The organism is Martinezella sp. CNPSo 3732 (assembly GCF_057784515.1).
Genome location: NZ_JBXSOO010000001.1, coordinates 856990 through 914660 on the forward strand (window position 1 = coordinate 856990; position 57671 = coordinate 914660).

51 protein-coding genes (2 of these 51 only partly in view) are annotated in these 57671 nt (G+C 60.9%); 26 read left to right on the plus strand and 25 right to left on the minus strand.

The genetic code is table 11. The annotated features are described in order from the left end of the window. The 4 genes from AC13RM_RS03885 to AC13RM_RS03900 form a co-directional block, all read right to left on the minus strand. Window positions 1-221: the beginning of an ABC transporter permease gene (locus AC13RM_RS03885; protein WP_488554588.1), read on the minus strand. The gene continues 499 nt to the left of window position 1, outside the view; the window shows 221 of its 720 coding nt (coding positions 1-221); the start codon lies at window positions 219-221; its stop codon lies beyond the left edge, outside the window. An 81-nt stretch (window positions 222-302) separates the two neighbouring features. Next, window positions 303-1157, minus strand: a complete 855-nt coding sequence (locus AC13RM_RS03890; protein WP_488554589.1) for a transporter substrate-binding domain-containing protein — start codon at window positions 1155-1157, stop codon at window positions 303-305. Between the two features lie 58 nt (window positions 1158-1215). Further along, window positions 1216-2892, minus strand: a complete 1677-nt coding sequence (locus AC13RM_RS03895) for a M28 family peptidase (protein WP_488554590.1) — start codon at window positions 2890-2892, stop codon at window positions 1216-1218. Next, a complete protein-coding gene (locus AC13RM_RS03900) occupies window positions 2885-4309 on the minus strand; it encodes a M20 family metallopeptidase (RefSeq protein WP_113232462.1) in 1425 nt (474 codons plus the stop codon). Before AC13RM_RS03900 ends, AC13RM_RS03895 begins: the two co-directional genes overlap by 8 nt. Before the next feature lie 178 nt (window positions 4310-4487). Between AC13RM_RS03900 and AC13RM_RS03905 the strand changes: the two genes are divergently transcribed. Next, complete coding sequence (locus AC13RM_RS03905) at window positions 4488-5126, plus strand: GntR family transcriptional regulator (RefSeq protein ID WP_113232463.1); 639 nt, start codon at window positions 4488-4490, stop codon at window positions 5124-5126. A 77-nt stretch (window positions 5127-5203) separates the two neighbouring features. Here the strand turns inward: AC13RM_RS03905 and AC13RM_RS03910 are convergent, their stop codons facing one another. Beyond that, complete coding sequence (locus AC13RM_RS03910) at window positions 5204-6379, minus strand: MFS transporter (RefSeq protein ID WP_113232464.1); 1176 nt, start codon at window positions 6377-6379, stop codon at window positions 5204-5206. 106 nt (window positions 6380-6485) lie between these two features. Then, window positions 6486-7502 carry a zinc-dependent alcohol dehydrogenase family protein gene (locus AC13RM_RS03915; RefSeq protein WP_113232465.1) on the minus strand — a complete coding sequence of 339 codons (1017 nt, stop codon included), beginning with the start codon at window positions 7500-7502 and terminating at the stop codon, window positions 6486-6488. Between the two features lie 156 nt (window positions 7503-7658). On the opposite strand from AC13RM_RS03915, the gene AC13RM_RS03920 reads away from it, so the two are divergent. Next, window positions 7659-8552, plus strand: coding sequence for a LysR family transcriptional regulator (locus AC13RM_RS03920; RefSeq protein ID WP_488554591.1), 894 nt, complete (start codon window positions 7659-7661; stop codon window positions 8550-8552). A 42-nt stretch (window positions 8553-8594) separates the two neighbouring features. Here AC13RM_RS03920 and AC13RM_RS03925 read toward each other — a convergent pair whose 3' ends face one another. From AC13RM_RS03925 to AC13RM_RS03935, 3 genes are all read right to left on the minus strand, one after another. After that, window positions 8595-9344, minus strand: a complete 750-nt coding sequence (locus AC13RM_RS03925; RefSeq protein ID WP_440477666.1) for a response regulator — start codon at window positions 9342-9344, stop codon at window positions 8595-8597. Between the two features lie 113 nt (window positions 9345-9457). Beyond that, window positions 9458-12607 (minus strand): efflux RND transporter permease subunit, encoded by a 3150-nt coding sequence (locus AC13RM_RS03930; RefSeq protein ID WP_440477665.1) that lies wholly within the window; start codon window positions 12605-12607, stop codon window positions 9458-9460. Beyond that, entirely contained in the window at window positions 12607-13713 is a 1107-nt protein-coding gene (locus AC13RM_RS03935) for an efflux RND transporter periplasmic adaptor subunit (RefSeq protein WP_374821246.1), read from the minus strand. The genes AC13RM_RS03930 and AC13RM_RS03935 overlap by 1 nt, the downstream gene beginning before the upstream one ends. A 166-nt stretch (window positions 13714-13879) precedes the next feature. On the opposite strand from AC13RM_RS03935, the gene AC13RM_RS03940 reads away from it, so the two are divergent. Together AC13RM_RS03940 and AC13RM_RS03945 are read left to right on the plus strand one after the other, a co-directional pair. Next, a complete protein-coding gene (locus AC13RM_RS03940; protein WP_374821013.1) occupies window positions 13880-14563 on the plus strand; it encodes a response regulator in 684 nt (227 codons plus the stop codon). 2 nt (window positions 14564-14565) lie between these two features. After that, window positions 14566-15894 carry a HAMP domain-containing sensor histidine kinase gene (locus tag AC13RM_RS03945; RefSeq protein ID WP_285170952.1) on the plus strand — a complete coding sequence of 443 codons (1329 nt, stop codon included), beginning with the start codon at window positions 14566-14568 and terminating at the stop codon, window positions 15892-15894. 118 nt (window positions 15895-16012) lie between these two features. Here AC13RM_RS03945 and AC13RM_RS03950 read toward each other — a convergent pair whose 3' ends face one another. The 3 genes from AC13RM_RS03950 to madL all read right to left on the minus strand — a co-directional run bounded on the left by AC13RM_RS03950 (window position 16013) and on the right by madL (window position 18135). Continuing rightward, entirely contained in the window at window positions 16013-16681 is a 669-nt protein-coding gene (locus tag AC13RM_RS03950; RefSeq protein WP_069614115.1) for a GntR family transcriptional regulator, read from the minus strand. Window positions 16682-16934: 253 nt separating this feature from the next. Next, complete coding sequence (madM, locus tag AC13RM_RS03955; RefSeq protein WP_113232473.1) at window positions 16935-17699, minus strand: malonate transporter subunit MadM; 765 nt, start codon at window positions 17697-17699, stop codon at window positions 16935-16937. A 13-nt stretch (window positions 17700-17712) separates the two neighbouring features. Continuing rightward, window positions 17713-18135 (minus strand): malonate transporter subunit MadL, encoded by a 423-nt coding sequence (gene madL / locus AC13RM_RS03960; protein ID WP_095439008.1) that lies wholly within the window; start codon window positions 18133-18135, stop codon window positions 17713-17715. Window positions 18136-18309: 174 nt separating this feature from the next. Between madL and mdcA the strand changes: the two genes are divergently transcribed. From mdcA to AC13RM_RS03995, 7 genes are read left to right on the plus strand one after another with little or no spacing between them, the layout of a single operon-like run. Next, window positions 18310-19959 carry a malonate decarboxylase subunit alpha gene (gene mdcA / locus AC13RM_RS03965; protein ID WP_285170942.1) on the plus strand — a complete coding sequence of 550 codons (1650 nt, stop codon included), beginning with the start codon at window positions 18310-18312 and terminating at the stop codon, window positions 19957-19959. A 9-nt stretch (window positions 19960-19968) separates the two neighbouring features. Further along, entirely contained in the window at window positions 19969-20280 is a 312-nt protein-coding gene (gene mdcC, locus AC13RM_RS03970) for a malonate decarboxylase acyl carrier protein (RefSeq protein ID WP_285170941.1), read from the plus strand. After that, window positions 20277-21188 (plus strand): biotin-independent malonate decarboxylase subunit beta, encoded by a 912-nt coding sequence (locus AC13RM_RS03975; protein WP_285170939.1) that lies wholly within the window; start codon window positions 20277-20279, stop codon window positions 21186-21188. The genes mdcC and AC13RM_RS03975 overlap by 4 nt, the downstream gene beginning before the upstream one ends. Then, window positions 21175-21897 (plus strand): biotin-independent malonate decarboxylase subunit gamma, encoded by a 723-nt coding sequence (locus AC13RM_RS03980; protein ID WP_285170937.1) that lies wholly within the window; start codon window positions 21175-21177, stop codon window positions 21895-21897. Before AC13RM_RS03975 ends, AC13RM_RS03980 begins: the two co-directional genes overlap by 14 nt. Beyond that, a complete protein-coding gene (gene mdcG / locus AC13RM_RS03985) occupies window positions 21890-22531 on the plus strand; it encodes a malonate decarboxylase holo-[acyl-carrier-protein] synthase (RefSeq protein ID WP_285170935.1) in 642 nt (213 codons plus the stop codon). The genes AC13RM_RS03980 and mdcG overlap by 8 nt, the downstream gene beginning before the upstream one ends. Next, window positions 22528-23382 carry a triphosphoribosyl-dephospho-CoA synthase MdcB gene (gene mdcB / locus AC13RM_RS03990; protein WP_285170932.1) on the plus strand — a complete coding sequence of 285 codons (855 nt, stop codon included), beginning with the start codon at window positions 22528-22530 and terminating at the stop codon, window positions 23380-23382. Before mdcG ends, mdcB begins: the two co-directional genes overlap by 4 nt. Next, on the plus strand, window positions 23379-24299 hold the full coding sequence (locus AC13RM_RS03995) for an ACP S-malonyltransferase (RefSeq protein ID WP_285170931.1): 921 nt from the start codon (window positions 23379-23381) through the stop codon (window positions 24297-24299). The genes mdcB and AC13RM_RS03995 overlap by 4 nt, the downstream gene beginning before the upstream one ends. Window positions 24300-24400: 101 nt before the next feature. Here AC13RM_RS03995 and AC13RM_RS04000 read toward each other — a convergent pair whose 3' ends face one another. The 9 genes from AC13RM_RS04000 to melA all read right to left on the minus strand — a co-directional run bounded on the left by AC13RM_RS04000 (window position 24401) and on the right by melA (window position 34123). Then, on the minus strand, window positions 24401-25465 hold the full coding sequence (locus AC13RM_RS04000; RefSeq protein WP_285170929.1) for an ABC transporter ATP-binding protein: 1065 nt from the start codon (window positions 25463-25465) through the stop codon (window positions 24401-24403). Between the two features lie 82 nt (window positions 25466-25547). After that, complete coding sequence (locus AC13RM_RS04005) at window positions 25548-26846, minus strand: D-tagatose-bisphosphate aldolase, class II, non-catalytic subunit (RefSeq protein WP_488554592.1); 1299 nt, start codon at window positions 26844-26846, stop codon at window positions 25548-25550. Further along, a complete protein-coding gene (locus AC13RM_RS04010; RefSeq protein WP_488554593.1) occupies window positions 26843-27796 on the minus strand; it encodes an SIS domain-containing protein in 954 nt (317 codons plus the stop codon). Before AC13RM_RS04010 ends, AC13RM_RS04005 begins: the two co-directional genes overlap by 4 nt. A gap of 12 nt (window positions 27797-27808) precedes the next feature. Then, window positions 27809-28666: a carbohydrate ABC transporter permease gene (locus AC13RM_RS04015; protein ID WP_095438757.1), complete on the minus strand. Its 858-nt coding sequence runs from the start codon at window positions 28664-28666 to the stop codon at window positions 27809-27811. Beyond that, window positions 28666-29583 (minus strand): carbohydrate ABC transporter permease, encoded by a 918-nt coding sequence (locus AC13RM_RS04020; protein ID WP_488554594.1) that lies wholly within the window; start codon window positions 29581-29583, stop codon window positions 28666-28668. The genes AC13RM_RS04015 and AC13RM_RS04020 overlap by 1 nt, the downstream gene beginning before the upstream one ends. After that, complete coding sequence (locus AC13RM_RS04025) at window positions 29580-30836, minus strand: ABC transporter substrate-binding protein (protein WP_488554595.1); 1257 nt, start codon at window positions 30834-30836, stop codon at window positions 29580-29582. The genes AC13RM_RS04020 and AC13RM_RS04025 overlap by 4 nt, the downstream gene beginning before the upstream one ends. Then, entirely contained in the window at window positions 30829-31827 is a 999-nt protein-coding gene (locus tag AC13RM_RS04030; protein WP_488554596.1) for an N-acetylglucosamine kinase, read from the minus strand. The genes AC13RM_RS04025 and AC13RM_RS04030 overlap by 8 nt, the downstream gene beginning before the upstream one ends. Then, the gene (locus AC13RM_RS04035; protein ID WP_488554597.1) at window positions 31824-32618 is read right to left on the minus strand and encodes a DeoR/GlpR family DNA-binding transcription regulator; all 795 of its coding nucleotides are present in this window, start codon (window positions 32616-32618) and stop codon (window positions 31824-31826) included. The genes AC13RM_RS04030 and AC13RM_RS04035 overlap by 4 nt, the downstream gene beginning before the upstream one ends. 188 nt (window positions 32619-32806) lie before the next feature. Continuing rightward, window positions 32807-34123, minus strand: coding sequence for an alpha-galactosidase (melA, locus tag AC13RM_RS04040; protein WP_488554598.1), 1317 nt, complete (start codon window positions 34121-34123; stop codon window positions 32807-32809). Window positions 34124-34232: 109 nt separating this feature from the next. Here melA and AC13RM_RS04045 point away from each other — a divergent pair, with 109 nt between their 5' ends. Next, window positions 34233-35132 carry a helix-turn-helix domain-containing protein gene (locus AC13RM_RS04045; RefSeq protein WP_488554599.1) on the plus strand — a complete coding sequence of 300 codons (900 nt, stop codon included), beginning with the start codon at window positions 34233-34235 and terminating at the stop codon, window positions 35130-35132. Here the strand turns inward: AC13RM_RS04045 and AC13RM_RS04050 are convergent. Then, window positions 35121-36197, minus strand: a complete 1077-nt coding sequence (locus tag AC13RM_RS04050; RefSeq protein WP_488554600.1) for a LacI family DNA-binding transcriptional regulator — start codon at window positions 36195-36197, stop codon at window positions 35121-35123. The genes AC13RM_RS04045 and AC13RM_RS04050 overlap by 12 nt on opposite strands. Window positions 36198-36418: 221 nt before the next feature. Here AC13RM_RS04050 and AC13RM_RS04055 point away from each other — a divergent pair, with 221 nt between their 5' ends. The 7 genes from AC13RM_RS04055 (at window position 36419) to AC13RM_RS04085 (ending at window position 45010) form a co-directional block, all read left to right on the plus strand. Continuing rightward, entirely contained in the window at window positions 36419-37372 is a 954-nt protein-coding gene (locus AC13RM_RS04055) for a sugar phosphate isomerase/epimerase family protein (RefSeq protein WP_488554601.1), read from the plus strand. A gap of 59 nt (window positions 37373-37431) precedes the next feature. Next, window positions 37432-38664 (plus strand): ABC transporter substrate-binding protein, encoded by a 1233-nt coding sequence (locus AC13RM_RS04060; protein ID WP_440479253.1) that lies wholly within the window; start codon window positions 37432-37434, stop codon window positions 38662-38664. A 66-nt stretch (window positions 38665-38730) separates the two neighbouring features. Next, window positions 38731-39618, plus strand: a complete 888-nt coding sequence (locus AC13RM_RS04065) for a carbohydrate ABC transporter permease (protein ID WP_440479252.1) — start codon at window positions 38731-38733, stop codon at window positions 39616-39618. Next, window positions 39618-40502, plus strand: coding sequence for a carbohydrate ABC transporter permease (locus tag AC13RM_RS04070; RefSeq protein ID WP_440479251.1), 885 nt, complete (start codon window positions 39618-39620; stop codon window positions 40500-40502). Before AC13RM_RS04065 ends, AC13RM_RS04070 begins: the two co-directional genes overlap by 1 nt. 4 nt (window positions 40503-40506) lie before the next feature. Next, window positions 40507-41589 carry an ABC transporter ATP-binding protein gene (locus AC13RM_RS04075; RefSeq protein ID WP_440479250.1) on the plus strand — a complete coding sequence of 361 codons (1083 nt, stop codon included), beginning with the start codon at window positions 40507-40509 and terminating at the stop codon, window positions 41587-41589. Between the two features lie 29 nt (window positions 41590-41618). Continuing rightward, complete coding sequence (locus AC13RM_RS04080; protein WP_440479249.1) at window positions 41619-43271, plus strand: GMC oxidoreductase; 1653 nt, start codon at window positions 41619-41621, stop codon at window positions 43269-43271. 446 nt (window positions 43272-43717) lie between these two features. After that, complete coding sequence (locus AC13RM_RS04085; RefSeq protein WP_440479248.1) at window positions 43718-45010, plus strand: NCS2 family permease; 1293 nt, start codon at window positions 43718-43720, stop codon at window positions 45008-45010. 150 nt (window positions 45011-45160) lie between these two features. On the opposite strand, the gene AC13RM_RS04090 is transcribed toward AC13RM_RS04085, so the two are convergent. Next, complete coding sequence (locus tag AC13RM_RS04090; protein WP_488554602.1) at window positions 45161-45646, minus strand: ureidoglycolate lyase; 486 nt, start codon at window positions 45644-45646, stop codon at window positions 45161-45163. Window positions 45647-46226: 580 nt separating this feature from the next. Here AC13RM_RS04090 and uraH point away from each other — a divergent pair. From uraH to xdhC, 4 genes are read left to right on the plus strand one after another with little or no spacing between them, the layout of a single operon-like run. After that, a complete protein-coding gene (uraH, locus tag AC13RM_RS04095) occupies window positions 46227-46592 on the plus strand; it encodes a hydroxyisourate hydrolase (RefSeq protein ID WP_488554603.1) in 366 nt (121 codons plus the stop codon). Window positions 46593-46595: 3 nt separating this feature from the next. Then, the gene (gene xdhA / locus AC13RM_RS04100; RefSeq protein ID WP_488554604.1) at window positions 46596-48080 is read left to right on the plus strand and encodes a xanthine dehydrogenase small subunit; all 1485 of its coding nucleotides are present in this window, start codon (window positions 46596-46598) and stop codon (window positions 48078-48080) included. 4 nt (window positions 48081-48084) lie between these two features. Beyond that, complete coding sequence (gene xdhB, locus AC13RM_RS04105) at window positions 48085-50439, plus strand: xanthine dehydrogenase molybdopterin binding subunit (RefSeq protein WP_374821089.1); 2355 nt, start codon at window positions 48085-48087, stop codon at window positions 50437-50439. Between the two features lie 5 nt (window positions 50440-50444). Next, entirely contained in the window at window positions 50445-51293 is an 849-nt protein-coding gene (gene xdhC / locus AC13RM_RS04110) for a xanthine dehydrogenase accessory protein XdhC (protein ID WP_488554605.1), read from the plus strand. Here xdhC and AC13RM_RS04115 read toward each other — a convergent pair. Continuing rightward, window positions 51280-52224: a LysR family transcriptional regulator gene (locus tag AC13RM_RS04115; protein WP_374821095.1), complete on the minus strand. Its 945-nt coding sequence runs from the start codon at window positions 52222-52224 to the stop codon at window positions 51280-51282. The genes xdhC and AC13RM_RS04115 overlap by 14 nt on opposite strands. Window positions 52225-52364: 140 nt before the next feature. On the opposite strand from AC13RM_RS04115, the gene AC13RM_RS04120 reads away from it, so the two are divergent. Next, a complete protein-coding gene (locus tag AC13RM_RS04120; RefSeq protein WP_488554606.1) occupies window positions 52365-53603 on the plus strand; it encodes a urate hydroxylase PuuD in 1239 nt (412 codons plus the stop codon). After that, window positions 53600-54943, plus strand: coding sequence for a guanine deaminase (guaD, locus tag AC13RM_RS04125; RefSeq protein WP_488554607.1), 1344 nt, complete (start codon window positions 53600-53602; stop codon window positions 54941-54943). Before AC13RM_RS04120 ends, guaD begins: the two co-directional genes overlap by 4 nt. Before the next feature lie 62 nt (window positions 54944-55005). Here guaD and bhcR read toward each other — a convergent pair whose 3' ends face one another. Then, window positions 55006-55833 (minus strand): HTH-type transcriptional regulator BhcR, encoded by an 828-nt coding sequence (gene bhcR / locus AC13RM_RS04130; RefSeq protein ID WP_488554608.1) that lies wholly within the window; start codon window positions 55831-55833, stop codon window positions 55006-55008. Between the two features lie 194 nt (window positions 55834-56027). Between bhcR and gcl the strand changes: the two genes are divergently transcribed. Continuing rightward, window positions 56028-57671, plus strand: the 5' portion of a protein-coding gene (gene gcl, locus AC13RM_RS04135; protein ID WP_488554609.1) for a glyoxylate carboligase. It continues 141 nt past the right edge of the window; only the first 1644 of its 1785 coding nucleotides appear in the window; it begins with the start codon at window positions 56028-56030; its stop codon lies beyond the right edge, outside the window.

Here is a 57671-nt window from a genome sequence, read left to right on the forward strand (position 1 = left end):
AGATCGGGAATGCCGCGAAGAACCGTCGTATAGGCGTCCGCCGTGGCGCGGGCAAACCGATTGCCGGCGATCTTGCCCCATGCGCCGAGCGTTCCGATGCAGGCGCCGACCGCATAGCCGGCGATCGCGACAAGAATGGTCATCCAGGCGCCGGCGAGCAGAGCATGACCCCAGCCATCCGGACCGAAACCGGCAAGCTCGAATAGGGTTGGCTGGTTCATGCGCTTGACCTGAAAGAATGGATGCAGGCAACGGAAGTCATGGTCTTAGCCTCGGCCAGGAACGATGGATGCGGAATGCGCTCAATTGGCCTCGAAGGTCGGCGTCAGGTCGATCTTGCTCCATTTTTCCGAGAGCTGCTTGATCGTACCATCCTTGGCCGCCTGCTTGATGGCATCGTCGAACTTCGCCTTCAGATCGGTTTCGCCCTTGCGCATGCCAAGAGCGACCTCCGTTGCCAGCATCGCCCCCTTCACCAGGGGACCGGACATCATCAGATCGTCGTTGCCGGGTTTGGCGAGCACGGAGGTTTCATAGACGCCGCTGTCGAAGCCGACATCGATGCGGCCTGCCTTCAGATCAAGATCGCGCTCTCCGGAGCTCTTATAGGCACGCACCGTCACATCGGATCCGAAATAGGAATTGATCAGCTGCTCCTGGCTGGTCGACTGGACGACACCGACCGTCTTGCCTTTCAAAGCCTTGCCGATCTCCGCCATCACCGGATCCGCCTTCGCCTTATCGTTGAGATTGAGCCGCTCACCCGTCATCGGCAAGGGCGAAACCGATCCATCTTTCACGAGCAGGAAGCTCGCGACACCGCTCGCATAGGGCACGGTAAAATCGACCACCTGTTTGCGCTTCTCGTTGATGCCGAGCGTCATCACAAGATCAAATTTGCCGGCGTTGAGGCTCGGGATCATCGCGTTCCATTCGCCGGCTATCAGCTCGCAATCGACCTTGGCGCGCTTGCAGAGATCGTTGATGAGATCGACGTCGAAGCCGGCAAGCTTGCCGCTCGAATCCATCAGGTTCCACGGCGGGAACGCGCCTTCGATGCCGACCTTCACATGGGTCCAGTCTTTGGCGCCGGCAGTCAGCGGCGCAAGGAAGGCAATAGCGCCGAATACGGCGGCAAGCATTGTTCTGTTTTTCATGTTCGTTCCCCTTTTCGGCCGCTTAAGCGGCCTTTTCTCAGATCCGGTATTCTCGGCGTCAGTTTTCCAGGGCCGTTCGCAGGGCGGCATTGGCTTCCCGCAGCGCGTGAGCGACGCGATTTCTCGTCTGACGCGCGTGAACGACGTAAAAAGCGGTATCTGGCGCACCCTCATCCAGTCTCGCCAGCGCGCGCAGCCCTTCCAGAGATGGCCAGGCGACGTGCGGGAGCGCGGAATCGGGATGAAAACGCTCGCCGCTCGTATAGTTCAGCGGCACCAGATGCCGCCCTGCGCGCATCAGCGAGGCATCGATCCGCGCCGCTTTTTCCGGCGTGGGATCCCTCACCTGCAGAAGCGAATTTGCGTTGACGCGCAAGTCTTCGACAGCCTGGGCTAGGCCGGAGATATCGAGACGGCCGGCAAGCGCTGCCTGCAATTGCCCGACCTGTTCGTCGAGGGAGGCGGCATATTGAGTGTAATCCAGCGGCAGGATGGGCAAAGTCAGCAGCCGCCAGAGAACCTCGAGAACAATCGCCGTATCCCGGCAAAGATTGTCCGGATCGATATGTTCGGCGGTGTCGTGCGGCGTATGCCACCACCATCCGAGCGCCGTCAGCATCTTGACAGGCCCCGGCGGCTGATGGCTGAGGCTGCCGAACATCGAGGGAATGCCGACGCCCCAGAAGGACTGGTCCGCAGCCCGGCCATGACGCCTGCCGGCGTGTTTCTGTCCGGTCACACGCTCGATCACATCCGCAGCCAAAGGCCTGAGCTCATCGATGACGCCGGAATTGGTGAGGACTGTTGCGCCCTCGCCGCCGGTGGAATCGACATTGACATGGACGGCGCAGCGGCGATCGAGTTCGTCGAAATACTCGTCCGCGTACCAGGCAGAGCCGGAATAGCGGCCATGGGAATGACCGGACCAGAAGCATATCCGCAAGCCCCGGCGCCATTCGGAGGCACGAAGCGCGAGCAGGCGCGCCGCCTCGAGCATCGTCGCGTTGGCGCCGCCATTGTCCATGACCCCGAAATGCCAGGTATCGTGATGGCCGGAAAACAGGACAAAAGGCGCATCGTCGCCTTTCGGTTGAAGCTCGGCAACAAGCAGCGGCGTCTTGCGCCAACCCGTATCGACGTCCGCGCATAGCGTTGCAGTCACCGCCTCTCCGCGCGCAAGCCTGTCGCGCAGGCGGTCGCCATCACCCCTCGCGATCGAGCAGATGACCGTCGTCGGCAGCCTATCGCGCGTGTGTTGCGATGGGCTGCCCCAGACCGGCGAGACGCACATCTCGTAGAGATGTTCGTTCGGGCTGATGTGAAGTTCGCCGAGCGCCCCGAAAGCACTCGCAAGAGCGGCCACTTCTTCGGTGGCGATACCATCGACCAGAACGATCTTGCCCGCAACATCCTTGCCCGCGAAATCGGCTTCGGTTCCCTCGCCGACATGGATGAGATTGCCGGTTACCCCCGCAGCTGAAGTCGAGACCGACATGGAATGCGTGATGCAACGAAGGCTACCGCCATCGATCCCAACCGTGGCGGCGCCTGGCAGACTGATGAAGGCATCATGCGTCAGAAGCTGCGTGCGATAGCCAAAGCCGTCCATCTCAGCCTGGAGATAGCGGAAGCTTTCCAGCTCTTCGGCCGTGCCCGACAGCTTTACCCGGCGCGCAAATTCGCCGATATGCGCCATCAAGCGCGCTCGATCGGGCTTCAGACCGGCCTCAGCCATTGGCCTTCTCCGGCAGCGGCGGCTCGACATCGTCCGGGATCGGATTGACGAAGGGCGTGCCTTCGAGTCGTGTCTTGTGATCTTCCTTGGCGGCCGCGATGAGCGCGGGATTGCGGATGAGTTCGGCGGCCGTGCTCGCCATCACCTTGGCGGCATGTTCGGTACCCTTATGAGCGGCAGGCAGCTTGCCCTGCGCGACGAGCTGCCAGGAGTGGCCGGGCGTGCCGATCGCATAGGTGGCGCCGCGCATCTGCACGGTCGGGACGACCCAGCTGACCGTTCCGACGTCGGTCGAACCGACCAGAGTGCCATCGCCGGCGTTCAACGGAAAGATTTCCTCGCAGAGCGCCTGGCCCTTCTTCGGCTTCAGCGCAAACCGGCCGTAGGAAGCGGCAATATCCTCTGCGCTGAAGGTCTGCTGAAATTTCAGCGCGGTCTCGCGATCCGCGTCGTCAAACACGGGCGGCCCGAGCCGATCCAGCTGCGCGAACATGCATTCCTCGAGCGGTGTATTGCCGACGAGATTGGCGTCGCCGCTGATGATCTCGCTGCGAACCGTCGTCTCCGTCATCAAGGCGGCACCCTCGGCAACCTTCTTGACGCGGGCGACCAGCGAAAGGAGTTCCGGCAGGGTCCGTGCCCGCACGAGATAACGCACGGTGGCGCGCGCCTGCACCACATTGGGGGCTGCACCGCCGGTATCGGTGACGGCATAGTGGATGCGGGCCGTCGACGGCATGTGCTCGCGCATGTAATTGACGCCGACATTCATCAGCTCGACCGCATCAAGCGCGCTGCGGCCAAGATGAGGCGTTGCCGACGCGTGCGAGGCGCGGCCGAAAAAGTGGAAATTGATCTCGTTGCAGGCAAGCGAAATGGGATTGTTGACGCCGGCAAAGGCCGCTGGATGCCAGGAGATCGCGATATCGACATCATCGAAAACGCCGGCGCGAACCATGAAGCCCTTGGAGGAGCCACCCTCCTCGGCCGGGCAGCCGTAATAGCGCACCCTGCCCTTCAGGCCGTTTTCCGCGAGGAAATCCTTGACTGCGGCTGCGGCAAGCATCGAGCCGGCGCCCAGCATGTTATGGCCGCAGCCATGGCCATTGCCGCCGTCGATCAGCGGCCGCTCTTCCGCGACACCGGCTTCCTGGCTCAATCCGGGCAGTGCATCGAACTCGCCGAGGATCGCGATGACAGGGCCATCGTCGCCCGCCTCGCCCATGACGGCCGTCGGCAGGCCGGCGATGCCGCGCTCGACGCGAAACCCCTGACGCTCAAGCATCTCGGCATGTTCTTCGGCGGATCGGTATTCCAGGTAATTCGTTTCCGGAGTGTCCCAGATCCGATCGCTGAGCGCGAAGAATTCGGCGCTTTTCTTTTCGACGATGTCCCAGACCGCATCGGAATTTTGCATGGACTTGCTATCCGCCTCACATAATGGATACTAAATTGGTACCAATTTATGTGCCAATAAGAACGGATGCGCAAGAGATGAGCATGAATATTTTTTCAGCTACGCCGACGAGTGTCGTTGTTGAAAAATGCGGAGCTATGATAGTCATCGCCAACTTGGGAAGGTCTGGGAGAGCTGCATGAACTCGCTGGAAGCTGAAGCGGCAGCGCCGTCGCACGAAGATATGCCCGATGTGACCGAGCTCATTATCCAGGACATCCTCGCCGGCAGGCTCCCACCGGGAACATGGCTGAAGCAGATCGATCTGGAGCGTCGGTACAACTGCACGCGGCCGCAGGTGCGGCGCGCGCTCGACCGCCTCGTGCAAAAGCGGCTTGTCGAGCACATTCCCAATCGCGGCTATCACGTGCACGAGCAGGACGGTCGCCGCGCCCAGGAAGTAAGCGATATCCGCGTGATCCTCGAAGTGGCGATCAGCGATCGGATCGTCGCTAATGCCGGCGATGCGGATATTGCCAATTTGCGCGCGCTGGCTTCGCGCTTCGACGATCTGGTGCTCAATGGCACCATGCTCGAACTTTACGAAGCCAACCTCGCTTTTCACCGATACCTGCTGGTACTTGCGGGAAATCAGGAGCTTGTCGAGCTCATCACCGAAATCCGGCAACGCACCTCGTCGGCACCGGTGTCACAATGGCGAACCCGAGCTCGTATCGAGCAGTCCGGCCGCGAGCACCAGCAGATGATCGACGCAATAGAGAGGCGCGACGTCGATATGCTCAAGGAGCTGACCCGCAAGCATATTTTGCAGTCATAGCTGATATCGACCACAGCCTGAATAAAGGCGCATGTTGCACGTCGCGGGCTGATCCCGGCCTGGACATCTGTCCCAGGTCACTCGGTCCGTCTTGCGGTGAACGGAATGATGGCGGCCGCCAGAAACAGAACGCCGCTGTAGGCGAATGGGCTCCACCAGCCGACACCGTCGAACAGGAGCCCGCCTGTGAAGGCACCGGCGGTGATTGCCGCCTGGATCAGCGCCACCAGCAGCCCGCCGCCGGCCTCGAGTTTGTCCGGGATGGCGCGGGTCATCCATGTGTTCCAGGCAACCGGAATGGGCGTGGCAAAGAACCCGAACAGGCAGAGGAGTGCGGCAATCGCAATACCCGAAGGTGCAAACGGGATCAGCAGCAGAGCGATCGCAGTGAGCGCCGCCGGGAATCCGGCGAGGACGGCATCCAGATGCGCTCGCAGCAGGAAGCCGATCAAGGACGTGCCTAGCAGGCCGAACAGGCCGATGCCGAGGAGAACGACCGACAGCTCATTCACATCGAGCCTCGTCACCTCTCCAAGAACCGGCCGAAGATAGGTCGATAGTGCGAACTGGCCCATGAAGAAGAAGGACATGGCAGCCATGCTGATGGCAAAGACGCGGTTTCGCAACAGCCCGAGCGGGCCGCTCCCGGCATTCTTCGAGCCGCCCGGCATTCGCGGCAAGGCTAAGATCTGCCAGAAAAAGGCGATGATGCCGACCGGAACGACGATGAAGAAGGCACCGCGCCAGCCGATCAATCCACCGAGGAAGCTTCCCAACGGCTGAGCGACGACCGTGGCCAGAGCAGTGCCGCCCTGCAGCATGGCAAGAGCCTTTGGAACGTCCTGTTCGGCAGTGATGCGCGCGACGATGGAGGTGGACAGCGACCAGAAGCCCCCGATCGCGATGCCGATCAGCGCGCGACCGAGCATGAAGACGAGATAGTTCGGCGCGAATGTGATCGCCAGGCCCGAGAGCACCATCACGATCGTATAGGACAGGACCACCGTCCGGCGATCCAGCCGCCACAGCACCGTGTTGCTGAACAGGCTGGTGACGACCGCGAAAAATCCGGAAACGGAAATCGCCTGCCCCGCCTGGCCGGCGGTAATGCCAAGCTCTTCGGCGATCGGGGTCAGCAGGCTGACGGGCAGGAACTCGGAAGCGACGAGGGTGAAGGTCATCAGCGTCATGCAGATGATCGCAGCCCATGGGCTGGCCGCACGCTCGACGGCGCGGTCATAGGTAGTTTCCATATCAATTGTCCAAAGTTGCTCGAAACGCGCTGTTCAGCGGATAGTTTCGATGGTCGCTGAGGCGCTCGCCGCGGCGATGAATTGTCTTTCCTTCATGGCCAGCTCCTCACATCCTGAGCAGCGCCTTGATGGCCCGGCGCTCATCCATGGCCTTGTAACCATGCGCGACATCGGCAAGGGGAACCGTCAGATCGAAGACCTTTCCGGGATTGATTCGACGGGTCATGATGAGATCGATGAGGTGGGGGAGGAAGCGACGCACCGGAGCCGGGCCGCCGAGCAGGTTCTTCTGCTGGAAGAACAGCATCTGCCCGTCGAGCTCGACGCCATGCGGAACGCCGACATAGCCGATCGAGCCACCGGGTCGGGCGCTATTGATCGCCTGCAGCATGGATTCCTGCGTACCGACGCATTCAAGAACGGAATCGGCGCCGATCCCTCCTGTCAGCTCCTTGATCTTCGCTACGCCCGCATCGCCGCGTTCGGTGACGATATCGGTCGCACCATATTCGAGCGCAAGTTCCTGGCGTTGCTTGTGGCGGCTCATGGCAATGATGCGCCCGGCGCCCATCTGCTTGGCGGAGAGCACACCCATGAGCCCGACAGCGCCGTCGCCCACCACGACCGCCGTGCATCCCGGAGTAACGCGTGCCGCATCCGCCGCATACCACCCCGTGCCCAGAACATCAGAGGCCGCAAGAAGGCTCGGGATCAAGTCATCCGACGGCATGGTGTCGGTCGCAACCAGGGTTCCGTCCGCAAGCGCGATCCGTGCATAGGGTGCCTGGGCAGCAGACATGAACTCGCGATGCTCGCAAGAAGACTGAAAGCCAAACCGACAGTGCGGACATGTGTTGTCCGAAAGGCAGAACGAGCCGACGACGAACTGGCCTGGCCGGATCGTCTTCACTTCGCTGCCGACCTCCGCGACCACCCCACAATATTCGTGCCCCATATGCTGCGGGCCTGTTACCGCCTGGATGCCGCGGTACGGCCAGAGATCGGAACCGCAGACACAGGACGCCGAGAGCTTGATGATGGCGTCGGTCGGCTTGACGATCTTCGGTTCCGGGACTTCCTCGCAACGAATGTCACCGGGGGCATGAAGGACTGTTCCGAGCATGGCATGGTCTCCCGTCGGGGCGCACTGCGCCTGTCTGTTTCCTATTCGGGAGAACAGATAGCACTGGTCGATAAATCGGATTAGATACGGTAATTTGCATGAACCTATCGAAAATTGACATTAATATGCGCCACGAATTTGGGATAGGACAGGGTTATGCCACGGGAAAATTTCAACGAACTGCTGGTATTCCTGGCCGTCGCCGAGGAACGGAGCTTCACGAAGGCGGCCGCGAAGCTGGGCACATCCCAATCGACGCTCAGTCATGCCGTGAAGAAACTTGAAGAACGTCTGGGCATGCGCCTGCTGACACGCACGACAAGAAGCGTCGGGCTGACCGAGGCGGGCGAACGGCTGCAACAATCCCTGTCGCCCCGCATTGCCGAGATCGAAGCAGACATCGAAGCGTTGACCGTCTATCGGGAACGGCCGGCCGGAACCGTCAGGATCACCCTTTCCAACCACGCCATGGAAAGTGTCGTGTGGCCGAAATTGTCGTCCATCCTTGCCGATTACCCTGATATCAAGCTTGAGCTCAGCGTCGATGGCAGCTTCCGCAACATCGTCAAAGATGGGTTCGATGCCGGCGTCAGGCTTGGCGAAAGCCTCGAGAAGGACATGATCGCGGTACGCATCGGCCCCGACTGGAGGCTGGTTGCGGTCGGCTCTCCAGAGTATTTTAGAACCCGATCAGCACCGCTGACCCCGCAGGAACTGATGCGCCACAACTGCATTCGCCGACGCCTCGACCGCATCGGCGGTCTCTATGCCTGGGAGTTCGAGAAGGACGGAGAGGAGATTCGGGTCAGGGTCGAAGGCCAGCTCACGTTGAATACCGATCGCGAGATGATATCGGCCGCTCTCGACGGACACGGAATTGCCTACGTTCCGGAAAGCTATGTCGAGCACCACCTGGAGGCGAGGCGGCTTCAGCTTGTTCTCGACGACTGGTGTCCGAAATTCGCCGGCTATTATCTCTATTATCCCAGCCGCCGACAGAATCTTCGCGCATTCTCCGTCGTCATCGATGCCCTTCGGGAAAGAGGCTGAAGTCATACGAACGGCAATGATGATGCCGGCATGGCAAGTGTGTCAGATGAGAACTTCAGGTTCAAAATCTGACACGACCGCGGCTACCGCGACCGTCAGCTGATAACCGCCATTGCGGATCGTTCTGAATATCGGCTCGTCGGCCGTTTCGCCGAGCTTGCGGCGCAGCCGGCTGATCAGAACATCGATCGAGCGGTCGGCTGGATCGCGGTCACGTCTCTGTGTCAGGTCGAGCAGTTGATCACGCGACAGCAGCCGGCCGGGACGCTCCAGAAAGGCCCTGAGAAGATCAAATTCGGCTCCGGTCAGCGCGATCGGCTCGCCGTTGCTCCTTGTTATCCGGCTACGCTGCGGATCAAGTATGATGTCCGCAAACTGAAAACACTTCGCCTGAGACGCCGGTGGCGCTCTAAAATTCATGCGACGCAAGACGGCACGGATGCGCGCCGTCAACTCGCGAGGATTGAACGGCTTGCAGAGATAATCGTCGGCGCCGATCTCGAGGCCGAGGATACGATCGATGTCCTCCTTCAGCACTGTCAACAAAATGACGGGAACCCGACTGTGATGGTTCTGCAAATCGCGGCAGAGATCGAGACCCGATCCGTCGGGCAGCATGACCTCCAAAATTATGAGATCGGGAGGACACCGAGCAAGAATCTCCCTGCACCCATGAAGATTGCTTGCCGTCCTGACGCGGAAGCCTTGGTCGCCAAGGTGTTCGCTCAGAAGGTGGCGAATCTTGTCGTCGTTATCAACGACCAAGATATCGGGGACGATCGTTAAACTCATGAATTTCCTCTATCGCCAATCCGGCTATCGCGGTCATTGCCGACGCTCGAACTCATGATCGCCAAGAACTGCCGAAGACCGCCGCCCCAGCCGCGCTTCTCCGAAAGCGGCGGTCAGCCATGACCATGTCCGCGCCGTGCATGATCGGGCCGGAATGCAACGGCTCCGCGGTCCACGGGAGCAGGAGCTTCTGTGGCACTTTCGGGGGACAGGCCGATCCGACGCAGGAGCCGCTTCAGGATTGTTTCCAGGTCATCGACGAAGGTGAAAATGACGGGGATGACGATGAGGCTGAGCAGCGTCGACATCGTCACGCCGCCGATCACGACGATCGCCATCGGCTGACGGAAGCTTGAATCGCCGCCCGTCAGGCTGAGGGCGACGGGAAGCATGCCCGACGCCATGGCAACGGTTGTCATGACAATCGGCCGCGCGCGCTTGTGACATGCATCGATAAGCGCGTCGAACCTGGACATGCCTTGCCGTCGCGACATGATCGCATATTCGATCAGCAGGATGGAATTCTTCGTCACCACGCCCATCAGCATAAGCAACCCGATGACGGCCGCCATCGAGAAGCTGATTCCCGTCAGCACCAGTGGCAACAGCGCACCTCCAAGCGAGAGCGGCAGGGCCATCAGAAGCGTGAGCGGCTGCAGGAAATCGTGGAACAACAGGACGAGGACCGCATAGATGCAGAAGATGCCGATCGCCATGGCAAGGCCGAAACTCTGAAACAGCTCCGAGCTGCGCTGCAACTCCCCCTGCTCCACCAGCGTGACACCCTGCGGCAGATGCTTGAGCGCCGGCAATGCCTGCGCCTCGCGGTTGACGTCGCCCAGAATGCGGCCGTTGAGCTCGACGGAAACCGTGACATTGCGCATGCGGTCGATCCGGTCGATCTCCGAGGGACTGCCACCGATGCGGATGTCGGCTATCGATCCGAGATCGACGCTGCCATTCGTCCCCACCACACGCATATTCCTAATATCGTCGAGATTGGTGCGCGTTTCCGGCGAGAAACGAACGACGATCGGGATCTGACGCTGCGGCAAGGTGAGCTTCGGCAGATCTGAGGAATACTCCCCGTTCGTCGCCACGCGTACGGCGCTGGCGATCGCGTTGGACGTTATGCCGAGCGCGGCGGCGCGTGCAAAATCGGGCGTAATCTGGATTTCAGGGGCTTGTCTGGCCGCCGTCGATGTGACCGCGCCGATCCCCCGAAGCGTGCGAAGCTGTTCCTCCAGCGCCGTGCCCGCGCTGTCGAGCACGCCGGCGTCATCACCAGCAAGAGTGATTTCGAGCTTGGTGCCATTACCACCACTGCCAACCTCCACACGTACTCCCGGAAGGGCCGACAGTGCCTGCCGGATATTGTTCTCGATTTCCGACTGTTTTCGATCCCGCTCGGAGATCGGCGTCAGGACGACCACGATCGTCGAGGAGGCGACATCACTCGTGGAACTGCTGTCGATCCCGCCACCGGAAGATGAAGAACCAACCGAGGAGAAGACATGCGTGACATCAGGCAGCTCGCCAACAATATCGGCGGCCTTGCGGGTCATTGCAGCGGTCTGCTGGATGGTGGAGCCGGGTTGCATCGTCAGCGTGATCTGCGTACGGGCGTCATCCGAAGCGGGCAGGAAACCGGACTTCAGGAAGGGAATGGTCGAAAGCGAAAGCCCGACGATGACAACCGTTATCGCAACGGTGGTCTTTCTGTAATTCAGGGCAGCCTTCGCGATCCTCATATAGGTGCGCATGATGCGGCCGTCCTTCTCCTCGGATGGATAGGCCTTCATGAAATAGGCCGCCATCATAGGCGTCAGCAGGCGAGCGACGACAAGAGAGGCAAGGACCGCGACCGCAGCGGTAATCCCGAACTGCCGGAACAGAAGCCCCGGAATACCGCCCATGAAAGCCGTCGGCAGGAAGACCGCAACGAGCGTAAAGGTGGTTGCGATGACGGCGAGGCCAATTTCGTTGGCGGCCTCCATCGCGGCATCGATCGGCCGCTTGCCCATTTGCAGATGGCGGGCAATGTTTTCGATTTCGACGATGGCATCGTCCACGAGGATACCGACCACCAATGATAGGGCAAGCAGCGTGATGATGTTGAGGCTGAAACCGGCAAAATACATGGCGAGAAATGTCGGAATCACCGACAAGGGCAGCGCCACCGCCGACAGAATTGTCGCGCGCCAATCCCGAAGGAAAATCCAGACAACGACGATCGCGAGGATGGCGCCCTCGTAGAGCATGTGCATCGAGCCATGGTAATTCTCCATGATCGGTCCGATCGTGCTATAGGCCTGATCGATTTGCACATTGGAATGAGCTGCGGTGAATTTCTTTATCGCCACATCAACAGCTGCAGCGACCCCGCTATCTGAAAAGCCTTTCGAGCGCTTGATCTCGACCGCCACGATCGGTTTGCCATCGAGATAGGCCATCGACGTTCGAGACGCAAAACTGTCCCTGACCGATGCGATATCGTCGAGACGCACGGCTTGCCCGTTTGCCAACGGAATCCTAAGCGCCCTCAGCGCTTCGACGGACGGGAGGTTTCCAAGCGTTCGCAGGGTCTGCCGCGCTTCCCCGATTTCGCCAAGACCGCCCGACGTATCGGCCTGCACGGCCTTGAGCTGCGACGACACGGTCGCCGCGGTAACCCCGAGCGATGCCATGGTCGATGGATCGAGATCCACATGAACTTCACGATCTATGCCGCCAATACGGTTGACCTGACCGACCCCCGGCACCGATAGCAGCGCCTTGGTCAGATCGTTGTCGACGAACCAGGACAACTCGGTCTCGTTAAGATTGGTCGAGCGGACCGCATAGGTGACTAGCGCGGAGCTTTGGACGGTACTCTTTGTGACACTCGGCGTCTCCATTTGCGCCGGCAAGTCGGCTTTGACGCTATCGACGGCATTGCGGACCTCGTTGAGAGCCGCCTCGCTGTCCTTGTCCAGTTTGAAGGAGACCTTGATCGATACGGTGCCGTCGGTGATCGTCGTCGTGATGTGATCGAGATAGCTCAGCGTGGCAAGACTGTCCTCGATGGTGCGGGCGACTTCCGTCTCGAGCTGCGTCGGTGCAGCACCATCGAGCGTAGCGGAGATATTTATGGTCGGAAGATCCATGTCCGGGAAGTTCTGGATCGCCAGCTGCTTGAATGCCCAGAGTCCACCGAAGCCAAGCATCACGAACAGCAAAATCGCCGGCACGGGATTACGAATAGACCATGCTGAGAAATTCATCAGTTCGTCTCCGCAATCTTGACAAGATCATTGTCCGACAGGAACGCGCCGCCCGACGTTACGACCTTTGCAGACCGGTCCAGGCCGGACACGATCTCGACCTCGCCATTGTTGCGACGGCCTGTTTCCACCCGTATCCGCCGCACCCGGCTGTCATCGCTGGCCGTGAAAACGTAATTGAGCCCGTCACGGAAAACGATCGCCGTTTCAGGAACAGTCATGGCCGGCGTCGTCCGCAGCTCTATGCTGCCCGTGACGTAGAATCCGATCCGCGGCTGCATATCTGTGGGTAGCGCGACATAGATGATTGCGCGGCTAGTATCGGTGCTCACCGATGGCCCGACCAGCCGTACCCTGCCCTCGATCCGGCGACCGTCAGGGCCGTTGATGATGGCCTTCAAGCCTTCCGAAATGCTAGGAAGGTAGCGTGCCGACACTTCCGCCTGCCATTCAACACGCTGCTGGCGAACCATGCGAAACAACTCGGTGCCGGTGGAGACGACCGCACCGAGATCGGCTGAACGCGAGGTTATCAAGCCATCGTCCACGGCGGTAATCGTCGTTTGCCCAAGCTTGATCTTTTCGCTGTCGAGCGCCGCTTCCTCGGATGCAAGGCTTGCGGTTGCGGTCTGCTCGTCAGCGAAATATTCGGTGATCTTCTCGGCCGACAAGGCACCGGATGTGCGAAGTTGCCGCGCCCGATCCGCATTGGCCGTGGCTTTGGCAAGACTAGCCTTGGCCGTCGCCACAGCAGCTTCCTGTTTACGAAGCTCGGCCAGAACACTGTCCTGCGATAGCCGCGCCAGCGTCTGTCCCCTCTTCACCACGGATCCGACATCGACCAGAACGTCCGTGATGCGCAGGCCACTCGTTTCCGAGGCGATGATTGCGTCCTGCCATGATTTCAGCCAGCCGCTCGCCGGGACGGTTTCAGGCCAGCTCCGCAGCTCTGGTGCGGCGAGGGAAACGGTCAGAGCGGGCGCTGCGGCCTGTTCCGCCACGGCATTTCGGAAGGGAAGGGAAAGGAGAAGCGCAGCCGCGACAAACGCGGCTGCGAATCCTATGGACGACTTTTTCAACAATGCATTCCTTGCGGTTCCTGACAGGAGCGCGAGCTGTTCCCATTCGAGCAATCGATCACAGCTCATCGGCGTCAATCAGTAGCCGAACGAATGTTAAGTGCGGTCAAGTGAGTGTTAAGTTATGTAAAACTTGGCCTGAGCATTGTCTTTATACTGTATGCGTTGCCGATATGAACGATGGACAGGGTGAATGAGCAAGGTTCTTCTCATCGACGATGATGTCGAGCTAACGATGCTTTTGCGGGAATATCTCATTGAGGAAGGATATGACGTCGCAACCGACACGGATGGGCGCGCGGCTATTGCGGCCGCCGCGGCAAATACGGTCGACATCATCGTCCTCGATATCATGATGCCCCGGATGAACGGGATCGAGGTTCTGCAGCGTATCCGCAAGCTCAGCCAGATCCCCGTGCTGATGCTGACGGCAAGAGGCGACGACATCGACAGGATATCCGGCCTGAACCTCGGTGCCGACGATTATGTGCCGAAGCCGTGCTCGCCGGGCGAACTTGCGGCGAGGCTGCGTGCGATCTTGCGGCGGACGCATCAGCCGGCAGCTGCGTCGATTGACGCCGTAAAAGCAGGTCGGCTCGTGATCCATCCGGGCAAAAGAAGCGCCGAATGGTGCGGCGAGCCGCTCGAGTTGACCGGCACGGAGTTCGGTCTGCTGGAAGTCCTTGCTCGCAACGCCGGCCAGCTGGTGTCAAAGCAGGACATTTCCAAGCAGGCGTTCGGAAAGCCGCTTACGCCCTTCGATCGCCGCATCGATGTTCATATCAGCAGCGTTCGTCAGAAACTCGGCCTGCGAGAGGACGGGCAATCCTGGATCCAGTCCGTGCGAGGCTTGGGCTATCAACTGCTCGTGGATTGACCATGCCAAAACTCTTCTGGAAGTTCTTCACGATCATCTGGCTGACGCTCGCAGCAACCGTGGGCGCCGTGATAATTACAGTCAAGCTCATTCAGGCGGTCCCCTTCGCACGTGAGCTGGAACAGGACAGGCGGGCGCTCCTCGTCAACCTTGCTGCAAACATCCTGACCGAGGATGGCGAGGACGCCGCCAGACGTTTCGTGTTCACCAGCGAAAAAACGCAACCGATTGGCCTTTCCGTGTCGACGACCGCGAACGCCAATATATGCCCCCAGGAGAACGCGGCGGACACACGATCGGTTTTGAAGGACGGGAGTTGCTACCGAATTTTCGCAGCGACGCCGATGAGTTTCACCTTTGAAAACCTTGCTCCCATATTGCCGTGGCTCACGATCCTGATTTCGAGCACGATCGCGGCCGGTGCACTCGCCCGATATCTCATCCGCCCTGTCGTGCATCTGCGAAACGGCCTGAGCGCGCTTGCAAATGGCCGCTTCGACTTCCGCATCGGCGACAAGATGGCGGGACGAACGGACGAGGTCACGGCGCTCGCGCATGACTTCGATGCCAGCGCCGCGCGATTGCAGGAGCTTCAGGACGCACAGCAGCAGCTGTTTCACGATGTGTCTCACGAATTGCGCTCGCCATTGTCCCGCCTGCAGGCCGCCGTAGGGGTCCTGCGGCAGAGCCCCGCGAAACTCGATGCCATGCTGGACCGTATGGACCGGGAGGTCGAGCGCCTTGATGTGCTGGTGGGTGAAATCCTGACACTTGCCCGGCTGACCGCCACCTCAAGCATGCCGTTGAAAACCCAATCCCTCGATGTCATCGAACTCCTGAACGAAATCCTGGCCGATGCGACGTTCGAGGCCCAGACTCGCGATGTTTCGATCACCACCAGCATCGGCGGCGCATTCCCGGCTGAAGTCGAGGGGGAATTGATCTACAGGGCGCTGGAAAATGTCGTGCGAAACGCGGTCAAATATACGGATACCCGCTCACACGTAGCCGTGCTTTGCGAGATAAAGGACGGCGTCCTCACTGTTCGCGTCGCCGATCAGGGACCGGGCGTCAGGCGAGACGAGCTGGAGCGCATCTTTCAGCCCTTTTCACGCGGCAACGACGCCGTGACCGGAGACGGATACGGTCTTGGTCTTGCAATTGCCCGGCAGGCGATCGAGCGCCATGGCGGTCGCGTGTTTGCGTCACTGCCCGCTGCCAGCGGCCTTACCATTACGCTCGAAATACCTCGAAGGCCGACGAGCCACAGCAGACTGGGAAGTGCTTCGGATGCTGCTCAGTCCGCTAAAATCAACCAGCTGCGGCGGTAGCAATTCCTGTGATTGACCCGAGCTTTTAGGGCGGGATCAGATTGGGATAGATTGAGCAGCCTGCCGGATGCATCCTGAGATCCGGACAGCTTACGCGACGGTGGAATCGTTTGGCTGTTCATTCGGCTGCCTCGTCGATTTCCATATAGCGCGCCAATGCCAGAGCCGCATTCAGCATGTGCTCGCGCATGACCAGGGCTGCTTCCGTCGCATCGCCCCGGATCATGGCGCGCAGTATCGCCTCGTGCTCAAGGAATGAAGCCGTCAATCGCTTCGGTTGCCGCAGCTGAGTCCTGCGGAACGGCAGAAGTCTGGCCCGCAGCCTCATCAATTCATCAAACAGAAATTCATTATGCGCACCGCGATACAGCGTTTCGTGGAAGGACAAATTGAGCTTGTCATACTGTTCGAAGTCGTCTGCCTTCGCCGCGAGTTCGGAACGCTCATGAATTTCGGTCAGAACCGCGCGCTCCACGCCCGTTATCCGATGGGTCGCCAGACGGACGCACATGCATTCCATCTCGGCGGTCACTTCGAACATCTCCATCAGCCGCGGCAAGGTCAGCGGCAGGACGGTTGCGCCTCGCCGCGGGCGAATCTCGACCAGGCCGATCGCCTCCAGTTGACGGAGAGCGTCCCTTACCGGCGTGCGGGATGCGCCGAAGCGGCTGCTGAGCGTTGCCTCGTCCAGGCTTGTGCCGGGCCTTATGGCGCCGGAGGAAATCTCATCCATCAGCACAAGTTTAATGCGCTGACCGATCGATCCAGCTTCGTCAAATTCCGTCATTTCAAACCTTGTTTCCGATTTGGCGGGCAACAATTCAGTTTTACACCATCCAATTCGACAGATAGCAATCGATATGAAGCATCACGCCGCATCCGGCCTGTTTTGCCTGTTGGCGAGAAGGTCATCGACAACAGCCGGATCGGCAAGTGTTGAGGTATCGCCGAGCGCGCCGAATCGTGTCTGGCGTTCCCGTGCAGGATGCGGCGTCTAAGAGCCTTCTCCTGCACCGGTTCGACGGGCTTCCCATATTGTTTCAGCCGCCGGCAATCGCCCGTACGGCAAGGTAGAGGATCGAAGGCGCAACGAGGCAGCCCAGCCCCGTATGAAAGGTGGCCGTCAGTGCGCCATAGGGGACGAGACGGCGATCGGTCGCCGCCAAGCCGCCGGACACGCCGCTGACGGTTCCCATCAGGCCACCGAACACCATGGCGCTGCGGGGATTGTCGAGACCGATCGCCTTGGCCACGATCGGGGTTCCGACCATGACAAGGACTGCCTTGAAAACACCGGTCGCAATCGACAGCGCGATCACGGCCGAGCTTGCGCCCAGAGCTGCTCCTGTGACAGGTCCCACGATGTAGGTAACGGCACCGGCGCCGATCGTCGTTATGGATACGGCGTCCGTGTAACCGAAAGCGACCGCCAGCAACGAGCCGACAATGAACGGAAGAACGGTGCCGAGGCCCAGGGCAAGCGCACCGACAGCGCCAGCTTTGCGTGCTTGGCCGACATCAACCTCAAAGGCCGTGGCGACGATGGCGAAATCGCGCAGCATGGCTCCGCCCATCAGACCGATGCCACTGAGGATGGGAATATCCACCACCCCCTTCTCGCCCCCGGTCCACAGACCTGCAGCAAAGGCCGCAGCAAGCCCCAGGACGATTGCTATGGCCGAGCCGTGGACGCGGCCAAACAGGACATGTTTCGAGATGGCATTGGACAGCCACATGACCAATCCAACGATCGCAAATGCGGTGAGGAGGCTGTTGGCGGTCAAGTCATGCTTCAAGATCTCCATGGCGCGGCCTCCCTCAGACCGGATTGCCGGAGGTGGCAAGCTCACCCCTGGCCTTCGCTTCGATTTCGTCCATCGTTTCGCCTCTCTCGCCGATGCGGCTCATCAGGGCGACGGTCGCGAAACAAACGAACACCGTCACGATGCCGGCGATCAGCACCAGCGGACCGCTGCGCGCGGCCACCAGCACATTCTGTTGAGCGGCCATGGCAACGACGATTGGAATGTAGAGGGCGCCCCAGAACTCGACACCGAGTTTGAGCGGCAGCGTCAACAAGCCCCGCCTGCTCAGCCAAAGCCGCGTGGCGATGAGCAGGATCATGGCAATGCCGACACCGCCGACATTCGCCTTCACGCCAAGCGCCACCCCCAGGAGATCACCGAGAATGCTCCCCAAGAGGGTGCAAAGGGCAAGCATTGCGACACCGGAGATCATCATGAGCGATCCTCCCCGCATGCGCTTCCATAGAAATACAAGCTCAACATTTTTCCTCCTCCAATGCATACAGATAAACCGCACGACGATTTTAAAATACACGTTGTTGCTGTTTTCGCAATTGTGTGTACATTATATTTCCAGGAACACGCTCCTGCGCATACAAAGGGCAATCAAATGCTTGATTGGAATACAAAAGGTCGCGACAGGCTGGCGCGTCTCGAAGCCGGCCAGCGCTTCTCCGCCGGCAAGCTCGTCGACCCGCAGCAGCTCGTCGCCTTTCTGGAAGCGATCATGAAGCCTGGAGATCGTGTTTGCCTCGAAGGTGACAATCAGAAGCAGGCCGACCTGTTGGCCAAGGCGCTGTCCAAGGTCGATGTCGCGAAGATACACGACCTGCATATGGTGCAATCGGGTGTGGTCTTGCCGGAGCATCTCGATATTTTCGAAAGCGGCGTTGCCCGGCGGCTCGATTTTTCTTATTCCGGCCCGCAGTCGGCCCGCATCGCGCGTATGATGTTCGGCGGCCAGATCGAACTGGGTGCGGTCCACACCTATCTGGAACTCTTCGCCCGCTACTTTATTGATCTGACGCCACAAGTCGCGCTGATCGCCGCGGTCAGCGCGGACAAGGCGGGAAATCTCTACACCGGGCCGAATACGGAAGACACGCCAACGGTCGTGGAAGCCACAAGCTTCGGCAAGGGACTGGTCGTCGCCCAGGTGGGCGAGATCGTCGATCGCGTGCCGCGCGTCGACATTCCCGCCGACCAGGTTCATTTCGTCGTGGATGCCAAGCGGCCCTTCTATGTGGAGCCACTGTTCACGCGCGATCCGGCGGCGATTACCGAAACGCAAATCCTGACGGCAATGCTGGCGATCAAGGGGCTGTATGTGCCCTATGGCGTGCGTCGTCTGAACCATGGGATCGGCTTCAACACCGCGGCCATCGAACTGCTGCTGCCGACCTATGGCGAACGACTGGGATTGAAGGGCAGGGTCTGCACGCACTGGGCACTGAACCCTCATCCCACTCTGATCCCCGCCATCGAGGCCGGATGGGTGGAGCAGATCCATTGCTTCGGCTCCGAAGTGGGCATGGAAGACTATATGCGGGCCCGCCCCGACATTTTTTTCACCGGGCCTGACGGCTCGCTGCGTTCCAATCGCGCCTTCTGCCAGACCGCCGGCCTCTATGCCTGCGACATGTTCATCGGCTCGACGCTGCAGATCGACCTTTCCGGCAACAGTTCGACCGTGACCGGCAGCAGGGTCGCCGGCTTTGGCGGCGCCCCCAATATGGGATCGGACGCGCGGGGCCGGCGCCATCCGAGCGAAGCCTGGCTGCGTGCGGGCCGCGAAGCCGACCCCGCCGCAGCTACCCCTGCCCTGCGCCGGGGCCGCAAACTGGTCGTCCAGATCGGCGAAACCTTCGGCGATGGCATGGTGCCGATGTTCGTCGAGCGTCTGGCCGCCCTGGATCTGGCCGACAAGCTGCAGCTCGATCTGGCCCCCGTGATGGTTTACGGTGATGACGTGACCCATATCGTGACGGAAGAGGGGATCGCCAATCTGCTGCTGTGCCATGACGGGCAAGAGCGGGAACAGGCGATCCGCGGCGTTGCCGGTTACACCGAAGTCGGCCGTGCCCGAGACCGCAAGATGGTGGAGCACCTACGTCAGCGCAAAGTCATCCAGCGTCCCGAAGACCTTGGAATTGATCCCTTGGATGCCGATCGCAGCCTGCTGGCTGCGCATTCCATCAAGGATCTGATGCTTGCCTCCGGCGGCCTGTACAGGCCGCCTTCCCGGTTCCGCAATTGGTAGGCCACCGTCATGGAAAATCTGCTTTACGAATTGAAATCGACGCAGACCGGCGGAACCCGCGCCGTGGCTCTGGTGGGCGTCGTCGCTTCGGGCAACCTCGAGATATTGCTTGAACGGCGGGAGGCGCCCGGCCGTTGCGTCATCGAGATCGCGACGCCGGCCCATGGTTTCGCCGAGCTTTGGGCGGCAGTCACCGAGGATTTCGCGGCGCGCGCTGCTGCCGGCGGTCTGCGCATCACGATCAATGACGGCGGCGCCCGGCCGGACATGGTGGCGCTACGCCTGGCCCAGGGCGTGCGGCTGATGGAGAAGCCAGAATGACCGATCCCCGCACGCTGCGCCGAAGCTGGTATGAAGAATCTGCCCGTGGCCGGCTGCTGCATCTGCTCGATGCCGACAGCTTCACCGAATTCCTGGGCCCGGAACGACGGGAGACGAGCCCTCACCTTTCACTCTTCGATTTGCCCCGGCAGTTCGACGATGGCATCATCGTCGGAGCCGGCCGCATCGACGGCCGCCCCGTACTGGTGGCCGCCCAGGAAGGGCGCTTCATGGGCGGCGCCATCGGCGAGGTGCACGGGGCCAAGCTGACGGGCCTGCTGCATGCTGCAGCTAAGATGCGGCGGGATATCGTCATTCTCTTCGACACGGGCGGCGTGCGCCTCCAGGAAGCCAATGCCGGTGAATTGGCAATCTCCGAGATCATGCGTGCCGTACTGGACGCGCGATCCGAGAGTGTGCGCGTCATCGGTCTTCTTGGCGGCCGGGCGGGCTGCTATGGCGGCGGCAGCCTGATTGCCGGCTGCTGTTCGGCGCTCGTCATTTCCGAGCAGGGTCGTTTATCCGTGTCCGGGCCGGAGGTCATCGAGACGAACAAAGGCGTGGAAGAATTCGACTCGCGCGATCGGGCACTCGTCTGGCGAACCATGGGCGGCAAGCATCGCTACCTCATTGGCGGGGTTGATGTCTTCGTCGAAGACGATATCGCCGCCTTCCGGGCCGGTGCGATTGCCGCGCTGCAACGGCCAGCCACTTTGGACCTGACGGTGCTGCAAGCAGAACAGACGCGGCTCGAACATCGATTGCGCCATTTTGGCGATGCCCATGATGCCATCGAGATATGGGCGCGGCTGCATGTTGACGACCCCGGGCAAATACCGGAGCGGGACATCGGGGCGTTCCTCACCACAGCCAATATCCATCGGGAGAACGCCGATGCAGCTCGCTGATATCCTGTCCTCACTCTTTCCCGCCGGCCATGAGATAACGCAGGCGGATGGGCTCGTTACCGGCTGGGGCCGGTTGGACCAACAAAACCGGATCGATCTGATCGGCGTTACCGACAAGACCTATCCAGGCGTCGATGAGGCGATAGCGCTGGCCGGGCATATCCTGTCAGTCGCGCGGCGGCCGGACAGCTCGCCCCTATTGTTCCTGGTCGACTCCGGCAGTCAACGCATGAGCCGGCGTGATGAACTGCTGGGTCTCAGCGAGGCACTGGCGCATTTAGCAAAGGCCCTGTGGCAGGCTGAGCATGCGGGACACCGTACGATCGGCCTTCTCTATGGCGGCAGCGCTGCCGGCGCCTTTATCGCTACCGCGCTGGCCTGCGGATCGCTTGTTGCTTTGCCCACGGCCTGGCCCGAAGTCATGGACCTACCATCCATGGCTAGGGTGACCAAGCTGCCGCTCACCACCCTGAAGGAAAAGGCCGAGACGACGCCCGTTTTCGCGCCCGGCCTCGATAATCTGCTTGCAACCGGCGCGATAGCGGAAGTCTGGGATCCGGCCACCTCCTTGAACGCTCAACTTGCCGCACTTCTTACCAAGCCTGTTTCGCGTGATCTACGCGCGCAATGGGGCGCTGATCGGGGCGGCCGACTAAAGGCTGCCATGATTGCGGCCGAAGTAGAACGGCTGGCTTTGCTCCATGGTTGATGTTGCCGCCCTCCGCCGCCACGATCTTGCCTATGTGCGCTCCGAAGCCTGGCCGGGCCTGCTCCATGGACAGATCAAGGGCGAAATGGAGCCCGATCTGATGGCTTGGGCGGCGTTGGGGCGACCAGCAATCTTCCGTCGTCGGACCTGCAGCGACGCGGCGGACATCGTGCCCCTGGGGCTGCCTCTTCCTCCGGGCATGGGACGCAAACGGCTTGCCCTCGCCTGTCCGCCCGCTGCCGTGATACGGACCACACCTCCTCCTCTATTAAGGGATGCGCTGCCCGCGGCGCCGGCGCAATGGGGCCCGGCCATTGGCGCGCTTCTGGAGTCAGCCCCCTCTTGTCGCTGTTTCGGAAGTTTGGCTTGGCAATACCTGACCGGCCTCTCCTATCTGACCGATACTTCCGATCTCGATCTTCTGGTCGAGTGCCGCTCGGACGCCGATGCGATGCAAGTAACGGCGTTGCTGAATGATATTGCCGAATGCGCGCCGATGCGGATCGACGCCGAATTGATCACGCCTTCCGGCACGGCCGTCCAGTGGCGGGAATGGCTGTCGGGAAATCCGGAGATCTTGATCAAATCCCATATCGGATCGGCCTTGATTGCGCGGGAGGCGCTCTTTGCATGACGTTTCCGTTGCTGGCTGAACGATGCCCTGTCATCGTCAAGCATTGCGATCCCGGGCTGATCGGGCGGTATGCCGCACAAGCGCTGATCCTGGAGGTAGAGACCTGGCCCAAGCCTGGATTGGTCAGCCATATCGACAACGGCGCTCATGCCGATATGGATGCGGATCTTCTGCGCCTGAGCGCCCGGACGCTGGAGCCATTCTTCATCGCGCTTGCCGAGGCCGGCGCCATGGACATGGGCATGGATCGCCTGCGGCAAATCGGCATTGAGGCGGAAAAGGCAATGCGGGATGCGACGGCAGGGGTGAATACCCATCGCGGCGCCATCTTCGGCCTCGGCCTGCTGGCGGCGGCGGCCGGCCTGGCGGCGACCTGTGCCTGGCAGGCACCGCTCGGCACCCTTGTCGCACAGCGTTGGGGACGCGACATCCTCAAAAAGGCGCCGGAGCACGACAGTCACGGCGGCATCGTGGCGCGACGCTACCAGGTCGGCGGTGCGCGGGCCGAGGCGGCCGCCGGTATGCCATGCGTCTACGATATCGCCCGTCCGGCGCTTGCCGAAGGGCGTCGCCTGGCCACGGGTGACGAAGAAGCCGCAAGGGTTCATGCCTGCATGGCTCTGATCGCGGTGGTCGACGACAGCAATCTGCTTTATCGCGCCGGCCCGGAAGGGTTGAATTTCGCGCGTGAGAAGGCCCGCGCCTTCCTGGCTGATGGCGGGGTCGCGCGCGCGAACTGGCGATGGGATGCCAAGGCTATTCACCAGGCGTTCGTGGCGCGCAATCTCAGCCCGGGCGGTTGCGCCGATCTCCTTGCCATGGCGCTGTTTACCGAGGTGTTGGAATCGTGACCCTTGCGCTGCTGTGTTCGGGCCAAGGTCACCAGAGCCGGGAAATGTTCCGGCTGCTGGCGGCAGAATCCGAAGCACAGCTCGTTTTCGAAGCCGCGACCGCTGTGCTGGGGACGCACCCAACGGAATTCTGCCGGACCGTACCCGAAGCCGCGTTGCACGCAAACCGCGAAGGTCAGATCCTGTGCGTGACGCGTGCGCTTGCGATTGCTCGCGCCCTTTTCCCGGCCGGCGCGCCAAGCGAAACGATGGTGGCCGGTTACAGCGTCGGTGAAATGGCGGCGTGGGGGGTGGCTGGGATCTGGTCGCCCATGGACACTTTGAGGCTGGTCGATCAGCGGGCGCGGGAAATGGACGCTGCCGGTGGGCCGGATGACGGGCTTGGCTATGTGCGTGGTTTGCCAATGGCGGCGGCGCAGGAGCTTGCCGATCGTTTCCACTGCGCCATCGCCATCGTGAACCCCGTTCTCCTGTTCATCCTCGGCGGCGCCAGGCAATCGATCGATGCCCTATGCACCGCCGCGCTGGAAGAAGGTGCGGCACGTGCTGCGCCGATGCCGGTGCATGTCGCCTCCCATACACCGCGGCTCGCCGGTGCGGTGGCACCGTTTGACAAAACTCTCGCTTCGGCCGTCATGAGTCGCCCGGCGCTGCGCCTCATGACTGCCAACGGTGCCACGCTTGTTGTCGATCCGGAACGCGCCCGCGGGGGGCTTGCGCGGCAACTGGCCGAGAGGATCGATTGGGCAAGCGTGATCGAAGCCTTGGCCGAACGTGGCGCAACGACGATCCTCGAACTGGGGCCGGGTCGAGCCCTGGCGGAGATGGCAGGTCTCGCGCTACCTGGGGTAAGAGTGCGTGCAGTCGACGACTTTCATAGCCTCACAGGGATTAAAGCCTGGCTGGCTGCCGACTGAAACCAAAGTCTTCTCGCTACCACCGATCGGGTCGCCTGCCCTCGGATGCTGCAACGCAAACCGACTTTGAGGCTGGTGGCGGCGAGCAATGGCGAATGAGCTTACTCCAGCCGCCGGTCAGTCGCCCCGTCGAAAAGATGCAGCCGCCCAAGGTCAGGTATCAACGAAAGACGGCCGCCAGCCCGCGTGCTGACCCGTTCGCGCAACGCTATGACGAGATCGTCGGACCCGATACGCGAGACGATCAGGGTCTCTGCACCGGTGGGCTCCACCACGACGACTTCGGCATCGATGCCGCCCTCGCCTATGGCAATATTTTCGGGCCGTATGCCGTAGACAATCTCTGCGCCGCGCGCGACTTCGAGCCCCGCGGGCAACGGAAGGCGCGCTCCGCCGTCGGCGACGAATTCCAGCGGGCCGGTACTGCTGATCTTGCCGCGGATAAGGTTCATCCCAGGGGAGCCGATGAAGCCGGCAACGAAGAGGTTGGCGGGCCGGTCGTACAGGTCCAGAGGCGAGCCGATCTGCTCGACATAGCCGTCACGCATGACGACGATCCGGTCCGCCATCGTCATGGCTTCGATCTGGTCGTGAGTGACGTAGATGGTGGTCGTACGCAGGCGCTGATGCAGCTGCTTGATTTCGGAGCGCATCTGTACGCGCAGCTTTGCATCCAGGTTGGATAGCGGCTCGTCGAAAAGAAACACCTGCGGTTGACGCACGATCGCACGGCCCATGGCGACACGCTGGCGCTGGCCGCCGGACAGGTTGCGCGGATAGCGGTCGAGCAGGTTTTCGAGACCGAGGATCTGCGCCGCATCGCGCACGCGCTGCCGGATCTCTTCCTTCGGCGCCTTGGCCAATCGAAGCGAAAAGCCCATATTCGCCTCGACGGTCATATGCGGATAGAGCGCGTAGGATTGGAACACCATGGCGATGTCACGGCTCTTGGGTTCGACATCGTTGACCACCCGGCCGCCGATCGCGACATCACCGCCGCTGATCTCCTCCAGTCCGGCGATCATGCGAAGAAGTGTCGATTTTCCGCAGCCCGAAGGGCCGACGAGAATGACGAATTCGCCGTCCTCGATATCGATATCCACCCCATGCAGAACTTCGAAGTGACCGTAGCTCTTGCGGACACTCGTCACGCTGACCGATGCCATTATGATCTCCAATTAGAAAAGCGTGTGTCTGATCGCCAACGCCCTTGCCGACCACCAGGGCCGGGCAGCGCGCCAAGGTGACCTATGCGATCGTGGCTGCAGAATAAGGTTCCAGGGCCGCGTCGATCGCCGCAATACAGAGATCACGCGCCCGAGGCAGAACCTTCTTCGCGACCACTGCCGGATAGACCCGGCCGAGATATTGGCTGATGAGCGTTTCCGGAATATCGCCCTCGAAGCGCGCAAGCAGAGCCTCGACTGCCGCGGCGGCCTTCTCGTTCGGCCAATAATAGCGCATGCGGTCGCTATAGCTAAAATGGCGCTGCAAGCGCTGTTCCTCAGCCGAGCCGCCATAATGGGAATTCCAATGACCCGGACTTTCGAGCATGACGGCCTCCATCGTCGCATAGATCGCATCAGACAGAACCCTTCCGGCGAGAACCGACGCGATAGCATCGAGGCCATAGAGCGCCTCACGCAGGGCAAAGGTCAGGCCTGGCCCGACCTTGAGGATCGCGAAACCGCCCTCCACGAGGGCGGCAAGCGCGTCCCCAGGCTGATAGTCCGTGGAATGCGCCTCGAAGAGCAAGCCGGGCATCTGGTCGAGAGCGCCAACCAAGCCATCCGCACGATCCGGTCTGTAACGGACGACATTGGCATTGCCGAACTCGACGCCGGGCTGGACGACAATGGCGATCACCCGCTCCAGAGCGCCTTCGACACCGGCCTTGGCGAAGGCGGCACGATGCACTGCCAGTGTGTTTATCGCCGCCTCGGGTCGCGTCACCTCGAGCTCGTCGAGGGCATGGGTGGCGCCGCCCGGCGGCGGCACTTCGGTTCCGATAATATAGACGGGTGGCCGGCGGCCGGAGCGAAGAGCAGCCTGTTCCGCCACGCGTGCAAGCCGCGCGGCGCGTTCCGCCGTCAGCTCGTCGGCCAAGGCTACGGCCTCGCCGGCGCAGCCCATCGATGTATCGAGGTGGATCTTTTCGAAACCTGCTTCGACATAGGCCGCAATCATCGCCTCGGCCTTCGCCATCGCTTCCTCTGCGGGCAGCTTCCTCCACGGGTTCGGCCCAAGATGGTCGCCGCCAAGGATGATGCGGTCGACAGGAAAGCCGACTGCGGCGGCTATGTCTTCGACGAAACGGCGGAAGTCGCGTGGCGTCATTCCGGTATAGCCACCATCCTGATTGACCTGATTGCAGGTCGCTTCGATCAGCGCGACCGCCTCATCTAAGGCTGCACGCCTCAGTGCCGCCTCGATAACGAGCGGATGCGCGGAGCAGACCGATGTGATCCCGCGCTGCATTGTCTTGACGCGGTCACCGAGAAGCTTCTTCAGCGCAATGCTGCGATTGTGTTCGACGGAGGTGTTCATCCGAGCATCACGACCTTGGTCAGATGGCGGGGCGACACCGTATCGACACCCTTCGACTGCGCTGCCCGTTCGCCGAGGATCTGCAGAGCAGGCAGCACGCAGAGGCCCGAAAGTGCCGGATCGCAATCGACAACGAGTTCCAGATCGCCTGGGCCGCCAAAGCCGATGACGGCCGCACCCTTTTGCCGCAGCTCCTCGACCAGCAGCGCTTCCGCAGCCTTCTGATCGGCGCTATAGAGCATGACGACCGCCGTGTTTCCATCGACGAGGCTGATCGGTCCATGGCGGTATTCCAGGGGATGAAAGCCCTGCGTGATGATCTGGCTCATTTCCATCAACTTCAAGGCGCCTTCCAGGGCAATACCGTAGAGCGGTCCGCTGCCAAGGAAAACGAAATGCGACCGACCTTCGATGATCTTCGGAAGAGCCGCATCGAGCTGATCGGCCAGACGGCGGGCGGATTGGGCGATCGATGGCGGGATCTCCACGCCGACCATCTGCATGCCCAGAAGCAGCATGAGGCTCGCCGAGACCGTCATGACGATGCCCTCATCGCCATGGGTCGCCGCTTCGATCAGCCGGTCGCAATTCCTAGCAAGCGAGCTTTCAGGCTCGACCGTGATGGCGGTGACGAAAACGCCGGCTTTGCGGCTAGCCTTGGCAGCGGCAACGGTTTCCGTCGTCTCCCCGCTGCGCGAAAGGGCCACCAGATGGACCTTCTGCCAGCGCGGCCAGAAGGCGGCCGGCCGGTTCAGCCATTCCGCACCCGGCGCGGCAATCGCCGGATAGCCGGCAAGATTGGCGTGAGCCGCAAGCGACAAAGCGAGATTATAGGATGTGCCGCAGCCCAGAAAAACCGTCAGTTCGGCATCATGCGGGGCGGAGACCGGTCCAATCGCCTTTTCCCAATAAGGGAATTGTTCGAAGATCACCTTTTCCGTCGTATTCATATCAGCTCCGATTTACTTGACCGATCCGGCCAGCAGACCGCTGACGAGGTATCGATTGAGAAAGATGACGACCAGGGCGGGAATGATGATGGCAATCGATCCGCTTGCCGTGATCAGCCCATAGTCGATGAAGTTCTTGGTGACGAATTCGGGGATCAGCACCGTCAGGGGCTTCGTCGCCTGTGGCGAGAAGATGAGCGGGACGAGATACTGCCCCCATGCGCCAAGAAAGGTCAGGATGGCTGCCGCCGTCAGGCCGGGACCGGCAAGCGGCAGGACAATGTTGAAGAAGATGTAGAGCCTGCCGGCGCCATCGAGCTGTGCCGCCTCTTCAAGCGCGATCGGCAGTGCCTCGAAGACGCTTCGCAGCAACCACAGGGACAAAGGCAGATAGGCCGAGACATAGATCAACGCCACGCCCACATAAGTATCGACCAAATGCAGGCTGATCATGATCCGATAAAGCGGAATGAGCACCGCATAACCAGGGATTGCGAGAGTCGCGACGACAGCGGCAAACAGAAAGCCCCGGCCTGGAAACTGGATCCGCGTGAAGGCATAGGCGCCGAGTGCCGATATCGCCACACAAAGAAGCGTTGCAGCCACGGACGTGACGATGCTGTTGATCAGTGCTGCGCGAAACTGCGACCAGACCTGGACTCCGCCGATCCTGGCAATATCGATGCCGAAGAGGCGGGAGAAATGATCCAGCGTGAAATGCTGCGGAAAGAAATGGATCGGTCTAGCCGAAAAGTCCTCGGTCGGCGTGATGGAGCTTGCGAGCGTCCAGTAGATCGGACCGAGCGACCAGATCAGGAGGACCGCAACACCGGCCCAGATCAACAAACGATAGGAAAGGCTCTGTTTCATCAGTCAAACCGGGTGTTGCGATAGACGCGCAGGACATAGACAAGCGAGACCAGCAGCGAGACCAGCGTGATCACGAGAGACAGGGCCATGCCATAGGAGAAGCGCAGGTTCTGGAAGGTCTCGAGATAGATCTGGACGAGAACCGGTCGCGTCTCGAGGCTCGAGCCCGCCAAGACCCAGGCCTCGTCGAAGAGGTTGAATGCATTGACGGTCGCGTTGGTCATGGCAACGGCAATGGCACTGCGCACCAGCGGAAGCGTAACAAGGGCGAACATTTGTGTGCGCGTTGCGCCATCGATGCGCGCGGCCTCATAGAGATGAGCGGGAATGCTCTGCATAGCGGCCAGCACGATAACGACGGTCAGGGGCATCATGCGCCAGACGTGAACCACCGTGACTGCGATGATGGCGCTGGTGCGATCGTTGAACCAGACGTGGTTTTCGAACGGCAACCCTACGGCCGAAAGAATGCCGTTCAGCAATCCCGCACCGGGTTGGTAGATCCAGAGCCAGATCACCGCGTTGACGACACCGGGCAGCGCCCAGGGCAGGACGACAGCTGCGAGCAGCCATTGCCGGCCGACCTTGACCTGATTGATAAGAGCGGCGGCAAGCACGCCGAACACCGTTTCGGCGACAACCGCAAGCACGACATACAGAAACGTGTTGATCCACGTCGTGCCAAGCGCGGCATCGGAGAACATGCGAGTGTAGTTCTCCAGCCCGACGAAGGGCGTTCCCGCCTGCATCGGATTGACCCTGTGCAGGCTGTCCCACACCGTTCTTCCGATCGGGTAGAAGACAAGAGCCGCCATCGTGATCAGGATCGGCGAAACAAGCAGGATACCCAGCATGGTTTCGGCCTTGACGCCGGCACCACGCTTCGTCCTACCACCGGCAGAAATTGCAATTGTCATTGCGCCGATGCCTGCTTTGCCGCTTCGGCGATGTTCTGCATGGCCTGATCGACGGTGACCTGGCCCTTCGCCGCACTATTGATGGCCGTATTTACCGCGCTTGAGAATTCCGGATACCAAGGGGGTGTACCCTGCGGAAACAGAGGCTCGACGGTCTTCGACTGCGCGACGAGCGTGTCACCGCTCAGCAGCTGCCCGGCAGCATTGAGTTCAGACAAGGCCGATGTGCGGGTCGGCAATGCGCCACTGGCCGCATTCTTCTTCTGGAAGTCCTTGCTGGTGAACCATTTGACGAAGGCGATGGCGGCTTCCTTGTTCTGCGAGACGCGGGGGATGGCGAGCGCTTCGGGAAGGCCGAAGCTGCGGGTATCGCCGCTGGCCGTCGGCACTAGGATCGCCTCGACCTGGCCGGCGACCTTCGATTGCTTCGGATCGTTCATCTGACCGATCCTGCCCGGCTCGCCCGAGATCATGATGCTGGTGACGCCCTGGGCAAACATGCTCTCATTGATCTGGCTGTCCTTGAGGCCGGTGGAGGCGGGATCGACGAGACCTTCCTTCAGCAGCATCAGTTCAAAGGCCAGCGCCTTGTAGCCGGCCGAATCCTTCGAGACGAAAAGCGGCTTGAAATCCTTGTCGAACAGTTCGCCGCCGAAGGCCTTCGTCAGGAGATACCAGCTCGTCGACGCGCCTTCGGTCGCCGAAAGCGGCAGGCCGATCGGATAGGTCGCGATCTTCTTTTCCTTGATCTGCTTGGCGGCGGCGACAAGCTCATCGAGTGTCTTCGGCATTGTCGTGATGCCCGCATCGGCGAAATGCTTCTTGTTGATCAGCATGACGCGGAAGTCGTTGGTATAGGGCACGCCGAGCAGATTGCCGTTGACCGTGAAGATCTTGGAGACGCCGATATCCTTGACAGTATCGGCATCGATCACGTCGTTGAGCGGCAGATACCAGTCCGCGGCGCTGAACTGGCCCGTCCATGACCAATCGAACTCGGTGACATCGGCCGGTGCTGTGCCTGCGATCAGCGAGGTGACGAGCTTCGGGCGGATATCGTCCCACGAGAGTGTCTGCATATTGACGTGAATGCCGGTCTCGGCTTCGAAATCGCCGGGAATGTTCGGCGCCTGGGGCGAAGGCATCAGAACCGTGATCGATTGTCCGGCAAGCGGTTTCGCGTTCTGAGCGAGGGCCGGAACGGCGGCAACGAGCGCCGCAAGAGCGACGAATGGCAAAGTAAATTTACGCATGTTCCCTTCTTTCCTTGTTATTGAGGTCTGCTTCACCTGAATGCACCGCTGCGGTCTTTGCCGTTGCGGCGATTTGTGTGATCCAGCCGTCATCCACCGGCCAGTCGAGAAGGCGGGCGGCCGCCAGAAGGGCGCCGCCGATGGGAGGAAGTTTCGGGCTTACGGCCGGGCGGCCGACGCGCCGCTCGAGTGCAGCAAGCAGGGCGCGGCTTGCAAATGTTCCGCCTGCATAGGTCCAGTCAGCGCCCGGACCGCAATGCGGCGCTATGGCTTCGACATGCTTTGCCAGTTCCGATGCGGCCTGTTCGGTCAGCTGTTTTGCTGCTCCGTCACCAGAGCGCGCAACGCGATCGACGAGAACCGAGAGGGCAGCGATCTCGGCGCGAGGGTTTTTGAGTTCGCTCACCCATCCTCCCAGCGCATTGACCGGGTCGATGCTGTCGAGGTTGAGGAATTCGAACATGGCCTTCGCCAACGCGGTCGGACGTGCCCGCCCGTCGAGGCTCTGGCTGACGAGGCTGAGAGCTGCCCGTCCGATCCAATAGCTGCTGCCCTCGTCGCCGATGACGTCGCCCCAGCCGCCGACGCGCGCAGATGCGTCGGCGCTATTGCGTGCCCAAGCCATCGAACCCGTGCCGGATAGGATCAGAATACCAGGCTTTCCGGCGAAAGCGCCGAGATGAGCCGCATCGACATCGTTAAGAATATGCCGCTTCGCCTTGGGGAAGCTGATTTCGATCGCCTCGCGCTGCTGTTCCGACAGGCGCGCCACTTCGCCATAGGCCGGCAGCGCGGCGGCGACGGCCGCCGGCTGCTCCCGCTCCAGAAAGGGACGCAGGGCAAGATCCAGTTCGCGCCGCCAGTTCGGATTGTCCATCGGGTTGACGCCGCCGCTACGCGACATAAACAGCACGTTGCCGGCTCTGTCGGCAAGTGCCGCCAGCACCTTGCTGCCGCCACCATCGATACCGAGGATCAGGTCGTCGCTCATTCCGGCGCTCCGAGATCCGCGATCGTCGTCTCGACGCCGAGATTGACGAGTTCGCTGCGCCAATGCGCGGAAAGACCCGCATCGGTAATCACCTTGGCAGCACTCAAGGGAGCGACCTTATAGGTCGCCATCGTGCCGAACTTCGAGGAATCGGCGAGCACGAAGCGGTGCGCCGACCGGCTGAGCATGCATCTGTTGAGGCTCGCTTCGGCGCTGTCGACGCTATAGATCGCGCCATCCGGACTGATGGCGCTTGCGCCGAGGAAGAGTTGATCGAACCAGATGCTCTCAAGCATTGCTTCGGCCTGCGGCCCGACGAGCGAAGCATTTTCGCTGCGAAGCTGGCCACCGAGCAAGACGACTTCCAGATTGGGGATGTTGAGGAATTCCTGCGCCACCGTCAGGCCATTGGTGAAGATACGAAGCGGCATCGGGTTCAGACGGATGAGCCGTGCCAGCTGCAGAACCGTGGTTCCGGCATCGAGAAAGATTGCCGTGCGCGGCGTCAGCAAATCGTAGGCTGCCGTTGCGATTGCGCGTTTGGCCGACAGATGCCGCTTGGCCCGCTCCTGAAAAGCAAGCTCCACTGACGATCCCTCGGCGATCCGGGCGCCGCCATGCACGCGGTCGATGGCGCCTTCCCGCTCGAGGACCTGCAAGTCCCTGCGCACCGTTGCCAAGGAAGCACCGATGGCATCCGCGAGCGCCTGAATAGTCGAAAACCCGTTCGCATACAGATGGCTGCGAATAGCGTCGAGACGATCGACTTTGACTCCTCCAGCCTGACTCAATGAAGGTTCCTCTTTCGTAATCATTTCTATTTCGCTCAGACTTCCATTCAATAAGATCAATGTCAATCATAATTCTGATCTTTTTTGATCTATTTCGCGATCGGCATCGAGCCAAAAAAGCAAACGCGCGGCCTCCTCTCTCGAAGAGACCGCGCTGGTGAATTATCGTCGCTCAAGACGTGGTGGGCCTAATGGTAGGCGGGCAAAAGACTGCCGTGTTGCTCGATCATGTCGTCAACAAGTGCCCATATCTGATCGGGTGACAGCTCCGCTGCGGTATGCGGATCGAGCAGAGCCGCCTGATAAATGCGATCCCGCCTCTTCGTTAGTGCCGCCTCGACCGTCAGCTCCTGCACGGAAACGCTTAAGCGCATGACGGCTGCGAGCTGCGAAGGTATCCGCCCGATGCGCGTGGGCTGAATGCCGTTATGATCGACATGGCATGGAACTTCGACGATGCACTCGTTCGGCAGATTTTGGATCAGTCCGTTGTTCGGGACATTTCCGTAGATCAGCGCGGGCCGGCCGGTGACTGCCGCGTGAATGATACCGGCCGCATATTCATTGCTCCGGCAGACATCGATCGGCTTGCCGCCTTCAAGGTCGCTGCGCAACTCGTGCCACTCGGCGATCTGGACTTCGCAACGGCGGATATATTCATCCAGGGGAATATTGAGTCGCTCGATCAGATCGCTACGGCCCTCCTTGATGTACCAGGATGTATATTCCGAGAAATGCTCGCTCGATTCCGTGACGAAGTGGCCAAGTCTTTTCAGAACGTCGAAACGCACCCGATCGTCAGCGGGAATGCGTCCTTCTTCGACCAGAGCGCGCAGACGCGGATAGAGGTCCTCGCGGCTGCCGTCGGCGTGCAGTTTTTCATATTTGAGAAAGAAGGCGATATGGTTGATGCCGGCCGAGAGATAGTTGATATCGGCGACGTCTTCGCCGAGGCAATCGGCAAGATGGGCGGCTGTGTGCTGCACGCTGTGGCAAAGCCCGACGGTGCGGATGTGAGGCGCAATCTCTTTGATCGCCCAGCAATTGATCGCCATCGGATTGACGTATTGCATCAGCAGGGCATTGGGGCACATGTCTTCCATATCACGGCAGATTTCTTCGAGAACGGGAATGGTGCGAAGCCCACGGAAGATGCCGCCGATCCCGAGCGTATCAGCGATGGTCTGCCGGAGGCCATGCCGTTTCGGGATTTCAAAATCAGTCACGGTGGCCGGCTTGTAGCCTCCGACCTGCATCATCAGGATGACGAAATCCGAACCTTTCAGCGCTTGCCGGCGATCAAGCGTCGCCTCGATGCGCACCTTGTCGAGGCGAAGCGCCTCGCAGATGCGCTGTGCAACGATTTCGGATGTTTTCAGGCGCTCCGGATCGATGTCGAAGAGACTGATGACGTAATCGCCACCACCCTGACTGGAAAGGACGTCGCCCAGAATATTCTGGGCAAAGACGGTGCTGCCGGCACCGATCAGGCAGATCTTTGGCATGAAGGAATCTCCGCGTGGAATGGCTTTGAACCTCATGCCTCTTTCAATTCGGAATTTCCTCCTGCTATCAATGAAATTATTCCCGGATTCGCGCTACCAGACAGGCCCCATGCCGAAACCCAGCAATTCCGTCGAACGTGAAGCTCTCATCACATCCGCCGGCGGCTTTCTGATCGAGCGGCACATCGCCGATGCCATGAGTGCCGCGCATTGGCACGACCATGTCGAGCTGAACTTCCTCATGGAAGGGCAGATGACCTATATTTTCAACGGAAGGCAGGAGCAGGTGGACGCGGGGCGGCTGGTGCTGTTCTGGGCCGCCATTCCGCACAGGACGATTGCGGTCACCTCCAATGCTCCGCTCATCTGCATCTATCTTCCGCTCGTCGACTTCCTGAGTTTGCCGATCGATCGCAACGTGCGGCAGGCGATCATGCAGGGACGGTTTTCGGCCGATATCCGCCCCTACCCCGCCGACGCCGTGCTCCTGCCGCAATGGGTGGCCGACTGGGGGCACGGGGACATGGCTCGGCGTCGGCTGATCCTCGACGAGGTCAAGCTCAGAATACGGCGTTTCGTTCTCGATGCTCCCGACGACGATCATGACTTCGCCCGACGGCGTTCGGCACCGGCCGTCAGTATTGCCGTGCAGCGCACCGAAACATTGACCGACCTTATCCATACCCGCTATTGCGAACCGGTAAGCTTGCCGATGTTGGCGGGGCTCGCCGGCATCCATCCCAGCACGGCCAACAAGATCTTTCACAGCGTATTGGGCATCTCGGTCAACGAATATCTGACGCGTTATCGCCTGGCCCGGGCGATGCAGCAGCTCGCCGAAACCAACAGCCCGGTCCTGCAGATCGCCTATGATTGCGGCTTCGGCTCCAGCAGCCGGTTCTACGACATCTTCAAACGGCGGACCGGAACAACGCCGAGACTGTTTCGCTCGTCGCTCGGCCGGGATGAAGGCGATGAGAGCGATGCAATGCAGTCCCTAAACATTTGACGGCGCCGGACCAAAGCTTTCGCGCCGAATGAGCTTGCTTTCGATGACGTGACGCAGGGCCGCTGCCTTATCCGGCGCATCGATCCGTTCCATCAGCAAGCTCACGGCCATCTGACCCATTTCCTCGACAGGCTGTTCGATGGTCGACAGCGGCGGCAGCGAATATTCACAGACCGGGGCGCCGTCGAAGGATACGATGGAAAGATCGGCCGGAATTTTCCACCCCATGCGTTGAACGCAGCTCATGAAGGAAATCGCCATATCGTCGCTGGTGGCAATGACGGCCGTGGGTTTCAAGATGAGATCGGCAAATTCCGCCGCAGCAGCAACGCCGATCTGGAAACCATGCTGATAATCCAGGCTGCCGCCGGACCTGACGATCGCGGTCTCCGGCAGACCCACAGCGGCAAGCGCTTCAACGGCACCCAGATAGCGTTCTCTGTCGTGATAATTGCCCTCCGGACCGGCAAGATAAAGAAAACGCCGGTGGCCGAGAGCAAGCAATTCGGCCGTGGCCTCGCGAACGGCCTGCCGATCATTGGTCACGACGCTCGGCAGGGCGGCATGGCTCATATCGTACAGAAGCGAGACGACAGGTAGAGCCGAATCCTTAAACGAGCGGCTGCCATCGACCGGAAGATCCGAAGAGAGAATGATGGCGCCACGCACCGTGCCACCAAAAGCCAGATCGAGGATATGGCGCTCGGAAGCCTCGTCGCGATCGAGGTTGGCAATCATCAGATGGTAGCCATTCTGACTCAACGAGCGGTTTATCCCCTGCAGAACCAATGGAATGACCTGCGAGACACCGTAATAGAGCGAGCCCGGCAGAATGATCATGACGACGTTGGACTTGCCGACGCGCAGCCCTCTCGCCATAGCATTGGGCGTATAGCCGAGCTGCTTGGCCGCGGCATCGATCTTAGCGCGGGTCTTCTCGTTGACGCGGCCGGGATTGGCGAGCGCGCGGCTCACCGTGGAGATCGCGACGCCTGCCAGCCGAGCGACATCCGCCATCAGAGGGCCGGAATGCTCTTCTGCCGGCAGATCCTTGTTATTCTTCACTTTTTGGCGTCCTTCCCAATGCCCATCGCGCGGGATGCTACGGCAATCCCAGCCGTTTAGCAAACGTTTGCCAAAAATCGCTTGCATAAAAAAACGACTTGTCTACTATTCAGGCACGGCAAACGTTTGCCAATTGCAGTGCATTGAAATCATTATGGATTATTTGGCCGCGGATCATGGTTCCGCGAGCGATCTTCCATGCCTTAAGAACGGATAGTCTCATGACCTCTACGGAACGGCTGCGCTTTGGTGTCGATCTCGTCACCTTTTTCCACCCCGGATTTTGGGGCGTAGAGGATTATGACGGCATCATCGCGCTATCGCGCAACACGCCCCGCGCCTTCTGGGACAAGATACTGGACGCCGTGCAAGCCTCCGGCGTTACCGGTGTGGAGCTGACCTTCTCGCCCTTCAACTGGCAGGATGCGACGAAGACCTATGGTTCGGTCGAGAAGTTTGCCGCAGAGCTTTCCAGCCGCGGGTTGACACTGGCGAGCGGCTTCTTTGCAGAACTAGAAGCCGCCGGCGATTTCACAGAGGCATCCGCACAGGCCGCCATCATCGACAAAGCCGAAAAATATGCCGAGTTCCTCAAGGCCTGCGGCAGCGATATCATGGTCATCGGTGCGCCGCTTCGCCAGACGCTCGGCGCTCAGCCGGTGCGGTTCTTCGATTTCGAGCACGCGCGCAAGATTGCCGATTTCCTCAATCGCCTCGGTGCCGCTCTCTACGCCAAGGGTGTGCGGCTCGCTCTTCACACCGAGGCGCATTCGATTTTTGCAGCAGCGCGCGATGTCGATCTGCTGATGCTGCTGACCGATCCCGCCTACGTGCATATGTGCCCGGATACGGCGCATATCATCGTTGCGGGCTCCGATCCGCTGCAGCTTGTCGATCGTCACCATGAGCGCGTCATCATCGCCCATTGGAAGGATGCGCTGGGTCCGATGCCCGCCGATACCGTCATCGATGAGCATATCCATGACCGCCATCGCCCCTATTTCTGTGGCTTCGGCCTCGGCCGGGTCGATTGGCCGGGCTGGGCCAGGCTGCTGCGCGACCGCGGCTATGAAGGCTGGGCCATCCTTGAGCTGGATGCAGCCCCCGATCCGGTCGGCGATATCGCCAACGGGCTGACGCTCGTCAGACAGGCGCTCTTGCCGATCTATCGCTGATACCAACAATCCGACAACGAACAGCCCCGCCAAGAGGGCTTTCCTGAAGAGGTGGAACGATGAAAGACATAGTGAAAATGCTATTGATGGGAGCCGCACTCGTTACGGCCTCCATCCCTGCCCATGCGGAAGACAAGCCGCAGGCCGAGGTGATGACCTCCTGGACATCAGGCAGCGAAGCCGCCGCCCTTAACGTCGTCAAACAGGAGTTCGAAAAGCGCGGCGGCACCTGGAAAGACTCTTCCATTGCCGGTTTCGGCGCGGCCGATGCTGCTTTCCAGAACCGTCTGGTCGCGGGCGACCCGCCGACTGCAAAGCAGGCCGTGCTCGGCCTTGCCAATACCGATTTCGTCAATCAGGGACTTATGAGCCCGATCGACGATGTGGCGAAAGCCGCCAAATGGGCCGATGTCCTGCCCAAGTCGATCTACGACCTCATCTCCTATGACGGCAAGGTCTATCTCTCTCCGACCGGCGCTCATGGCGAGAGCTGGGCGTTCTATTCAAAGGAGGCCTTCGCCAAGGCTGGCCTCAACGACGAACCGAAGAGCTGGGACGAATTCTTCTCGGCACTCGACAAGTTGAAGGCTGCCGGCATCCAGCCTGTCGCTTGGGGCGGCCAATCCTGGCAGGAATCCAAGGTCTTCAACATGATCCTGCTGACCCAGGTTGGCATTGACGGCTTCCTCAAGATCTATGTCGACAAGGACAAGGGCGACGCCTCGACGGCGGGCGTGAAGAAGACGCTCGATATTCTCGGCAAGCTGCGCGCCTATGTCGATGAAGGGGCTGCGGGCCGCAACTGGAACGACGCGACCGCCATGGTCATCACCGGCAAGGCCGGCGTGCAATTCATGGGCGATTGGGCCAAGGGTGAATTCGTTGCGGCTGGCAAGGAACTGGGCAAGGATTATGGCTGCATGCTCGTGCCGCAATCGCCGGGCATGGTCTATGTCGCCGATTCTTTCTCCTTCCCGAAGATCGCCGACGCGGCCGCACAAAAGGGGCAGGTCCTGCTCGCCGAGGTCGCCATGGACCCGGCCGTGCAGGTCGAGTTCTCGCTCAAGAAGGGCTCGGTGCCGATGCGCACCGACGTCGACAAATCGAAGCTCGACGTTTGTGCACAAAAAGGCCTTGAGCTGATGAGTGCCGGCAAGATCGTGCCGGATCAGGCTCTGATCCTCTCGCCGCAGCAGGCCGGCGCACTCAACGACTTCGTCGACGAGTTCTGGACCAATCCGTCCGAGGACAGCGCCTCGGGTGCGGAGAAGTTCTTCGCGATCTTCGAATAGCCTTCCAGCGAGCCGATCGCCGGAATTGTCGATCGGCTCCGCCCATCCTTTCGAGAAAGTTTGCCTATGCAAACCAAGCGCAGACGTCCCCTTGCTGCGACCTTTGCCCTGCTCCCGACATGGATTGCCGCGATCTTCGTCTATATCGGCACCATGGTCTGGTCGGTGCGCCTGTCTTTCACGGATTCGACCATCTTCCCGTCGTCCAACTATGTCGGCTTTGCCCAATATGCCAAGCTGTTCCGGACATCGCGATGGCTCGCGTCCCTGGAGAACGTGCTGATCTTCGGCGTTCTCTATGTCGCCGGCTGCCTTGCTCTCGGCTTCGTGCTCGCCGCGGCGCTCGATCGCAAGGTTCGCTTCGAAAGCGTATTTCGCACCATCTTCCTTTATCCCTATGCCATGTCCTTCGTGGTTACCGGCCTCATCTGGCAGTGGATGCTGAACCCCACCTTCGGCATTCAGGCGACCGTCAGGGCGCTCGGCTGGCAGAGTTTCGTCTTCGACTGGATCGTCAATCGCGACATGGCGATCTACACGGTAGTCTTTGCCGGCGTCTGGCAGGGCGCGGGCCTCGTCATGGTCATCGCGCTCTCAGGTATGCGCGGGATCGGCGAGGAGCAATGGAAGGCAGCGCAGATCGACGGCATCCCGGTCTGGCGCATCTATACCTCGATCATCCTGCCGCAGCTCGGGCCGGCGCTTGCCGCATCGGGCATGCTGCTCTCCATGGGCGTGATCAAGACCTATGACCTCATCGTCGCGCAGACCGGTGGCGGCCCCGGTAATTCGACCGAAGTGCCGGCAAAATTCATCATGGACAATCTCTTCGAGCGCCAGAACCTCGGCCTTGCAAGTGCCGGCGCCACCGTGCTCGTGCTCTCGGTCGTCATGGCCGTCGCGCCGTTTCGCTATGCGCTCCACATGCGCGCCAGAAGAAGGGGAGCACATTGATGGCGGCCCTTCATCCCCGCGGTCCGAAGCCATCACGGCTGACAGCAGGCCAGATCGGGCTCTATGCCTTCCTTATCCTGTCTGCGCTGTTCTTCCTGCTGCCGCTCTATACGATGCTCGTCACCTCGCTGAAGACGATGGAAGAGATCCGGCAGGGCCGCATCTTCGCCCTGCCTGATACCATCGATTTCAACGCCTGGAAGACGGCGTGGTCGGGTGCCTGCATGGGTACGCAGTGCCTTGGCGTACGGATCGGCTTCTGGAATTCGGTCAAGATTACCGTGCCGGCCGTGGCGATTTCCGTCTTCATCGGCGCCATCAATGGCTACGCCCTCTCCTTCTGGCGGCCGAGAGGCTCGAACCTGCTGTTCGGGCTTCTGATGGCCGGTGGCCTTATCCCCTATCAGATCTTCCTCTATCCGCTGGTGCGGCTGCTCGCCAATCTCAGCCTTTACAACTCGGTAGCAGGCGTGGTCCTCGTTCACGTGATCCTCGGCCTGCCGCTGGTGACGCTGCTGTTTCGCAACTATTTCGTCGCCATTCCCGAGGAACTCTGCAAGGCCGCCCGCGTCGACGGCGCCGGCTTCTGGCGGATCTTCCTCGAGATCATGCTGCCCATGTCTGTGCCGATGATCGTCGTCGCCTCGATCTTCCAGTTCACCGGCATCTGGAACGACTTCCTGATCGGCCTGGTCTTTGCAGGGCGCGACAATCTGCCGATGACGGTGCAGCTCAACAACATCGTCAACACCACCATGGGCGAGCGCGCCTACAATGTGAACATGGCCGCCACGATTCTGACCGCCATCGTTCCGCTCGCCATCTATTTCTTCTCCGGCCGCTGGTTCCTGCGTGGTGTCGCCGCCGGCGCAGTCAAGGGGTAACGCCATGCAGCCTGCCGTCTCAGTCAAGGACCTCAAGATCGCCTATGGCGATCACACCGTCATCGACAAGATGTCGATCGACATCGCTCCGCGCGAATTTCTCGTGCTGCTCGGACCCTCCGGCTGCGGAAAGTCCACCCTTCTCAACTCCATCGCCGGCCTGCAGGATATCAGCGACGGCGAGATATGGATCTCGGACAAGAACGTCACCTGGGCCGAACCGAAGGATCGCGGCATCGGCATGGTCTTCCAGTCCTATGCGCTCTATCCCCGCATGTCGGTGCGCAAGAATCTCTCCTTCGGCCTGCGCGTGGCGGGTCTTCCCAAGGCCGAGATCGAGGCGCGCATTGCCCGCACAGCTTCGCTTCTGCACCTCGACAAGCTGCTCGACCGTCGCCCTTCGGAACTGTCGGGCGGCCAGCGTCAGCGCGTCGCGATCGGTCGTGCCCTGGTGCGCGAGGTCAACGTCTTCCTCTTCGACGAGCCGCTGTCCAATCTCGATGCCAAGCTGCGCAACGAGCTGCGTGTCGAGATCAAGAAGCTGCATCAGAGCCTCGGCAATACGATGATCTATGTCACGCATGATCAGGTCGAGGCTCTGACCCTTGCCGATCGCATCGCCATCATGAAGGACGGCGTGATCCAGCAGCTCGCCACCCCATCCGAGATCTACCATCGCCCGGCCAATCTCTTCGTTGCCGGCTTCATCGGCGCGCCGGCGATGAATTTCATCAAGGGCGAGATCGTCTTGAAGGGGGATGTGCCGGTCTTCGAAAGCAACGGACTTGCCATCGATCTCGCTGGGTACCCCTTCCTCAACGCCGCCAAGGCAGGTCCCGCGACGCTCGGCATCCGGCCGGAGCATATCGCGCCGAATGGCGCGGACGTGGGTTGGCCTACGATTCCCGGCACCGTCTCGGTCGTCGAACCGATGGGCGCCGACACCGTGCTGTGGTTCGACTGGGCAGGCCAAAGCCTCTCCTACCGCATCATGGGAGATGCCGTCCTGCAGCCTGGCGCGGCGATCATGCCTGGCCTCGATATCGCCAAGGCCTCCCTCTTCGGCGCCGATGGCACTCGCCTCTAAGACAACCTCTACAGCATACGGAAATACCCATGTCTCAGACTACCTATGACGCGCTGGTGATCGGCTCCGGCGCCGCCGGCTCCTTCGCTGCCAAGGAATTGACCGCCCAAGGGCTGTCGGTATTGCTTCTCGAAGCCGGGCCAGCCGTGACCCAGAAGGATTTCGATCCGAACCGCAAGAAGGCGCCGGCCAGCAGCATCAATATCTGGGAGCGCGCCCGTGCCACGCTAAAGGGCCAACCGATCCAGGCGCGCGCCGCATTCTTTACCGAGCGCTTCAGCCATTTCTTCGTCAATGATCGCAAGAACCCTTATACGACGCCGAAGGATGCGCCATTCCTATGGATACGCGGCCGTCAGGGCGGCGGCCGCCTCCACAGCTTTGGCCGGGTGCTGCTGCGCTGGACCGACGATGATTTCAAGATCCGGTCGAAGACCGGCAAGGGCGAGGACTGGCCGGTTTCCTATGAGGAGCTCGCGCCTTACTATGCCGAGGTCGAAACCAGCCTTGGCCTTTATGGCAATGAGGACGGTGTGGAGACATTGCCGGACGGTGTCTATGCCCATCCGGCAAAGCTGACGCCGGCCGAAGAAATCTTCAAGACGGAAGTCCAAGGACGCTGGCCGAAGCGGCATGTCGTTTCCTGGCGCTATATCGCGCCCGATGCCGAACGGACGCCGAAACCGCTGCGCCAGGCGTTGGCGACCGGACGGCTGACGATCCGCCATGATGCCATCGTACGCCGTATCACCACCGACGATGCCGGCGGCCGGGCGACGGGTGCCGAGTTCATCGATCGCGCGAGCGGCAAGGTCGAGGCCGCACGCGCCGCCATCGTCGTGCTCTCGGCGTCGCCGATCGAAAGCGTGCGGCTACTTCTCAACTCGGCGACGGCTCGCCATCCTCATGGGCTCGGCAACAGCTCGGGTGCGCTCGGGCGCTATTTCATGGACCAGCTGCCATGCCTTGCCTTCGGCTCCTTCTCCAAGGCGAAGGGATGGGCGGCCGATGATTCCGCGCCTGTTGACCCCTTCTACAATCCATCCGGCGGCATCTTCGTGCCGCGCTTTGGAGAAGGTGACGCCAGCCGCGGCGATTTCGATTATCAGGGAAGCATCGGCCGAGCGCCGACACCGGATGACGAGCCTTCGCGGCTGGCCTTCTTCGGCTTCGGCCGCATGCTGCCCTATGCCGACAATCGCATCACGCTCGATGCAAAGCGCAAGGACGCCTGGGGGATTCCGGTGCCCCATATCCGATGCGTCATGGGTGAGGAGGAGCATGCCCTGCTGCACCGGCAGGAAGAGGTGCTGATCGACATGGTGGGTGACGTCGGCGGCGAGCTGGAATTCATCGGCTCGCCCACTGGCCTCAGGGAAATGGGTCGCGGCGCCTTCCCCGATGCCGATCCGTTCAGCCGCTTCATGTTCCGCGCATGGTTCCGCAAGACCATGTGCATGGGCGCCGCCATCCACGAAACCGGCGGCGCGCGCATGGGGACATCGAGCCATGAATCCGTCCTCAATGCCCATAACCAGAGCTGGGACATACCCAACTTGCTCGTGACGGATGCTTCCGCCTTTCCGGGCAGCGGCATTGTCGGCACCACGCTCACCGTGATGGCCCTGACCATCCGCGCCTGCAGGAACATTGCCGATCAATATCGCGCCGGACAAATATGATCAGACGCTCCGTTCGGATTAGCGTTCACAATTTCGGTCGGCCTCCATTTTAGATATGGAGGCTCGCCGCGTCACTCCATAGCCGCCGTCTGTGCTGGTTTGGCCATGCGACGGAAATAGTTTGGCTTTCTCACCTTGCTGCGATAAATATCGCGCATATCTTATTGCCAAGCTGCAATCGAGCGATTGTGCGGGACGAAGGGCTGGCTTCGACCATCCGCTAGCGGTTCCAAAATCGGAAGAAATTCGCGCGGAAATAGCTCGAAAATTTAGAAGGTCTTTCGCGAATTGCAGGGAAATCCGGCTCTAGCGCGTAAAGCCATTAAAAGCGCACAATCCCCCCTCGCCACGAAGCGTTGAAAGCCGCTTCTCGCGGCCCGCATCTGGAGGAGATGCGAGGCAAGCCCCATGATTTCACGAGCGTCGGGAACGCTTAGGGAGGAACAATGCTTGAACGACTTTTCAAATTGAGTGAGCACGGCACGTCCGTACGCACGGAGCTTATTGCCGGCGTGACGACGTTCCTGACGATGTCCTACATCATCTTCGTCAATCCGGACATTCTGTCGACGACCGGCATGGACCGCAATGCGGTCTTTGTCGCCACCTGTCTCGCAGCCGCGCTCGGTTCGATCGTCATGGGCCTCGTTGCCAATTGGCCGATCGGCATGGCGCCGGGCATGGGGCTCAATGCCTTCTTCGCCTTCACCGTGGTTTCGGCTCTCGGCTTTACCTGGCAGCAGGCGCTCGGCGCGGTCTTCATTTCCGGCTCCATCTTCGTCCTATTGACAGTGACCGGCGTGCGCAGCTGGCTGATCGCCGGCATTCCGCATTCGCTCAGAAGCGCGATCGCCGCCGGTATCGGTCTCTTCCTGGCGATCATCGCGCTGAAGAGCGCCGGCATCGTAGTCGCCAACAAGGCGACCCTCGTCGGCCTCGGCGACCTGAAGCAGACCGGCCCACTTCTCGCGATCTTCGGCTTCTTCGTCATCGCCGTTCTCGATGCGTTGAAGGTCAGGGGGTCGATCCTCATCGGCATTCTCGCCGTTACTATCCTCTCCTGGATCTTCGGCGTCAGCGAGTTTCACGGCATCGTTTCGGCACCGCCGTCGATCATGCCGACCTTCCTGCAGCTCGACATCGTCGGCGCTCTCCATGGCGGTCTGGTTCATATCATCCTCGTCTTCGTGCTTGTCGAAGTCTTCGACGCCACCGGCACGCTGATCGGTATCGCCAAGCGAGCGAACCTGATCCAGGACGGAAAGCCGAACAGGCTGAGCCGGGCTCTGCTTGCCGACAGCGCCGCAATCGTCGCCGGCTCGCTGATGGGCACGAGCAGTACGACGGCCTTCGTCGAGAGCGCTTCGGGCGTTCAGGCCGGCGGCCGCACAGGCCTGACCGCGATCACCATCGCCGCCCTCTTCATCGCAGCTCTCTTCTTCTCGCCGCTCGCAGCTTCCGTTCCCGCCTATGCGACGGCTCCAGCGCTGCTCTACGTCGCCGGCCTGATGATGCGCGAACTGACCGAGATCGAATGGGAAGACCTGACCGAAGCTGCACCGGCGGCAATCACCGCGCTTGCGATGCCCTTCACATATTCGATCGCCAACGGCCTTGCCTTTGGCTTCATCACCTATGTCGCCGTGAAAGTCTTCACCGGCCGCTGGTCGATGCTGCATCCGGCAACCCAGATCGTCGCAGCCCTGTTCGTCGTACGCTTCGCCTTCTTCGCGGATTGACGCAGGTATAAATGCAAGACCGGATCATTCGCTGAAATGACCCGGTCTTTTGGCATTCAAGAGCTGTTGGAAACGGGAACTTTCTCTAGCAAATAAGGGGCGTTGCGATGGCAGCGCCCCTTCCAATATCTGAGCCGGACCCAGCTCCTTTCAGCGGATCAAAAACGTCTCCTCATAGAAATGCTCCTCGAGATTGACGCCTTTGCCGCCGCGATCGACGACGATGAAGTCGGAGACGCCGTCGAGAGGTGTCAGAATGCCGTGCCAGACATTGCGCCAGATATTGACACCTTGACCGGGCCTGGTGCGGAATGCCACCGGCACGCCCGGACCATTGTCCGTCTGCGGCGCCGCAACGACGAGGAACGGATGGCCGGACAGCGGCACAAAGGCCTGGCTGCCGAGAGGATGCCGCTCGACCATCTTCAACTCCAGCGGCAACGCATAGGGTTCGCCGCGCAGCCAGCTGATCATCGTGCGCGCCTCCTCACCAATCGCTTCGACCTTTGCGAGGTCATGATAGCGAACGCATTTGCCGGCATTGATGGGATAGCTGTGCGCACCCTCCATTTCGATCACGTTGCCGAAAGGCGCGAAGGCGGCTCTGGTCAGTGGTTGAATTTCGATCACTTTCATTCATGGTCTCCCGTTTCCATTCTCCGAAGTCGCCTCTTCCTCGATCGACGATATGTTCGCTTGGGTTCGATGCCTGACCTGCGGTGCGGACAGCAGAAATCGACCGGAGCGCGACTGGCACTCCGGCAGCCACCGTGCCGCGGCCATTTCCATGGTCGATCACTACCGATGCTGATCGCGAAGACCGCGACATCGGTTTCCCGCTAGCTGCGGCAGGGCTTTTCTGCAGCCAAGCGTCTCGAACCGATACCCATCAGGGCCAGCCGAAAATCGGCGCACGCATCACTTCCGCCATGCAACGAGACCGGCGGAAACCTGCCTTTTCATGAAATGCATATCGCGATATCGGCACGTATTTCGCCGCCTCAGTGCATGCGAAGTGCGCTAGCCGAGCTCATCCGTCCCGCCGCGACATCGTATGAAACGTTCCTCCAAACGTTTTCGATACCCAATGTCTAACCGCAAATCGCGCGCGCCATTCCCCCTGGAAAATTTGAAAGTCTCGAACGTTCTAGCTGCTTTTCATGGGAATGGGGCTGGCGGATAGTGGAGACAGCAGCGCCAGGTTCGGGAGAAGAATATGCAGTCTCATTCGCCAGGAGCCGGACGGCTCACGACCCATGTATTGGATACGGCGCTCGGCAAGCCCGCGCAGGGCCTGCGCATTGACCTTTTCCGTGTCGATGGCGACGCGCTGCAGCTTCTGAAGTCCACCGAGACCAACGATGACGGTCGCTGCGATGCGCCGCTACTATCGGGCGAAACCATGAAGGCCGGCGCGTACGAGCTGCGCTTTCATGCCGGCGACTATCTCGGCCGTACATCGCAAGGCCCGATGTTTCTCGACATCATCCCGATCCGCTTCGGTCTTGCCGACGAGGGCGCGCATTACCATGTGCCGCTCCTCCTCTCGCCCTACAGCTATTCCACCTATCGCGGGAGCTGACCGATGACCGCTGCAAGAATCCGCTCCGAACTGCGCTTCATCCTGAACGGCGAGGACGTTGCGCTCCGGGACATCGCGCCAGACCAGACGCTGCTCGACTGGCTGCGCCTCTCCCGCTTGCTGAAGGGCACCAAGGAAGGCTGCGCCGAGGGCGACTGCGGCGCCTGCACAGTGCTTGTGGGGCGGCTGATGCCTGCGGGCAGCCTCCTCTATGAGAGCGTCAACGCCTGCATCCGCTTCCTCGGTTCCCTCGACGGCTGCCATGTCGTCACCGTCGAGCATCTCGCCTCGAGCGACGAGCACCTACATCCAGTGCAGCAGGCGATGGTCGACTTTCACGGTTCGCAATGCGGCTTCTGCACGCCAGGTTTCGTCATGTCGCTCTACGGACTTTGGATGCAGACGCCGAACCCGACGGATCAGCAGATCGAAACGGCGCTCCAGGGCAATCTCTGTCGCTGCACCGGCTATGAGCCGATCCTGCGCGCGGCCCGCGCAATCTCCAACTATGGCGGTACGCAGAACGATCCCCTGCTTGTCGAGCGCGACACCATAATCGCGCGGCTGAAGGCTCTTGCCGATGGTGCTCGTGTCGAAATCGGCGAGGGTCGCCATCGCCTGATCGTGCCGGCGAACCTTGATGATTTCGCTTCGGTTCTGGAGGCATCGCCGACGGCAACCGTAGTCGCCGGCTCCACCGATGTCGGTCTTTGGGTTACCAAGCACATGCGCGACATCACGCCGGTCATCTTCATTGCCGGGCTGCAGGAGTTGAAATCGATCGCGGTGAAAGACCGCGTCATCACCATCGGCGCCGGCGTCACCTATTCGGAGGCGGTCGCGACGCTGTCTGAGCACATCCCGGCGCTCGGGCCGTTGATTACCCGCATCGGCGGCCAGCAGGTGCGCAACATGGGCACGATCGGCGGCAACATCGCCAATGGTTCGCCGATCGGCGATACGCCGCCGGCCCTGATCGCGCTCAACGCGTCGTTGACCTTACGCAAAGGTGCTGCCCGGCGCACCGTTGCGCTTGAAGACTTCTTCATCGCCTATGGCAAACAGGACCGTCAGCCCGGCGAGTTCGTCGAGGCAGTGCATATTCCAGTTCCAGCGGCAGACGAGAAATTCGCGGTCTACAAGGTGACGAAGCGTCGGGATGAGGACATTACCGCAACGCTCGGCGCCTTCCGGCTGGCACTTGCCGCCGACGGGACGGTTGCCGAAATCCGGATTGCCTATGGCGGCATGGCCGCAACGCCAAAACGGGCCTTCGCCGTCGAAAGGGCGCTGCTCGGCCAGCCCTGGAACGAAAAGACCGTGGACATGGCAATGGAGAAATATGCCGAGGATTACACGCCGCTGACCGACATGCGTGCCACGGCGGAATATCGTGCGCTGGCGGCAAGAAACCTTCTGCTGCGCTTCTACCTGGAAACGACGTCCAGTGCGGCGCCGGCGCAGGTATCGAGATACGAGGCCGCGTAAGCCCATGAATAAGCACACACCAGACCTCACACCCGAAACCATCATTGGCGGCGTCCATTCGAGCCCACGCCATGATTCTGCGCACAAGCATGTCTCTGGTACGGCCGTCTATATCGACGACATTACAGAGCCGAACGGCACCCTCCATGCCGGCCTTGGCCTCTCGACTGTCGCCCATGGCATCCTGAAATCCGTCGATCTTGCCGCCGTGCGGGCAGCCCCCGGCGTCGTCGCCGTGCTCACCCATGAGGATGTGCCCGGCGTCAACGACATCTCTCCCTCCTACATGAACGACGACCCGGTGCTTGCTGCCGGCAAGGTCGAGTTTCACGGCCAGCCGATTTTCTGCGTGATCGCCGAAACGCGCGAGCAGGCTCGCCGCGCCGCAAGGCTGGCAAAGATCGAGTACGAGGAATTGCCTGCTGATATCGACATCTGGGATCTCGATGTCTCGATCCATAGGCAGGTCGTCACGCCGCTGACACTGAAGCGCGGCGATGCGGCGGCCGCACTTGCAAATGCGCCGCGGCGCGTGACGGGCCGCATGCGGCTCGGTGGCCAGGATCATTTCTATCTCGAAGGCCAGGTCTCGCTGGCCGTGCCTGGCGAAGATGACGAGGTCGTCGTCCATTGCTCGACCCAAGGCCCGAGCGAGACGCAGCATATGGTCGCCCATGCGCTGGGCGTCCCGAGCAATGCTGTCACCATCGAGGTTCGCCGCATGGGCGGCGGCTTCGGCGGCAAGGAAACACAGGCAAACCAATGTGCCGCAATTGCAGCCATTGCCGCCAAAAAGCTGAAGCGTGCCGTCAAGGTCCGGCTCGACCGCGACGAAGATATGGTGGCGACCGGCAAGCGGCACGACTTTGCCATCGATTACGATGTCGGCTTCGACGATGAAGGCCGCATCCTCGCCGTCGATTACACCTTCGCGCTGCGCGCGGGCTTTTCTGCCGATCTTTCTGGCCCCGTCGGCGATCGCGCACTGTTTCACTGCGACAATGCCTATTTCTTCCCGCATATTCATGCGAAGTCGGCGCCGCTTTATACCAATACGGTTTCCAACACGGCCTTCCGCGGCTTCGGTGGCCCGCAGGGCATGGTCGGCGCCGAACGTGTCATCGACGAGGTGGCCTTCGCCGTCGGCAAGGATCCGCTCGAAATCCGCAAGCTGAATTTCTACGACGCAATGGGCGCTCAAGGCGAACGCAACCTCACCCCCTATCACCAGAAGGTCGAGGACTGCATCATCCAGCGCATCGTCGCCGAACTGGAGGAAAGCGCCGATTATGCCGGCCGCCGCAAGGCCATTTCCGAGTTCAACGCCAAGAGCCGCATCGTCAAGCGCGGCATCGCTCTGACCCCGGTCAAGTTCGGCATTTCCTTCACCAAGACGGAATCGAACCAGGCCGGCGCGCTGGTGCACGTCTATAGCGATGGGTCCGTGCATATGAATCATGGCGGCACCGAAATGGGGCAAGGTCTGCATCTGAAGGTCGCGCAGGTCGTGGCGGAAGAATTCCAGATCGATCTCGACCGGGTGAAGATCACGGCGACGACGACGGCAAAGGTGCCCAACACCTCGCCGACCGCGGCCTCCTCGGGCGCCGATCTCAACGGCATGGCTGCGCAAAATGCAGCGCGCCAGATCAAGGAACGGCTGATCGCCTTTGCGGCGGAAAGCCATCAGGTGCCGCGTGATAAGGTTCTCTTCCTGCCCAACCGCGTATGCATCGGCGACATCGAGATGTCCTTCCCGGAGCTCATTAAGAAGGCCTATATGGCGCGGGTCCAGCTTTCGGCCGCCGGCTTCTACAAGACGCCGAAGATCCATTGGGATCGCAAGGCCGGCCGCGGCCATGCCTTCTACTACTATGCCTATGGTGCTGCCTGCTCGGAAGTATCGATCGATACGCTGACGGGCGAATATGTCGTTGAACGCACCGATATCCTCCACGATACCGGCCGCTCGCTCAATAAGGCCATCGATATCGGCCAGGTCGAGGGTGGCTTCATTCAGGGCATGGGCTGGCTGACGACGGAAGAGCTTTGGTGGGATAACAAGGGGCGGCTGCGCACTCATGCGCCCTCGACCTACAAGATCCCGCTTGCATCCGACCGCCCGAAGATTTTCAATGTAGCGCTGACCGATTGGTCGGAGGCCTATGAGCCGACGATCCATCGATCCAAGGCGGTCGGCGAGCCGCCGCTGCCGCTTGGCCTTGCCGTTCTGCACGCTCTATCGGATGCCGTGGCGAGCGTCGCCGACCACAAGATCTGCCCGCGTCTCGACGCGCCGGCAACGCCCGAGCGGGTACTGATGGCAATCGAGCGCCTCAAGGCTGCGCAAAAGGAGTGAAGGTAATGCCTGCCCGCGAAGACATCCGCGATTTCCTGCGTCGGGAGCCGATGTCGATGCTCGTCGAGGTCACGGGTGTCGCAGGTTCGGCGCCACGCGATACCGATGCCTGGATGCTGGTGTCCGAACGAGCGATTTTTGCAACGATCGGCGGCGGGCAACTCGAATATATGGCGATCGATCAGGCGCGTCGGGCGTTACGCTCGGGTCTCGCGGCTGAGCCGATGAGCGTACCGCTCGGTCCGGAGATCGGCCAATGCTGCGGCGGTCGGGTCGGCCTCGCCTTTACAGCGCTCAATCCTGACCGTGCAAACGACCTCATCGCCCGCAGCGACCGGGAAATGGCCGCGCGACCGCATGTCTATGTTTTCGGAGCGGGCCATGTCGGCGATGCACTCGCCCTGGCACTTTCGCTAGCGCCGTTGCGCGTAGTGCTTGTCGATACGCGAGAGGAAGAGCTCGTCGCCAGTACCGTGCCGGGCGTCGAGACCTGTCTCACGGCCATGCCCGAGGCTGTCGTGCGCGATGCGCCGGCCGGCAGCAGCTTCGTCATCCTCACTCATGACCACGCGCTCGATTTCCTGATTGCCGCAGAGGCGCTCAAGCGCACAGACGCAGCCTATGTCGGCATGATCGGCTCGAAGACCAAGCGCGCGACCTTCCGCAACTGGCTGTCGCGCGAAAGCGGCCAGACGGAGCTTTTCGAACGCCTGATATGCCCGATCGGCGGGACGGCAGTGAAAGACAAACGCCCGACTGTCATCGCCACACTGGCGGCCGCCGAGATCATGACGGCGGCGCTGACCTGGACGGCTGATCACGCAAGGGTTGCGAACAGCGTTAACCGCCCGTAGCCGCAGCCGCCGGCTCGTCCTCGAGCAGCTTGCCGATCAGCCGCTGACAGCGCTCCGCCATGAAATCGATCATCAGGCGGACCTTCGGATCCTGGAAACGCTTGTGCGGGTAGATGGCCGCAAGCTGCACCGGGGCCGGAGGACTCTCCTTCAGGATCTCTAACAATCGCCCTTCCTTCAGATAGGCCTTCACCTCGAACAGCGGTTTGTTGATGATGCCGCGGGCTTCCAGCGCCCATTGGGTGAGCACGTCGCCGTCGTCGCTGTCATAGGGGCCTGCGACTTCGAACTTGCGGGCACCTTCCGCCGTCATCAACGTCCAATAATATTCCTTCGAGCCGGGATAGCGCAGCAAGAGACAGTCATGCTTGTCGGCGATCAACGCATCCGCGGTCGCCGGCACGCCGCGCTGCGCCAAATAGGCAGGCGACGCGCACAGCACCCGCTCGCAATTGAGGATGCCGCGCATGCGCAGGTTGGAATCCTCCAAGACGCCGAGCTTGAAGGCGACGTCGACGCCTTCGGCCAGGATATCGACATTGTGGTCGGACAGGCGCAAACGGACTTCGATATCTGGATATTTGTCGTGAAATTCCGGAATGCCCGAAGCGATCAGCCGCCGGCCGATACCGAGCGGTGCTGTGATCCTCAGCGACCCCTTCGGATTGCGTGAGAGATCGGCTATCGCCGCTTCCGCCTCGTTCACAGCCTCGATGATCTTCACGGCCTTTTCATAGAAAACGCGGCCATGTTCGGTCGGCGAGAGCTTACGCGTGGTGCGGTTGAAGAGGCGCACGCCAAGATGACGCTCGAGTTCCTTGATGCGGTTGCTCGCAACCGCAGGCGTGACGCGCTGGTCGCGGCCTGCTGCCGAAAGGGTACCGAGTTCGACCACGCGAACGAAGACACGGACATTATCAAGATAGGACATGGCTCTTTCTACCACATTGGCGCGCGGAACAAACCAGGGTTCATCTTATAGATTTTTTTGAAAGTGTTGGCGGATTAACCGGGATTTTCGAGAAAATGGAGCGATGGCAAACACTCCCATAGAGATCGGGAGGAGCTCCCATGTATGAATATGCAATCGCCTGGGACTGGCTGACTTTTGCCGTCCGCTGGCTGCACGTCATTACCGCCATCGCCTGGATTGGCTCATCATTCTATTTCGTGGCACTTGACCTAGGCCTCAAAAAGCATCCGGCGCTGCCGCCGGGAGCCTATGGCGAGGAGTGGCAGGTCCATGGCGGCGGCTTCTACCATATCCAGAAGTATCTGGTGGCGCCGGCCAACATGCCGGACCACCTCGTCTGGTTCAAATGGGAAAGCTATGTCACCTGGCTGTCAGGCTTCGGCATGCTCTGTCTCGTCTATTATGCCGGCGCCGACCTCTACATGATCGACCCGGCTGTGCTTGACGTCTCCAAGCCGGTGGCGATCGCCATTTCGCTCTGCTCGATTGCCGGTGGCTGGCTCCTATACGACCTGATCTGCAAATCGCCCTTCGGCAACGACAATACGCGGCTGATGGTGGCGCTCTATTTCATCCTCGTGGCGGTGGCCTGGGGCTATACCCATCTTTTCACCGGCCGTGCCGCCTTCCTGCATCTCGGCGCCTTCACCGCGACGATCATGTCGGCCAACGTCTTCTTCATCATCATTCCGAACCAGAAGATCGTCGTCGCCGACCTGCTTGCCGGGCGTACGCCAGATGCGAAATACGGCAGGATCGCCAAACAGCGGTCAACCCACAACAACTACCTGACGCTGCCGGTGCTGTTTCTGATGCTGTCGAACCACTATCCGCTGGCCTTCGGCACGCAGTTCAACTGGATCATCGCCTCGCTCGTCTTCCTGATGGGCGTCACGATCCGCCACTGGTTCAACACCCGCCATGCCAATGCCGGCAACCCGACCTGGACCTGGCTCGCCACCGTCGTGCTGTTCATCATCATCATGTGGCTTTCCACAGTGCCGAAGATCCTGACGGGCGAACCCACAACGAAGATCTCCGCAATCCAGCAACCCTTCATCACGGCACAGGATTTCCCAAAGGTCCGCGATACCGTGATGGGTCGCTGCTCCATGTGCCATGCGAAGGAGCCGAGCTGGGAGGGGATCGTCGCTCCGCCGAAGGGCGTCGTCTTCGAAACCGATCGCGATATCGCCGCCCATGCGCGCGAGATCTACCTGCAGGCCGGCCGCAGCCACGCCATGCCGCCGGCCAACGCCTCTCACATAACCGACGAGGAGCGTCGACTGCTCGTCTCCTGGTACGAAAGTGCCATCAATGGGGAGAAGACCCAATGAACGAAGTCCTGATCCGTGGTCGCGTGCTGACCTTCCTTGCCGAGCCGCAAGGCATCGACGATACCGCCTCCTATCGCTATATCGAGGACGGCGCGATCTTCGTACGCGACGGCAAGATCGTGGAAATCGGTGCCTATGGCGACATTCGCAGGCTGGTCGATGCCGGCGTCAGGATCGCGGATCACCGTCCGAACCTCATCCTGCCGGGCTTTATCGACACGCACCTGCATTTCCCGCAGATGCAAGCGATCGCGTCTTATGGCGCCCAGCTGCTCGAATGGCTGAACACCTATATTTTCGTCGAGGAACAGAAGTTTGCCCGCGCCGCCCATGCCGCCGAAGTGGCCGACCGCTTCATGGACGAACTCCTATCCAACGGCACGACCACGGCCGTCGCCTATTGTTCGGTGCACCCGGAAAGCGTCGATGCCTATTTCGCGGCAGCCGAAGCGCGCGGCATATGCATGATCGGCGGTAAGGTGATGATGGACCGCAACGCGCCGGACGCACTGCGCGATACGCCTCAGCGCGGCTATGACGACACCAAGCGACTGATTGCGAAATGGCACGGCCGCGGACGCGCGCATTATGCCATCAGCCCGCGCTTTGCGATCACCTCGACGCCGGAGCAAATGGAAATGAGCCGGGCTCTCGTCGCCGAACATCCGGACTGCTATGTCCAGACGCATCTTTCCGAAAACCGGGATGAGATTGCCTTCGCCACCTCCCTTTATCCCGAGGCGAAGGACTATACGGACATCTATGCCCGTTACGGCCTGCTCAACGACCGCATGCTGCTCGGCCATTGCATCCATATGAGCGAACGGGAAGTCGCGGTGCTCGCCGAAACTGGCGCGGTCGGCGTCTTCTGCCCCACCTCCAACCTCTTCCTCGGCTCCGGGCTCTTCAACGCCGCGGAGTTTGACAGGCTTGGCGCACGCTGGTCGGTTGCAACCGATGTCGGCGCCGGGACCAGCTTCTCCATGCTGGAAACGATGGATGAAGCCTACAAGGTGCTGCATCTGCAGGGGCAGCGGCTGACGCCGTTCAACTCCTTCTATCGCATGACGCGCGGCAACGCCGCGGCGCTCGGTCTCGAAAAGCAGATTGGCTCGCTGCAGGCGGGTGCGGACGCCGATATCGTCGTGCTTGATTCCAGCGCCAAGTCGGCCATGGAATTCCGCATGCGCACCGCAACGTCACTGGCTGAGGAACTCTTTATCCTGCAGACCATGGGTGACGATCGCTGCATTGCCGAAGTCTATGTCGGCGGCAGGGCGATGAAGACCAAGGGCAAGAAAGCAGACACGGTCCTACGCGAACAACTGCAGCTCGCCTGACCAATAAATGTGGCGGACCGGCAACGCCGTCGTCTCTGGATAGGAGATGGCGGCGAAGACGTTCAAGCCCGCTTCGAGCGTCCGCCCATCGCCTTCGTCAATTCTTCCGCCGCGGCCCGCACAGCAGGACCAAGCGCAGCAACCCTTTCATCCGGCAGCCGCACAGCCGGGCCTGAAATCGAAATGCCGGCAATAGCCTCGCCATATTCGTCGAAGATCGGCGCGGCAACACACCGCATGCCGAGCGTGTGTTCCTCATCGTCGATCGACCAGCCGCGCGAACGGATCTCGGCCATATCCGCGAGCAGCACGGGGAGCGTATCGCGGGTTTTATCGGTGAAATGCTGTAGCGACCGCCCTTTGAGCAAAGCCTCTATCTGGCTATCCGCCCAGGTGGAAAGGATCGCTTTGCCAATGCCGGAGGCATGAATCGGCCCACGACGGCCGGGGCGAAAAAAGGCACGCATCGGCGCATGGCTTTCCGCCTGGGAGATGAAGACGACATCGCCATCTTCCTCGATGGCGATGTTAGCGGTCTCGCCGGATGCCTCCATCAACTGCTTAAGAAAAGGCCGGCTGATTGTGCCAAGCTTACGGAAGCGTAAGTAGGCCGTTCCGATCTCGAAGGCTTTCACTCCAATCGTCCAGGCGCCGGTCTCAGCGTCATGCGCCACCATGCCGTGCTGGGCGAGAGAGGTCAGCAGCCGGTGAACGGTGGAGGGCGCCATGGCCGATCTGTCGGCGAGATCCGTCAAAACCGCACCATCGGCTTCGGCCACCAGCTCCAGCAGCTTCAGACTGCGATCGAGCACCTGCACGGACGAGGCCGCCGCATTCTCGGCCGGTTTCCGGCCTGGTCTGCCCCTCGTCTTTTCCCGATTTTCCGCCATGACGCTCACTTTTGACTGAAGGCGCGCCGCGCAGTTTGGCGCCGCCCGCTTGGGCTTCATGACATATCCGCTTCGCTGTGATTGTTCCAGATTCGTTGAAAATGTTTATTTCCATATGATGGGATTGATTTCCATTTTAAGATTGCACTCGTTCACCTATGCGGTACCTTCGATCCAGAAACGGAGGAAATCCCATGGCGAAGATGCGTGCAGTCGATGCCGCAGTGCTGGTTCTGGAAAAGGAAGGCGTCAATTGCGCCTTCGGCGTTCCCGGCGCTGCGATCAACCCCTTCTATTCGGCAATGAAGGCACGTGGTTCGATCCGCCATGTGCTGGCCCGTCATGTCGAGGGCGCAAGCCATATGGCCGAGGGCTACACCCGCGCCCGCGCCGGCAATATCGGTGTGTGCATCGGAACGTCGGGGCCTGCCGGCACCGACATGATCACCGGCCTCTATTCGGCCTCTGCCGATTCGATCCCGATCCTCTGCATTACCGGCCAGGCGCCGCGCGCCCGCCTCGACAAGGAGGATTTCCAGGCTGTCGATATCGCCAAGATCGCAGCCCCCGTCACCAAATGGGCCGTTACCGTCATGGAGCCAGCGCTCGTCCCTTACGTCTTTCAGAAGGCATTCCATACGATGCGCTCTGGCCGCCCCGGCCCGGTTCTCATCGATCTGCCCGTTGACGTCCAGCTCGCCGAGATCGAGTTCGATATCGATACCTATGCGTCGCTTGCCCCCTACAAGCCCTCGGCGACGCGAGCCCAAGCGGAAAAGGCGCTTGCCATGCTGAACGCGGCCGAGCGGCCGCTGATCGTCGCAGGCGGTGGCATCATCAATGCCGATGCGTCGGACCTGCTTGTCGAATTCGCCGAAATCATCGGCGTTCCGGTCATCCCGACGCTGATGGGCTGGGGCACGATCCCGGACGATCATCCGCTAATGGCCGGCATGTGCGGGCTACAGACCTCGAATCGCTATGGCAATGCGACGCTGCTTGCCTCCGATTTCGTCTTCGGCATCGGCAATCGCTGGGCCAATCGCCACACCGGCAATGTCTCGACCTACACCGAAGGGCGAACCTTCGTTCATGTCGATATCGAGCCAACCCAGATCGGCCGTGTCTTCGCTCCTGATTTCGGTATCGTCTCAGATGCCGGTGCCGCGCTGAAGCTCTTCCTCGACGTTGCGACGGAATGGAAGACCGAAGGCAAGCTGCGCGACTGGTCGGCCTGGGCGGAGGAATGCCGCGATCGCAAGCGCACCATGCTGCGCAAGACGCATTTCGACCAAACGCCGCTGAAGCCGCAGCGCGTTTACGAAGAGATGAACAAGGCCTTCGATCGCGACACCTGCTATGTCTCGACCATCGGGCTCAGCCAGATCGCCGGCGCGCAATTCCTGCACGTCTACAAGCCGCGTAACTGGATCAATTGCGGCCAGGCCGGCCCGCTCGGCTGGACCCTGCCGGCAGCGCTCGGCGTGCGCGCTGCAGATCCGGACCGCCCGATCGTGGCCCTATCCGGCGACTACGACTTCCAGTTCCTCATCGAGGAATTAGCAGTCGGCGCCCAACACAAGCTCCCCTACCTGCATGTGGTCGTGAACAATTCCTATCTCGGCCTCATCCGCCAGGCTCAGCGCGGCTTCAACATGGATTTTGAGGTCAGCCTCGCCTTCGAGAACATCAATGCATCCGGTGATGCGGAGCCGGGCTATGGCGTCGACCATGTCGCCGTTGCCGAAGGCCTCGGCTGCAAGGCGATCCGGGTGCGCAGCCCGAACGAGTTCCAAGAAGCGTTCACGACAGCAAAGCAGCTGATGGCGGAGCATCAG

What these genes read in the sequence shown, in the direction of transcription:
- AC13RM_RS03890 (WP_488554589.1), bottom strand. Translation starts at nt 1,157, where the DNA reads ATGAAAAACAGAACAATGCTTGCCGCCGTATTCGGCGCTATTGCCTTC.
- AC13RM_RS03895 (WP_488554590.1), bottom strand. Translation starts at nt 2,892, where the DNA reads ATGGCTGAGGCCGGTCTGAAGCCCGATCGAGCGCGCTTGATGGCGCAT.
- AC13RM_RS03900 (WP_113232462.1), bottom strand. Translation starts at nt 4,309, where the DNA reads ATGCAAAATTCCGATGCGGTCTGGGACATCGTCGAAAAGAAAAGCGCC.
- AC13RM_RS03905 (WP_113232463.1), top strand. Translation starts at nt 4,488, where the DNA reads ATGAACTCGCTGGAAGCTGAAGCGGCAGCGCCGTCGCACGAAGATATG.
- AC13RM_RS03910 (WP_113232464.1), bottom strand. Translation starts at nt 6,379, where the DNA reads ATGGAAACTACCTATGACCGCGCCGTCGAGCGTGCGGCCAGCCCATGG.
- AC13RM_RS03915 (WP_113232465.1), bottom strand. Translation starts at nt 7,502, where the DNA reads ATGCTCGGAACAGTCCTTCATGCCCCCGGTGACATTCGTTGCGAGGAA.
- AC13RM_RS03920 (WP_488554591.1), top strand. Translation starts at nt 7,659, where the DNA reads ATGCCACGGGAAAATTTCAACGAACTGCTGGTATTCCTGGCCGTCGCC.
- AC13RM_RS03925 (WP_440477666.1), bottom strand. Translation starts at nt 9,344, where the DNA reads ATGAGTTTAACGATCGTCCCCGATATCTTGGTCGTTGATAACGACGAC.
- AC13RM_RS03930 (WP_440477665.1), bottom strand. Translation starts at nt 12,607, where the DNA reads ATGAATTTCTCAGCATGGTCTATTCGTAATCCCGTGCCGGCGATTTTG.
- AC13RM_RS03940 (WP_374821013.1), top strand. Translation starts at nt 13,880, where the DNA reads ATGAGCAAGGTTCTTCTCATCGACGATGATGTCGAGCTAACGATGCTT.
- AC13RM_RS03945 (WP_285170952.1), top strand. Translation starts at nt 14,566, where the DNA reads ATGCCAAAACTCTTCTGGAAGTTCTTCACGATCATCTGGCTGACGCTC.
- AC13RM_RS03950 (WP_069614115.1), bottom strand. Translation starts at nt 16,681, where the DNA reads ATGACGGAATTTGACGAAGCTGGATCGATCGGTCAGCGCATTAAACTT.
- madM (WP_113232473.1), bottom strand. Translation starts at nt 17,699, where the DNA reads ATGGAGATCTTGAAGCATGACTTGACCGCCAACAGCCTCCTCACCGCA.
- madL (WP_095439008.1), bottom strand. Translation starts at nt 18,135, where the DNA reads ATGATGATCTCCGGTGTCGCAATGCTTGCCCTTTGCACCCTCTTGGGG.
- mdcA (WP_285170942.1), top strand. Translation starts at nt 18,310, where the DNA reads ATGCTTGATTGGAATACAAAAGGTCGCGACAGGCTGGCGCGTCTCGAA.
- mdcC (WP_285170941.1), top strand. Translation starts at nt 19,969, where the DNA reads ATGGAAAATCTGCTTTACGAATTGAAATCGACGCAGACCGGCGGAACC.
- AC13RM_RS03975 (WP_285170939.1), top strand. Translation starts at nt 20,277, where the DNA reads ATGACCGATCCCCGCACGCTGCGCCGAAGCTGGTATGAAGAATCTGCC.
- AC13RM_RS03980 (WP_285170937.1), top strand. Translation starts at nt 21,175, where the DNA reads ATGCAGCTCGCTGATATCCTGTCCTCACTCTTTCCCGCCGGCCATGAG.
- mdcG (WP_285170935.1), top strand. Translation starts at nt 21,890, where the DNA reads ATGGTTGATGTTGCCGCCCTCCGCCGCCACGATCTTGCCTATGTGCGC.
- mdcB (WP_285170932.1), top strand. Translation starts at nt 22,528, where the DNA reads ATGACGTTTCCGTTGCTGGCTGAACGATGCCCTGTCATCGTCAAGCAT.
- AC13RM_RS04000 (WP_285170929.1), bottom strand. Translation starts at nt 25,465, where the DNA reads ATGGCATCGGTCAGCGTGACGAGTGTCCGCAAGAGCTACGGTCACTTC.
- AC13RM_RS04005 (WP_488554592.1), bottom strand. Translation starts at nt 26,846, where the DNA reads ATGAACACCTCCGTCGAACACAATCGCAGCATTGCGCTGAAGAAGCTT.
- AC13RM_RS04010 (WP_488554593.1), bottom strand. Translation starts at nt 27,796, where the DNA reads ATGAATACGACGGAAAAGGTGATCTTCGAACAATTCCCTTATTGGGAA.
- AC13RM_RS04015 (WP_095438757.1), bottom strand. Translation starts at nt 28,666, where the DNA reads ATGAAACAGAGCCTTTCCTATCGTTTGTTGATCTGGGCCGGTGTTGCG.
- AC13RM_RS04020 (WP_488554594.1), bottom strand. Translation starts at nt 29,583, where the DNA reads ATGACAATTGCAATTTCTGCCGGTGGTAGGACGAAGCGTGGTGCCGGC.
- AC13RM_RS04025 (WP_488554595.1), bottom strand. Translation starts at nt 30,836, where the DNA reads ATGCGTAAATTTACTTTGCCATTCGTCGCTCTTGCGGCGCTCGTTGCC.
- AC13RM_RS04030 (WP_488554596.1), bottom strand. Translation starts at nt 31,827, where the DNA reads ATGAGCGACGACCTGATCCTCGGTATCGATGGTGGCGGCAGCAAGGTG.
- melA (WP_488554598.1), bottom strand. Translation starts at nt 34,123, where the DNA reads ATGCCAAAGATCTGCCTGATCGGTGCCGGCAGCACCGTCTTTGCCCAG.
- AC13RM_RS04045 (WP_488554599.1), top strand. Translation starts at nt 34,233, where the DNA reads ATGCCGAAACCCAGCAATTCCGTCGAACGTGAAGCTCTCATCACATCC.
- AC13RM_RS04055 (WP_488554601.1), top strand. Translation starts at nt 36,419, where the DNA reads ATGACCTCTACGGAACGGCTGCGCTTTGGTGTCGATCTCGTCACCTTT.
- AC13RM_RS04060 (WP_440479253.1), top strand. Translation starts at nt 37,432, where the DNA reads ATGAAAGACATAGTGAAAATGCTATTGATGGGAGCCGCACTCGTTACG.
- AC13RM_RS04065 (WP_440479252.1), top strand. Translation starts at nt 38,731, where the DNA reads ATGCAAACCAAGCGCAGACGTCCCCTTGCTGCGACCTTTGCCCTGCTC.
- AC13RM_RS04070 (WP_440479251.1), top strand. Translation starts at nt 39,618, where the DNA reads ATGGCGGCCCTTCATCCCCGCGGTCCGAAGCCATCACGGCTGACAGCA.
- AC13RM_RS04075 (WP_440479250.1), top strand. Translation starts at nt 40,507, where the DNA reads ATGCAGCCTGCCGTCTCAGTCAAGGACCTCAAGATCGCCTATGGCGAT.
- AC13RM_RS04080 (WP_440479249.1), top strand. Translation starts at nt 41,619, where the DNA reads ATGTCTCAGACTACCTATGACGCGCTGGTGATCGGCTCCGGCGCCGCC.
- AC13RM_RS04085 (WP_440479248.1), top strand. Translation starts at nt 43,718, where the DNA reads ATGCTTGAACGACTTTTCAAATTGAGTGAGCACGGCACGTCCGTACGC.
- AC13RM_RS04090 (WP_488554602.1), bottom strand. Translation starts at nt 45,646, where the DNA reads ATGAAAGTGATCGAAATTCAACCACTGACCAGAGCCGCCTTCGCGCCT.
- uraH (WP_488554603.1), top strand. Translation starts at nt 46,227, where the DNA reads ATGCAGTCTCATTCGCCAGGAGCCGGACGGCTCACGACCCATGTATTG.
- xdhA (WP_488554604.1), top strand. Translation starts at nt 46,596, where the DNA reads ATGACCGCTGCAAGAATCCGCTCCGAACTGCGCTTCATCCTGAACGGC.
- xdhB (WP_374821089.1), top strand. Translation starts at nt 48,085, where the DNA reads ATGAATAAGCACACACCAGACCTCACACCCGAAACCATCATTGGCGGC.
- xdhC (WP_488554605.1), top strand. Translation starts at nt 50,445, where the DNA reads ATGCCTGCCCGCGAAGACATCCGCGATTTCCTGCGTCGGGAGCCGATG.
- AC13RM_RS04115 (WP_374821095.1), bottom strand. Translation starts at nt 52,224, where the DNA reads ATGTCCTATCTTGATAATGTCCGTGTCTTCGTTCGCGTGGTCGAACTC.
- AC13RM_RS04120 (WP_488554606.1), top strand. Translation starts at nt 52,365, where the DNA reads ATGTATGAATATGCAATCGCCTGGGACTGGCTGACTTTTGCCGTCCGC.
- guaD (WP_488554607.1), top strand. Translation starts at nt 53,600, where the DNA reads ATGAACGAAGTCCTGATCCGTGGTCGCGTGCTGACCTTCCTTGCCGAG.
- bhcR (WP_488554608.1), bottom strand. Translation starts at nt 55,833, where the DNA reads ATGGCGGAAAATCGGGAAAAGACGAGGGGCAGACCAGGCCGGAAACCG.